Origin of the sequence: Gluconobacter sp. P1D12_c (genome assembly GCF_018812105.1) — a bacterium.
In the GTDB taxonomy this organism is placed as follows: Bacteria; Pseudomonadota; Alphaproteobacteria; order Acetobacterales; family Acetobacteraceae; genus Gluconobacter; species Gluconobacter oxydans_A.
In genome coordinates, this window is the sequence record NZ_JACSIQ010000010.1 from 1 (window position 1) to 56,963 (window position 56,963).

The 56,963-nt window shown below is 56.0% G+C and carries 57 protein-coding genes and 2 tRNA genes (1 of these 59 running past the window's edge); 32 read left to right on the top strand and 27 right to left on the bottom strand.

Annotation, left to right across the window (positions count from 1 at the left end):
* The 8 genes from KP705_RS11595 to KP705_RS11625 form a co-directional block, all read right to left on the bottom strand.
* The coding region (locus tag KP705_RS11595) for a transposase (RefSeq protein WP_215764480.1) at positions 1-277 on the bottom strand (277 nt) is incomplete at its 3' end.
* Positions 278-495: 218 nt separating this feature from the next.
* Positions 496-1,047 carry a hypothetical protein gene (locus KP705_RS11600; protein WP_215764481.1) on the bottom strand — a complete coding sequence of 184 codons (552 nt, stop codon included), beginning with the start codon at positions 1,045-1,047 and terminating at the stop codon, positions 496-498.
* A gap of 327 nt (positions 1,048-1,374) precedes the next feature.
* Positions 1,375-1,908, bottom strand: coding sequence for a site-specific integrase (locus tag KP705_RS21130; RefSeq protein ID WP_308267459.1), 534 nt, complete (start codon positions 1,906-1,908; stop codon positions 1,375-1,377).
* A gap of 83 nt (positions 1,909-1,991) precedes the next feature.
* Entirely contained in the window at positions 1,992-2,570 is a 579-nt protein-coding gene (locus KP705_RS21135; protein WP_308267461.1) for an Arm DNA-binding domain-containing protein, read from the bottom strand.
* Positions 2,571-2,726: 156 nt separating this feature from the next.
* Positions 2,727-2,817 (bottom strand) — tRNA-Ser (locus tag KP705_RS11610).
* 40 nt (positions 2,818-2,857) lie between these two features.
* The gene (locus KP705_RS11615) at positions 2,858-3,487 is read right to left on the bottom strand and encodes a phosphoribosylanthranilate isomerase (RefSeq protein ID WP_215764482.1); all 630 of its coding nucleotides are present in this window, start codon (positions 3,485-3,487) and stop codon (positions 2,858-2,860) included.
* A complete protein-coding gene (gene pyrF / locus KP705_RS11620) occupies positions 3,484-4,194 on the bottom strand; it encodes an orotidine-5'-phosphate decarboxylase (protein ID WP_215764483.1) in 711 nt (236 codons plus the stop codon). Before pyrF ends, KP705_RS11615 begins: the two co-directional genes overlap by 4 nt.
* 8 nt (positions 4,195-4,202) lie before the next feature.
* Positions 4,203-4,538: a lipopolysaccharide assembly protein LapA domain-containing protein gene (locus KP705_RS11625; RefSeq protein ID WP_046901703.1), complete on the bottom strand. Its 336-nt coding sequence runs from the start codon at positions 4,536-4,538 to the stop codon at positions 4,203-4,205.
* Between the two features lie 583 nt (positions 4,539-5,121).
* On the opposite strand from KP705_RS11625, the gene KP705_RS11630 reads away from it, so the two are divergent.
* Genes KP705_RS11630 through KP705_RS11650 form a run of 5 tightly spaced genes read left to right on the top strand, consistent with a single transcriptional unit; the run spans position 5,122 to position 12,011 of the window.
* On the top strand, positions 5,122-5,637 hold the full coding sequence (locus tag KP705_RS11630; RefSeq protein ID WP_046901702.1) for a protein-export chaperone SecB: 516 nt from the start codon (positions 5,122-5,124) through the stop codon (positions 5,635-5,637).
* 49 nt (positions 5,638-5,686) lie between these two features.
* Positions 5,687-8,887 (top strand): glycosyltransferase, encoded by a 3,201-nt coding sequence (locus tag KP705_RS11635; protein ID WP_215764484.1) that lies wholly within the window; start codon positions 5,687-5,689, stop codon positions 8,885-8,887.
* A 4-nt stretch (positions 8,888-8,891) separates the two neighbouring features.
* Positions 8,892-10,313: a M20/M25/M40 family metallo-hydrolase gene (locus KP705_RS11640; RefSeq protein WP_215764485.1), complete on the top strand. Its 1,422-nt coding sequence runs from the start codon at positions 8,892-8,894 to the stop codon at positions 10,311-10,313.
* 1 nt (position 10,314) lies between these two features.
* Positions 10,315-11,313: a 4-hydroxythreonine-4-phosphate dehydrogenase PdxA gene (pdxA, locus tag KP705_RS11645; RefSeq protein WP_046901699.1), complete on the top strand. Its 999-nt coding sequence runs from the start codon at positions 10,315-10,317 to the stop codon at positions 11,311-11,313.
* Positions 11,310-12,011, top strand: a complete 702-nt coding sequence (locus KP705_RS11650) for a pyridoxine 5'-phosphate synthase (RefSeq protein ID WP_211514261.1) — start codon at positions 11,310-11,312, stop codon at positions 12,009-12,011. The genes pdxA and KP705_RS11650 overlap by 4 nt, the downstream gene beginning before the upstream one ends.
* 33 nt (positions 12,012-12,044) lie before the next feature.
* Here KP705_RS11650 and KP705_RS11655 read toward each other — a convergent pair whose 3' ends face one another.
* Complete coding sequence (locus tag KP705_RS11655; RefSeq protein ID WP_046901697.1) at positions 12,045-12,644, bottom strand: hypothetical protein; 600 nt, start codon at positions 12,642-12,644, stop codon at positions 12,045-12,047.
* Positions 12,645-12,833: 189 nt separating this feature from the next.
* On the opposite strand from KP705_RS11655, the gene KP705_RS11660 reads away from it, so the two are divergent.
* On the top strand, positions 12,834-13,058 hold the full coding sequence (locus tag KP705_RS11660; RefSeq protein ID WP_046901696.1) for a DUF3126 family protein: 225 nt from the start codon (positions 12,834-12,836) through the stop codon (positions 13,056-13,058).
* 11 nt (positions 13,059-13,069) lie between these two features.
* Here KP705_RS11660 and KP705_RS11665 read toward each other — a convergent pair whose 3' ends face one another.
* On the bottom strand, positions 13,070-13,603 hold the full coding sequence (locus KP705_RS11665; protein ID WP_203549005.1) for a DUF2939 domain-containing protein: 534 nt from the start codon (positions 13,601-13,603) through the stop codon (positions 13,070-13,072).
* A gap of 97 nt (positions 13,604-13,700) precedes the next feature.
* On the opposite strand from KP705_RS11665, the gene KP705_RS11670 reads away from it, so the two are divergent.
* From KP705_RS11670 to pyk, 4 genes are all read left to right on the top strand, one after another.
* Positions 13,701-14,474, top strand: coding sequence for a HesA/MoeB/ThiF family protein (locus KP705_RS11670; RefSeq protein WP_046901694.1), 774 nt, complete (start codon positions 13,701-13,703; stop codon positions 14,472-14,474).
* Positions 14,471-14,848 (top strand): DsrE family protein, encoded by a 378-nt coding sequence (locus tag KP705_RS11675; RefSeq protein ID WP_046901693.1) that lies wholly within the window; start codon positions 14,471-14,473, stop codon positions 14,846-14,848. Before KP705_RS11670 ends, KP705_RS11675 begins: the two co-directional genes overlap by 4 nt.
* Before the next feature lie 79 nt (positions 14,849-14,927).
* Entirely contained in the window at positions 14,928-15,860 is a 933-nt protein-coding gene (locus tag KP705_RS11680) for an SH3 domain-containing protein (protein ID WP_200898356.1), read from the top strand.
* 24 nt (positions 15,861-15,884) lie between these two features.
* Positions 15,885-17,315: a pyruvate kinase gene (gene pyk / locus KP705_RS11685; protein WP_046901691.1), complete on the top strand. Its 1,431-nt coding sequence runs from the start codon at positions 15,885-15,887 to the stop codon at positions 17,313-17,315.
* Positions 17,316-17,363: 48 nt separating this feature from the next.
* On the opposite strand, the gene KP705_RS11690 is transcribed toward pyk, so the two are convergent.
* Together KP705_RS11690 and KP705_RS11695 are read right to left on the bottom strand one after the other, a co-directional pair.
* Positions 17,364-18,242 (bottom strand): prephenate dehydrogenase/arogenate dehydrogenase family protein, encoded by an 879-nt coding sequence (locus KP705_RS11690; protein ID WP_046901690.1) that lies wholly within the window; start codon positions 18,240-18,242, stop codon positions 17,364-17,366.
* The gene (locus KP705_RS11695) at positions 18,242-19,411 is read right to left on the bottom strand and encodes a lysylphosphatidylglycerol synthase domain-containing protein (RefSeq protein ID WP_046902099.1); all 1,170 of its coding nucleotides are present in this window, start codon (positions 19,409-19,411) and stop codon (positions 18,242-18,244) included. Before KP705_RS11695 ends, KP705_RS11690 begins: the two co-directional genes overlap by 1 nt.
* 138 nt (positions 19,412-19,549) lie before the next feature.
* Between KP705_RS11695 and hpnA the strand changes: the two genes are divergently transcribed.
* From hpnA to hpnC, 3 genes are read left to right on the top strand one after another with little or no spacing between them, the layout of a single operon-like run.
* On the top strand, positions 19,550-20,545 hold the full coding sequence (gene hpnA / locus KP705_RS11700; protein WP_046901689.1) for a hopanoid-associated sugar epimerase: 996 nt from the start codon (positions 19,550-19,552) through the stop codon (positions 20,543-20,545).
* A complete protein-coding gene (locus tag KP705_RS11705; RefSeq protein ID WP_046901688.1) occupies positions 20,545-21,687 on the top strand; it encodes a glycosyltransferase in 1,143 nt (380 codons plus the stop codon). Before hpnA ends, KP705_RS11705 begins: the two co-directional genes overlap by 1 nt.
* Positions 21,684-22,544, top strand: a complete 861-nt coding sequence (hpnC, locus tag KP705_RS11710) for a squalene synthase HpnC (protein WP_215764486.1) — start codon at positions 21,684-21,686, stop codon at positions 22,542-22,544. The genes KP705_RS11705 and hpnC overlap by 4 nt, the downstream gene beginning before the upstream one ends.
* Before the next feature lie 39 nt (positions 22,545-22,583).
* On the opposite strand, the gene KP705_RS11715 is transcribed toward hpnC, so the two are convergent.
* Complete coding sequence (locus KP705_RS11715) at positions 22,584-23,759, bottom strand: pyridoxal phosphate-dependent aminotransferase (RefSeq protein WP_046901686.1); 1,176 nt, start codon at positions 23,757-23,759, stop codon at positions 22,584-22,586.
* 83 nt (positions 23,760-23,842) lie between these two features.
* Positions 23,843-24,286 (bottom strand): cupin domain-containing protein, encoded by a 444-nt coding sequence (locus KP705_RS11720; RefSeq protein WP_046901685.1) that lies wholly within the window; start codon positions 24,284-24,286, stop codon positions 23,843-23,845.
* 136 nt (positions 24,287-24,422) lie between these two features.
* On the opposite strand from KP705_RS11720, the gene hpnD reads away from it, so the two are divergent.
* The 4 genes from hpnD to KP705_RS11740 all read left to right on the top strand — a co-directional run bounded on the left by hpnD (position 24,423) and on the right by KP705_RS11740 (position 29,293).
* Entirely contained in the window at positions 24,423-25,298 is an 876-nt protein-coding gene (hpnD, locus tag KP705_RS11725; protein WP_215764487.1) for a presqualene diphosphate synthase HpnD, read from the top strand.
* A 5-nt stretch (positions 25,299-25,303) separates the two neighbouring features.
* Positions 25,304-26,599 carry a hydroxysqualene dehydroxylase HpnE gene (hpnE, locus tag KP705_RS11730; protein WP_215764488.1) on the top strand — a complete coding sequence of 432 codons (1,296 nt, stop codon included), beginning with the start codon at positions 25,304-25,306 and terminating at the stop codon, positions 26,597-26,599.
* A gap of 73 nt (positions 26,600-26,672) precedes the next feature.
* Positions 26,673-28,661, top strand: coding sequence for a squalene--hopene cyclase (gene shc / locus KP705_RS11735; RefSeq protein ID WP_064272910.1), 1,989 nt, complete (start codon positions 26,673-26,675; stop codon positions 28,659-28,661).
* Positions 28,661-29,293 carry a hypothetical protein gene (locus KP705_RS11740; protein ID WP_064272909.1) on the top strand — a complete coding sequence of 211 codons (633 nt, stop codon included), beginning with the start codon at positions 28,661-28,663 and terminating at the stop codon, positions 29,291-29,293. The genes shc and KP705_RS11740 overlap by 1 nt, the downstream gene beginning before the upstream one ends.
* Here the strand turns inward: KP705_RS11740 and KP705_RS11745 are convergent.
* The 3 genes from KP705_RS11745 to KP705_RS11755 form a co-directional block, all read right to left on the bottom strand.
* Positions 29,261-30,622: a sodium:solute symporter gene (locus tag KP705_RS11745; RefSeq protein WP_046901680.1), complete on the bottom strand. Its 1,362-nt coding sequence runs from the start codon at positions 30,620-30,622 to the stop codon at positions 29,261-29,263. The two genes, KP705_RS11740 and KP705_RS11745, sit on opposite strands and share 33 nt — an antisense overlap.
* A gap of 85 nt (positions 30,623-30,707) precedes the next feature.
* Positions 30,708-31,508 (bottom strand): RlmE family RNA methyltransferase, encoded by an 801-nt coding sequence (locus KP705_RS11750; protein WP_046901679.1) that lies wholly within the window; start codon positions 31,506-31,508, stop codon positions 30,708-30,710.
* Positions 31,505-32,629: a Ppx/GppA phosphatase family protein gene (locus KP705_RS11755; RefSeq protein ID WP_215764489.1), complete on the bottom strand. Its 1,125-nt coding sequence runs from the start codon at positions 32,627-32,629 to the stop codon at positions 31,505-31,507. The genes KP705_RS11750 and KP705_RS11755 overlap by 4 nt, the downstream gene beginning before the upstream one ends.
* Positions 32,630-32,787: 158 nt before the next feature.
* On the opposite strand from KP705_RS11755, the gene KP705_RS11760 reads away from it, so the two are divergent.
* The 3 genes from KP705_RS11760 to KP705_RS11770 all read left to right on the top strand — a co-directional run bounded on the left by KP705_RS11760 (position 32,788) and on the right by KP705_RS11770 (position 35,897).
* A tRNA-Gln gene (locus tag KP705_RS11760) sits at positions 32,788-32,861 on the top strand.
* Between the two features lie 151 nt (positions 32,862-33,012).
* Positions 33,013-34,506, top strand: coding sequence for an IMP dehydrogenase (gene guaB, locus KP705_RS11765; RefSeq protein ID WP_046901678.1), 1,494 nt, complete (start codon positions 33,013-33,015; stop codon positions 34,504-34,506).
* A gap of 56 nt (positions 34,507-34,562) precedes the next feature.
* On the top strand, positions 34,563-35,897 hold the full coding sequence (locus KP705_RS11770) for an RsmB/NOP family class I SAM-dependent RNA methyltransferase (protein WP_046901677.1): 1,335 nt from the start codon (positions 34,563-34,565) through the stop codon (positions 35,895-35,897).
* Here KP705_RS11770 and KP705_RS11775 read toward each other — a convergent pair.
* Complete coding sequence (locus KP705_RS11775; RefSeq protein WP_046901676.1) at positions 35,839-36,369, bottom strand: GNAT family N-acetyltransferase; 531 nt, start codon at positions 36,367-36,369, stop codon at positions 35,839-35,841. The genes KP705_RS11770 and KP705_RS11775 overlap by 59 nt on opposite strands.
* Positions 36,370-36,466: 97 nt before the next feature.
* Between KP705_RS11775 and KP705_RS11780 the strand changes: the two genes are divergently transcribed.
* A complete protein-coding gene (locus KP705_RS11780; protein WP_046901675.1) occupies positions 36,467-38,290 on the top strand; it encodes a sodium:proton antiporter in 1,824 nt (607 codons plus the stop codon).
* On the opposite strand, the gene KP705_RS11785 is transcribed toward KP705_RS11780, so the two are convergent.
* Positions 38,287-38,796, bottom strand: coding sequence for a L,D-transpeptidase (locus KP705_RS11785; RefSeq protein ID WP_046902097.1), 510 nt, complete (start codon positions 38,794-38,796; stop codon positions 38,287-38,289). The genes KP705_RS11780 and KP705_RS11785 overlap by 4 nt on opposite strands.
* Before the next feature lie 157 nt (positions 38,797-38,953).
* On the opposite strand from KP705_RS11785, the gene KP705_RS11790 reads away from it, so the two are divergent.
* Positions 38,954-39,688: a response regulator transcription factor gene (locus KP705_RS11790; RefSeq protein ID WP_046901674.1), complete on the top strand. Its 735-nt coding sequence runs from the start codon at positions 38,954-38,956 to the stop codon at positions 39,686-39,688.
* Between the two features lie 17 nt (positions 39,689-39,705).
* On the opposite strand, the gene KP705_RS11795 is transcribed toward KP705_RS11790, so the two are convergent.
* Positions 39,706-40,503 (bottom strand): exodeoxyribonuclease III, encoded by a 798-nt coding sequence (locus KP705_RS11795; protein ID WP_046902096.1) that lies wholly within the window; start codon positions 40,501-40,503, stop codon positions 39,706-39,708.
* An 80-nt stretch (positions 40,504-40,583) separates the two neighbouring features.
* Here KP705_RS11795 and KP705_RS11800 point away from each other — a divergent pair, with 80 nt between their 5' ends.
* The 4 genes from KP705_RS11800 (at position 40,584) to KP705_RS11815 (ending at position 45,244) form a co-directional block, all read left to right on the top strand.
* Positions 40,584-41,591: a dipeptidase gene (locus KP705_RS11800; protein ID WP_046901673.1), complete on the top strand. Its 1,008-nt coding sequence runs from the start codon at positions 40,584-40,586 to the stop codon at positions 41,589-41,591.
* 314 nt (positions 41,592-41,905) lie between these two features.
* Positions 41,906-43,825: an excinuclease ABC subunit UvrC gene (uvrC, locus tag KP705_RS11805; protein WP_374195566.1), complete on the top strand. Its 1,920-nt coding sequence runs from the start codon at positions 41,906-41,908 to the stop codon at positions 43,823-43,825.
* Between the two features lie 109 nt (positions 43,826-43,934).
* Positions 43,935-44,537, top strand: coding sequence for a CDP-diacylglycerol--glycerol-3-phosphate 3-phosphatidyltransferase (pgsA, locus tag KP705_RS11810; protein WP_046901671.1), 603 nt, complete (start codon positions 43,935-43,937; stop codon positions 44,535-44,537).
* A gap of 101 nt (positions 44,538-44,638) precedes the next feature.
* Positions 44,639-45,244: a hypothetical protein gene (locus tag KP705_RS11815; protein ID WP_046901670.1), complete on the top strand. Its 606-nt coding sequence runs from the start codon at positions 44,639-44,641 to the stop codon at positions 45,242-45,244.
* Between the two features lie 52 nt (positions 45,245-45,296).
* On the opposite strand, the gene lexA is transcribed toward KP705_RS11815, so the two are convergent.
* Positions 45,297-46,022 (bottom strand): transcriptional repressor LexA, encoded by a 726-nt coding sequence (lexA, locus tag KP705_RS11820; RefSeq protein ID WP_046901669.1) that lies wholly within the window; start codon positions 46,020-46,022, stop codon positions 45,297-45,299.
* A gap of 307 nt (positions 46,023-46,329) precedes the next feature.
* On the opposite strand from lexA, the gene rpmG reads away from it, so the two are divergent.
* Positions 46,330-46,497: a 50S ribosomal protein L33 gene (rpmG, locus tag KP705_RS11825; protein WP_046901668.1), complete on the top strand. Its 168-nt coding sequence runs from the start codon at positions 46,330-46,332 to the stop codon at positions 46,495-46,497.
* Positions 46,498-46,610: 113 nt separating this feature from the next.
* On the opposite strand, the gene KP705_RS11830 is transcribed toward rpmG, so the two are convergent.
* Positions 46,611-46,940, bottom strand: coding sequence for a septum formation initiator family protein (locus tag KP705_RS11830; RefSeq protein WP_046901667.1), 330 nt, complete (start codon positions 46,938-46,940; stop codon positions 46,611-46,613).
* A 147-nt stretch (positions 46,941-47,087) separates the two neighbouring features.
* The gene (eno, locus tag KP705_RS11835) at positions 47,088-48,368 is read right to left on the bottom strand and encodes a phosphopyruvate hydratase (RefSeq protein ID WP_046901666.1); all 1,281 of its coding nucleotides are present in this window, start codon (positions 48,366-48,368) and stop codon (positions 47,088-47,090) included.
* A 102-nt stretch (positions 48,369-48,470) separates the two neighbouring features.
* On the opposite strand from eno, the gene KP705_RS11840 reads away from it, so the two are divergent.
* Positions 48,471-48,956 (top strand): DUF3429 domain-containing protein, encoded by a 486-nt coding sequence (locus KP705_RS11840; protein WP_046901665.1) that lies wholly within the window; start codon positions 48,471-48,473, stop codon positions 48,954-48,956.
* Here the strand turns inward: KP705_RS11840 and kdsA are convergent.
* The 4 genes from kdsA to tpiA form a co-directional block, all read right to left on the bottom strand.
* Entirely contained in the window at positions 48,944-49,768 is an 825-nt protein-coding gene (kdsA, locus tag KP705_RS11845; protein ID WP_215764490.1) for a 3-deoxy-8-phosphooctulonate synthase, read from the bottom strand. The genes KP705_RS11840 and kdsA overlap by 13 nt on opposite strands.
* Complete coding sequence (locus tag KP705_RS11850) at positions 49,765-51,396, bottom strand: CTP synthase (protein WP_046901663.1); 1,632 nt, start codon at positions 51,394-51,396, stop codon at positions 49,765-49,767. Before KP705_RS11850 ends, kdsA begins: the two co-directional genes overlap by 4 nt.
* 62 nt (positions 51,397-51,458) lie before the next feature.
* Positions 51,459-51,809 (bottom strand): preprotein translocase subunit SecG, encoded by a 351-nt coding sequence (gene secG / locus KP705_RS11855; RefSeq protein ID WP_046901662.1) that lies wholly within the window; start codon positions 51,807-51,809, stop codon positions 51,459-51,461.
* Complete coding sequence (gene tpiA, locus KP705_RS11860; protein ID WP_046901661.1) at positions 51,806-52,600, bottom strand: triose-phosphate isomerase; 795 nt, start codon at positions 52,598-52,600, stop codon at positions 51,806-51,808. Before tpiA ends, secG begins: the two co-directional genes overlap by 4 nt.
* Positions 52,601-52,654: 54 nt before the next feature.
* Here tpiA and KP705_RS11865 point away from each other — a divergent pair, with 54 nt between their 5' ends.
* The 4 genes in view from KP705_RS11865 to trpD are tightly spaced (at most 48 nt apart) and all read left to right on the top strand, a layout consistent with a single transcriptional unit that may run on beyond the window.
* On the top strand, positions 52,655-54,661 hold the full coding sequence (locus tag KP705_RS11865; RefSeq protein ID WP_252348349.1) for a peptidylprolyl isomerase: 2,007 nt from the start codon (positions 52,655-52,657) through the stop codon (positions 54,659-54,661).
* A complete protein-coding gene (gene trpE, locus KP705_RS11870) occupies positions 54,661-56,073 on the top strand; it encodes an anthranilate synthase component I (protein ID WP_046901659.1) in 1,413 nt (470 codons plus the stop codon). The genes KP705_RS11865 and trpE overlap by 1 nt, the downstream gene beginning before the upstream one ends.
* Positions 56,074-56,121: 48 nt before the next feature.
* Complete coding sequence (locus tag KP705_RS11875) at positions 56,122-56,718, top strand: aminodeoxychorismate/anthranilate synthase component II (RefSeq protein ID WP_046901658.1); 597 nt, start codon at positions 56,122-56,124, stop codon at positions 56,716-56,718.
* Positions 56,715-56,963 carry the 5' portion of an anthranilate phosphoribosyltransferase gene (gene trpD / locus KP705_RS11880; protein ID WP_046901657.1) on the top strand. 843 nt of this gene lie beyond the right edge of the window, so only the first 249 of its 1,092 coding nucleotides appear in the window; its start codon is at positions 56,715-56,717; the stop codon falls past the right edge of the window. The genes KP705_RS11875 and trpD overlap by 4 nt, the downstream gene beginning before the upstream one ends.

Consider the following 56,963-nt stretch of genomic DNA (forward strand, 5'->3'; position numbering starts at 1 on the left):
CAATCATGATGGTCCGGGGCTCGGCCTTTTGGGCAGCCAGACCATCCATCATCCGCATGAAAATGCCCATGTCACCCCAACGCTTCCAGCGATTATAGAGCGTCTTGTGTGGACCGTATTCCCGGGGCGCGTCGCGCCAGCGCAGGCCATTTCTGTTCACAAAGATGATGCCGCTCAGCACGCGGCGGTCATCAACGCGGGCTCTACCATGGCTCTTTGGGAAAAAGGGCCGTAGACGCTTCATTTGTTCGTCCGTCAGCCAAAACAGATCGCTCATCTCCAGTCTCCTYACAGAGCCTGAATCAGTTTTTCACAATCAAATCAATGGGCCCTGATCCTAGGATGATAAGGGGGCCACCGAGATAGAGGGCAGCGAATTCGACGGCGAAGCGAAGGAGAGGCATGTGTTTCGAGTTTGGCACAGAAATGCAGCGGCAGCTATCGCCTACATGTCAGACGTAGACCGCACCAATTGGAATTCCCAAAAGCGGCCGTTCACAGATAGTTTGGCTGGCAGACATTGAGAGCCTGTATGGCGATCTCACCGAACTCCTGATCGCTGGCATTGATCGAGGCATGAAAGACCTTCCCGGCATTTTCGTTCGAATACCAGGCGGAGTGGCCCGTACCACGCCCCTTGGATGCCGCCAGACGCACCTGATCCGTCTGCTCGCAATGCCATTTCGTAAAAACCAGAGCTGATTTTTTCCGGGCATCCCGCCAGTCCTTGAAGCCGTATGTCTCCTGAACACGCCCCCAGAACTCCATAAAGAGCGGACCGGACTTTTTGCTTTCAACAACACTTCTTTCAGCTCTTAAAGGGGAGTTACCCCATTCCGTGAGAAGGTCCCGACTGGTCTGAAGGGCCTTCTTCAGATTTTCCCCAATCCACTCGGGCGTAGCCTCTTTGCGATCAATGAACGTGGACCACCCGGTGACAGAGAAGTAACTGCCCCCGCGATTGTCCATGGAAATCACCGCAACATACTTCCGGGTGCGGATCAGCTGAGCGTATCGCACAATCCCGTTTTCGCCTGGAGCAACCATGGTCAGGTAATATCCTTCACTTTGAAGTCAATGGTCTTTCCATCACGAGCGATACGGTCTTCTGCCTTTTGAAGTACCAGACAGATGGCTTGCTGCTGCAGCGTATTCGGCTCATCACAACGATAAGGCATCACCCCTTGATTGGGGAAGGCGGAAATGCCCCTGTCAAGGAGAGTTCGACCGTAAAGGGCATCTTCTATTTCTCTCTGGCTATCTGTTACCGGACCTTCTGCCCCCCCTTAAAAGACATTATGCTCCTCTGAAGGGCCGATCTCATCAAGCTCCCAGATCTGGTATTGCTTTCCACTGAACAGTGGGGGTGGCTGTCTATCGCTTTTGGTGACCGAGCAAATCGGCTGGGGGTGAAGCGTTTTCCATAAGAAGGTCGGCCCAGATCTGAGCAAGTTCTTTTCGTCGTTCACGATGAAGAGCACGATTATAGGCTGCTTCCACCCGATCCTTGTTCTGATGCGCCAGCATGAGGTCGATGATAGCCCTGTCGGACGGGTAGCGTTCATTCATGATGGACGAGAATGACGCCCGAAAGCCGTGCGGAACCTGGCGCTCGGAATATCCTGCCCGCTGAAGAAGATAACTGAGCGCGTTCTCACTCATCGGGCGATGCGCCCATCGGCTGTTTGGGAAAACGAGCGGCCCTTTGCCTGTCAGCAGGAAAACTGCCTCGAGAATCTCCCGCGCCTGTCGGGAAAGGGGGACTTCATGTTCCCGACGCATCTTCATGCGCTCTGCCGGAATCAGCCAGACGGACCGATCCTCTGAAAGTTCGTGCCATCCCATGGCATGGACCTCGCCGGGACGGACAGAGGTCAGGGCCAGAAAGCGGAGCGCCAGTAACGTCACGGGGTGAGCCGGAATGGCTTCAACCTGACGGAACAGATCGCGCAGTTCCCCCAGATCGGTGATGGCGGGCTGGCGACCTTTTTTCAGCGGGACGAGTGCCCCCTTGACGATCGCTGCAGGATCCTGCGTGCCCAGACCATGAGCGATGCCGAACAGGAAATCTGGCGTATCCGGCGTGCCGTTTCCCTGGCTCTTCCGGCTTCAATCTTTCTGATGGTCGCGAGCACCATTGGCGGAGTGATATCGTCAAGATTGAGAGAGCCCAGATCAGGCCAGACGAACCGCTCCAGACTCGTTTCGACGTCTTTCCGGTGGCGCGGAGTCCAGCGCGAAGCCTGGGAAGCAATCCAGATTTCTCCAACGTTTCTGAGTTGGCGATCTGTCTGGCGGGCTTCTGCCTGACGCTGTTTGCGGGTCAGTGAAGGATCCCGACCGGCACGGAGCTCGCCACGCGCCTGATCCCGGGCGTCTCTGGCTTTTGCGAGCGTCACTTCGGGATAAGTGCCAAATGCAAGGAGCTTTTCCTTGCCAGCGAAGCGATACTTCATACGCCAGAGGCGCGATCCGTTCGGCTGGACCAGAATAAAAAGACCACCTGCGTCTGCAAGCTTGTAAGCCTTGTCTTTCGGGGCAATGCGCCGAAGCTGGACATCTGTCAGCATCGATACCCCCAGGACCAGTCTGATACCCCCATAACTACCCCCGCATTGCATGCGCTTCAAGGATTGCCACAGTACGCTCTGGATCGTTAAAATCGTCGGAAATCCGCCGAATTCAAGACCGGATCCGCATTATGGAATGTCATGGAATATATCTTCTGGCGGAGAGAGTGGGATTCGAACCCACGGTACGCTATTAACGTACACACGCTTTCCAAGCGTGCGCCTTAAGCCGCTCGGCCATCTCTCCTGTCGAGCGAGGTGGTGTTTACGAAAGGTCTGTTTGAAGATCAACCCCTTATGCGGGCTTTTTCGACGAATTGTTCAATTAATTTGTGAGATTTTTCACCCACGCGGCTTTCAACACCGGAAGACACATCCACAGCGGGCGCTGAACTGGCGTTAATAGCGTTTTGAACATTGGAAGGCGTCAGACCACCTGCCAGCATCCAGAAGGCTGGAGCCTTCCATTCCTGGGTCAAGGCCCAGTCAAATGTTCGTCCAAGCCCGCCCGGACGATCGTCTCCATCCTGCCGGGGGGCTTCAATGACATATCCGTCGACCTCGGCGTGAACTGGAAGATCCGAAGCAGACTTCACCCCGCGTGCTAACCAGACAGGAAGTCCAAATCGACTTCTGATTTCTTTTGCGCGTTCAACTGAATCGTAAATCTGCAAAACATTGAGCGGCACTGTCTGCAGAGTGTGCTCAATTGTTTTGTCATCGGCTTTGACGAACAACCCAACACGAGAGGGCGTAAGGCCCCCTGACACACTCTCATGCAACCGGCGTGCGTGTTCCGGCAAAACATATCGCGGTGATGCCGGATGAAAGACGAAGCCAACCCAATCTACTCCTAAACTGGCACAAAGCTGCATAGTCGCCACATCTCGCACACCGCAGATTTTAACTTTCGTCATACGCTCGCAAGCTCAGCCATAATAGCTGCCGCAGCTTTTGCGGGATTGGGCGAACGCGTAATCGGGCGGCCCACAACAATCCAGTCCGCTCCTGCTTTTGCTGCCTGAGTAGGCGTCATGATGCGCTTCTGATCATTTGATGCGCTGCCCTCGGGCCGGATACCCGGAACAACCAGAACGGGATCGTCACCCAATGCATCCCGCAGAAGGGTAATTTCATGTGCCGAGCATACAAGGCCATCCGCACCAGCACGAATGGCCAGTTTGCCAAGACGCAGAACCTGTTCCCGTGGCGTAGCCTCAACACCGGTTTCTCTAAGCCCGGCTTCATCCATGCTCGTCAGAACAGTTACGGCTAGCAGTTTGGGGCGCTTTTCGTCATTCGGAAAAGCCTGCTCCAAGGCTTCGCGGGACCGTGAGATCATCTCGGTGCCACCACAGGCATGAATTGTCGTCAGGGCAGGGCGCAATGGCGCCAATGCAGACAGTCCCGAAGCTACAGTATTGGGAATATCATGCAGTTTGAGGTCCAGAAACAACTCATGCCCGGCAGACACAGACTTCACAGCCTCCAGACCACAGGCATACGTGAATTCGAGGCCAAGCTTAATGGCATCAACAGCATGCCCAAGACTTGAAGACCACTCTTCTGCCTGCGTTCGACTGTTTGTATCAAAAGCGGCAATCAGCCGGGTGCGCTTGGTCATGGGTGAAGTCAGATCCGGTTTTCAGGTGAGGGGACTGTTGTGGGGGCAGCCGCAACGGGAGGCGTCTGCAGACGATCAAGGCGCTGATGAAGCTCCACCAACTGACTTTCCAATGTACGGACATGTGCCTCGGAACGACGAGCCCTGGAGCGTTGACGAAATTCACCCACCCAGCCTGTGAGAAACCCGAAGATCAGTCCCACGACACCGATGCCCAGCGCGAGCGTACCCACAGACAGATGCCAGCCAAAAGAAATCAGCCAAATCGGCTCAAGGTCCGTGTTGCTCAGGGCGAATACGATCAGTACGGCCAGAAAGATGACAATAAAAAGAAGTCTCAGCATAGGAATGTCCTATTCGTGCTGCCCGTGAGGCACGAACCGCACCACGGGAGGATTGATTTCCTGTCAGCACTCATGATGTGCTTGCGTCTGGAACATAACCAAGCACCGATGCTGACGTTCCTTTAAGGCGATAACATTCTCAGCGCCTCACTGAAAGGGAGAGCTGTGTCCGAAGTCATCCCCCTCCGACCGACACTTCCAAAAGCTGATCTTCTCTGGGCTGTCATTGCTTCACAGGGAAAGCGCAAAGTCGTCGCAGATATTCATCTATCCCAAAAGGCCGCTGAGGCAGACTGTCAGTGGCGCATGGCTCAGGTCAGGACTTACTCGCGATTTCTTATCAGTGAACAACAACCACCGCCCATCTATCACATCGAGCGTATACGCCGGGCCGAATTACCTAAACGATGGGCGCCGTTGCCAGCTTTGGGAATGCTACGTGGCAGGTTCATTTGAGATCAGCAGAAAGTGTTGCCGGGTAGCCAAAATGCCGCCCTCATGACACAAGACTGTTTCAGACATGTTGCTGCGCTTTCAGACGACTACGCAGGACACCGTGCATAGCTTACAAGGTAAGGTCAGGATGAACGATCACGATCACGCAGACACACTTCAGGGCGCTTCGGGCGTTTCTGCAAGCCCGGCTGCTGCCCCTACACTCGTCCTTGGCTCTCAATACCTTCGCACACTGTCTATCGACGTACAAAATACGCCTGACATCTATCGCGATATCTCAGGTGAACCGCACATTGGAATGACAGTCGACGTAACAGCCCGGCAGCTTCCGGGAGGACACCCGAATTTCGAAGTCACGCTGGTGATCCGTGCTCAGGGTCTGGACGCCCCGCAGTCCGCCACCCACAACGCGCGTACCCTGTATGAACTTCAGATCGCTTATGCGGGTCTCTTCGCGCTTTCCGGTCTGGTCACACAGGCAGATGTCGAACCTCTGCTGCTGGTCAATGCTCCTGGGTATCTGTTCCCGTCTGCAAGAATGATCCTGCTTAATACGATCCGGGAAGCGGGGTTCCCTGTCGGCAATATCCAACCGATCAACTTCCATGATCTCTGGCAAAGCCGCCGCACTCAACAGAACTGAAATACTGCTGGCACTGAAGTAAGAGTTTCGCGCAGAGGAAACGGTCCGCATGAGCCTGAAAGACTACATCCTAGCTTCCCCGGCTTTTTCCGGTAGCCGTCCCCCCGTGTGGGGACGCTTTGATGCGGAGTGGTACCGGACACGCTATGCTCACGTTCTGCGCGAAGAAAAGCTTCTGAGCGATGACGGTCTGCCGCTGAACCTCAGCAATGAGGCGATGGAAACTCACTGGCTTGAAAAAGGCGCCAGCAAAGGCCTTTCACCAAACCGGTTCTTTGATGAGGAATGGTATCTTCGTCAAAATCCGGACGTTCGAGACGGGATCAGTTACGGCGTCTTCAGCTGTGGCTTTCTGCACTATTGTGAAAGTGGCTTTCGCAGCCGCTCGCCGCACTGGCTGTTTTCAGAAACGGACTACTTCAGCCGCAATCCAGACGTCAGTTTGCCTGTCCTGATCTCTCAGGGGTTCAGCAACGGGTATGATCATTACCTGACCGACGGCGAACACGAGCACAGACAGGCACATCCCTTTTTCGAAACTTCTGTCTTCCGGATGGCGAGCCTGAGCCGAGGCTTGTCATACGATTACGGAAAGGGAGACTTTCGACAGTTCCTGATGTCATCTGAAGCAGGTCTGTGCCGGAGTTCCTGGTATTTCGACCCGGAGTGGTATCTCGCTACATATCCGGATGTCGCAAAAGCAGTAGAGCAGGGCCTCTTTCTCAATGCTCTTCATCACTATCTGACAAACTCAAACCCCGTCGCGTATAGTCCGAACCAATGGTTCAGCGAAGCGCACTATGCTCAGTTGTATCCAGATGTCGCCGCGATCGTAGCGGACGGTGGCTTCCGGAACGGGTACGAGCATTTCATCCGGTTTGGTGCACGGGAAATGCGTGTCCCACAAACGGGGGTGGATCTCCAGGCTTTTGCTCACCACCCTGGAGTTCAAAGAAAACTCAGAGAACGGCATTTTAGAGATATTTTTGCGCTCTGGGTGCAATCACGGAGCACTCTTGGCGTTGAAGAAGACATCCCGGATGCCACGGCAGAGCAGTATCAGAATCTGGACCTGCGACGCGCCGAAACCCTTATCCCCTCCATCGTCAGAGCTCCCCTTGATTTCCGCCTTATTCGCCCGGCGGAAGTCAGTGTCATCATTCCGGTGGCTAATCAGTTTCTGGACACGCTTTCCAGTCTGGCAGCCCTGCATGCTAATGGAGCAGGCACCCTCGACGTCATTATTGTGGATGCCGGATCGACAGATGAAACGGCGCAGATCGAGCGTTTTGTCAAAGGGATACGCGTCCTGCGTCCCTCTTTCCGCGCGAGCAGCAGCGAACAGGTCAATCTGGGCGTAGAAGCAGCGCGTGCTCCCATCGTACTTTTGATGGAACCGGGAACGCAGCCCTTTCCGGGGACCATTAGAGCCGCCCTTCAGGCCTTTAAGGCACCTGATATCTGGGCCGTTGGTGGACAGTCTCTTGGTCTCGACGGGCGCGTACTTGAAGCCGGAACAGTTGTATGGCGTGATGCCTCTACGCTGCGGTTTGGCGCCGGAGCCAAGGCAAACGAACCAACCATTGGGTTCTGCCGTCAGGTGGACGCTATTTCGGCTGGAATACTGTTTTGTCGTCGGCAGAAACTCGCAGAATGCGACAGCATTGATCAGAATTGCATCGGCTCGGAAGCACGACTGCTTTCCCTCTGCCTGGCCTTGCGTCAACACGGCGGGAAAATCGTTTATGACCCGTCAATCCTTGATCGAACCAGACCACCAACCGCACTTCCAGCCGATTTCCTGACACGTAATCAGAACTGGTTGCGGCGGCGCTTCTCGTCCCTTCTTTCCAGACACCCCATGCAGGGCAGTTCACTGTTCAAGGCACGTTTTGCATCTGGCGTACCAACAGTTCTCTTTCTGTGTGACAGACTGCCGCATCGCTCGCTGGGGTCTCCCCATCTACGACGGCAGGATCTTGTTCTCGCGCTCAGCCAGAAGGGACACCACGTTACGGTCTTTCCAATCGACGGAGACGTCACGGACACTGTAACAACTGCTCTGGATTTTCCGCCAGACATTGAAATCATGAACGACAGCGATATTACCGAGCTGTCTGATTTCCTGCGCGAACGCAGCGGATCTTTCGACATGATCTGGGTAAGTGGCAGCACCGCACTTCGACGTACCGCCGCAGTTCTGCGCGCGCATGCTGCTATCCTGCCTGAGCTGAACATCGTTCTGGACCTGGATGGAACAGGCGCGGAAGAGACCTATCTCCGCAAACGGGTAGGGGCAGTTGATGATCATGAACAGATGCTTGATGACCTCGATCAGGAGCTTGCAGATGCCTGGATGTGTCAGGCTCTGGTAGCCAGCCATGAGGCCGAAGCCGAGAGCCTCCGTCAACTTGGTTACGGCAATGTCAGGCAGCTGGATCAACTGCCAGTCAGCTCTCATGCGAATACGCCGGGTTTCAGTGAACGTTCCGGCATTCTGTTTGCCTTACCCGTACTGGATGCTGGAAACGCAGTACATGACGGCCTGAACTGGTTCATGCTCGACGTTATTCAAAAACTTGAGGGACGGCTTCCGCCAGAGGCAACCGTTCTTATCGCCGGGCAGATAGGGAATGATGTTGATCTGACACCTTACACACGTGCCTCGCTCGTCGAGCCGCTGCCATCTCTGGTGAATATGAGCGCTCTATACCGTTCTCGCCGTATTCTGATTGATCCATCACGCGTCATGAGCGCGCCTGCCAAGGAAATTCTTGAAGCTGCGGCAGCAGGTTTACCGGCTGTACTGACAGAAACAACGAGAACGCAGTTAGATTGGGAAGATGGGAAAGATTGCGTATCTGGCGGTTTCTGTGATCCTGACAGGTTTGCTGATGCAATCGTACGCCTGTATCAGGATCAGGCACTTTGGAACGAGATCAGCAACCAGTCTCGTCACACAGTTTCCGAGACGTCGAAAGTTACCCGTTTTGACCAGCAGCTCAATGCCATTCTGGCATTGGCAAGCGGCCAGGACACTCTGCCGGCTCAAACCCATCCACCACGTATGATCCGGCAGAACAAACCTGCAGGGCCCATTGCACCTGCTCCGATCAGGCTGCAACCCCGTAAAATATCTGATACCCCGACAACCACACCTCTCTCTGATGACGAAGACCACGATGACGTACCTTCGTCAGCGACACTCGCACCGCGCGTCGGAATTTCATTACCGCTTTCGGAACTTTGACCTAATGACGACCACTTCTCACACCTCCGCTCTGGATGCTGTCCTCTCACATATCGACACGACGCTTGATGCCTCTGTCGAGCGGCTTTTCAGCCTCCTGAGAATTCCAAGCATCTCCACACAGCCCTCACATGCTGCAGATTGCCGTAAAGCAGCGGAGTGGCTTCAGGCTGATATGGCAAGCATGGGTCTGACAGCGGATATACGCGAAGTTCGCTGGGCCGCCCCCGGACACCCGATGGTCGTGGCTTATGATGCTACTCAGGCAGGCAAGCCGCATGTCCTGTTCTACGGCCATTATGATGTCCAGCCGACGGACCCGGAAAACCTCTGGAAAGCACCTCCCTTCGAACCACGACTTGTGGAAGAACCGTCTGGACGCAAGGTCATCGTGGCACGTGGGGCAAGCGATGATAAAGGTCAGGTCATGACCTTCCTTGAGGCTTGCCGGGCGTGGAAAACTGTTCACGGCTCCATCCCGGTACAGGTTAGTGTTCTGCTGGAGGGTGAGGAAGAGTGTGGCGGCGGCAATCTCCTGCCATTCCTTCAGGAGAATGCTGCTGAGTTGAAGGCTGATGTCGCTCTGGTATGCGACACGTCAATGGCCGACCGGCAGACCCCCGGTATTACAACCTCACTTCGAGGCATGATGGCGGAGGAAATCATCATCGAGTGTGCCTCTCATGACCTGCATTCAGGCATCTACGGCAACGCTGCAGCCAATCCTATTGCCCTGTTGTGTCAGATTCTGGCTTCACTTCGCGATGCTGACGGACGTGTAACACTTCCTGGGTTCTACGACGGCATTCAGGATCCGTCCCCAGAGACACGCGCACAATGGAAAACACTGTTTCCAGATGATGCGGCCTTGCTGGAAGAAGCTGGCCTATCCGTCGCTGCTGGGGAAAAGGGCTATACCGCCATTGAGCAGACCTGGTGCCGCCCGAGTTGCGAAATTAATGGTATTTCTGGCGGATACGAAGGCGAGGGCTTCAAGACAGTCCTTCCCGCAAAAGCAATGGCAAAAGTATCCTTCCGGCTTGTACCGGGGCAGGACCCAGACAAAATCCGCGAAGCCTTCCGCGCGCATGTGAATGCTGCCCTGCCAGCAGACGCCAAGGTTACATTTACGGCACATGGCGGCTCACCCGGCTTTGAAGTCTCCCGTGACAGTCGCTTTCTTGCTCCCACACTGAAAGCATTGACTGATGAATGGGGCATCCCTGCCGCTACGATCGGCTGCGGTGGGTCTATCCCTGTGGCTGGCGAAGTACGGGATGCGTTAGGACTGGATGCACTCATGGTTGGCTTCGCACAATCTGATGACCGTATTCACTCTCCCAATGAGCAATATGGCCTGGACTCTTTCCACAAAGGTGTCAGGTCCTGGGCGCGCATCATTGCTTCCCTCGCAGACGCAGGCTGACATGAAAGCTCCGATTGCCCTGACCCTCGGTGATCCGGCTGGGATAGGGCCGGAGTTGGCCGCCCTAGCCTGGTCGGCCCTGCGAGAGACGGGGCCAACTTTCTTCTGGCTTGGTGATCCTGCTCTCCTCAACGACGCGATACCCTTCAAACTGATTGAAGCGCCGGAAGATGCTCACGACGTGTTTTCCGATGCCCTGCCTGTTTTGCCAGTTAAATGTCTAAGCCCTGTCGTCCCCGGAAAGCCGGACTCACGCAATGCCTCTGCAGTCATTGCGAGCATTGAACAGGCCGTACGATATGTTCAGAGCGGGCAGGCGGCAGGCCTCACGACCAACCCGATTGCCAAGCATATTCTGGCCTCAGCAGGTTTTTCCTTTCCGGGGCACACGGAGTTTCTGGCGGCGCTCTGCCATTGCGATGGGCAGGAAGTCATGATGCTGGCATCCCCTCATCTTAGGGTTGTGCCTGTGACGATCCATGTGTCTCTGCGCCAGGCAATCGAGAGCCTGACCACCGAGCGGATTGTTGCGGTCACGCTCGCCACGCACAAGGCTTTACAGAGTGACTTTGGTATCACTCAGCCGCGCCTGGCGATCGCTGGCCTAAACCCCCATGCTGGCGAAGAGGGCATGATGGGCACGGAAGAAAAAACCATCATCGGCCCAGCTATAGCCATATTGAAGTCCCAAGGACTGACCGTGATGGGTCCGTTCCCACCAGACACAATGTTCAGCGCAACAGCGAGGCCGGGCTATGACGCAGCGATCTGTATGTATCATGATCAGGCCCTTATTCCCCTGAAAACGCTTGATATGGCTGAGGGCGTGAACGTTACCATTGGCTTGCCCATTATCAGGACGTCTCCAGATCACGGCACTGCCTTCGATATTGCGGGGCCGGTAGGACGTTCAGACAGTCAGGTTGATCCATCCAGCCTTCTCGCAGCACTCAGACTAGCAGATTCCATGTCCCGTCATAAAAAGGGAGACAACCGATGATTCGGCTTGGTGTTAATATCGATCATGTTGCCACCCTGCGAAACGCCCGCGGCGATGCATACCCAGACCCGGTAGAAGCCGCAAAGCTTGCCCTTAAATGGGGAGGAGACGGGATTACAGCGCATCTTCGGGAAGATCGTCGACACATCCGTGATGCCGACATGCCGCGCCTCAAAGCACTCGCAGCACCGTTGAATTTCGAGATGGCAGCAACGCAGGAAATGGTTCGGATTGCTTGCCTCTTGAAGCCCCACGCATGCTGTCTGGTTCCGGAAAAGCGGACAGAAGTTACGACAGAAGGCGGCCTGGACGTGGCAGGACATCGCGAAGTACTGGCTCCGCGGATTGCTCGCCTGAAAGACGCAGGTATCCGGGTCTCTTTGTTTATCGATCCGGATCAGCGCCAAATCGAGGCTTCAGCGGAACTTGGCGCAGCAGTCGTGGAACTCCATACGGGGGCTTACGCCCACAACAAACCTGGAGAGCTTGAGCGCCTTCAGCATGCGGCCGGAATCGTCACAGCCTGCGGACTGGAACTTCACGCAGGCCACGGTCTGACCTATGATAATGTAACACCTGTGTCCAAACTTCCAGGACTAGCCGAACTGAATATCGGGCATTTCCTGATCAGCCAGGCGGTTTTCGATGGTCTGGGCCCAGCCGTTCGTAAAATGAAATATCTGATCAACTGCCCATAAAAAAAGCCGGGATAAATCCCGGCTTTTTCGTTCTTACTTGGCTGGCTGAATAACCGACTGTGTCTTGTCGTCGGTGAATTTCGGCACATATTTTCCGGACTGGTCGGAGTATGTGGCCGAGGTGCTCTGTGCCGGTGTTGCCGGTGGGTGGAAGGCCGACACCGGACCGAATGGACCTGCATTTACGCGATGCATCGTCGACTCTCTCTGGCGAGCACAGCCACGGGTGATGATGGAACAGATACCGTCAGTGCCGATATATTCGTCGTCATTTCCCGTATAATGCACTTCGGAAACACGATCGTGGTCCAGTCGAAGGACCATACGGCAAGTTGTGCCGCCGCCGCCAAAAGCAGACTGGTAAATGCTGATAATGGACTGTGCAGGAATCAGACCCGAGTCAGAAGAAATGGTAGGTGTGCTCTGCGTACCATCATACTGCCAGATCTCTGTCGTATCGTTCAGCTTCTTGGTGCTTCCCGGGAGACCAGCGCAGGCCTGGAGATCATAGCCGGTCATGCCGACCATCTCGAACTGGGCCTTGTGAGCGTTACGGGAATCAAAATAACCGCATCCGGAAAGAGCTGCCGTTGTGGCGAGAGCTCCGAGTGTACGGAAGAGGAAGGGGCGCATTCTGTCTCCTTTGCGCGGGGTCAGGATGGACTGCCCTAAACCAATCCGGACAGGACCGAATGGACAGGGCAAAATAGAAAGAGCCCGATTTCTACAACACGAAAACCGTCCAGGGTAGGGGAGACGGGTTTCTTTAAGAGTAACGATGAGCTACAGGGCAAGACCTTGCCAAACACAGGAGTGCCACTCATGGCCGATATGACCCTTTCCGAAGTGACACGCCTTCAAACGACGCTGCAGCGTCTTCTGGGATCACCGAAACTCGCAGTCGTCAAGCCTGCACGTAAGGGAATGAGTGTTGAACTCGCCGTTTCAGGCGAGGTTATCGGCACGGTTCATCGTGACGAAGATGAAGGCGAAGTCTCATACGCCATTCACATCACAGTTCTTGAGGAAGATCTTCCTCCGGCCTGAACAGCCCTTATTTAGGGCCGAGGGGCAGGCTGCGGTAATTCAAATCGCGTGATTTTCCAGCCCCAGTGCTCGAACTTCATGTGCAGAACGAACGGCGTCTGTCCGGGCTGGTCAACTTGTGCTTCGAATTTGTTCAGGCTTACAAAGTGAGCATGCAGGCCACCAAGCACTGGCCAGCCCCCTCCCGACGAATAACTGGAAGACCCTGCTGGCATCAGCTGATGCGCCGTTGACATGAGGGTTGTGGGAGACAGTTCTGTATCGATGGCATTCGATATAGCATTGCCCGCAAATGAACTTCCAAAATCCGGAAGATCATCATCCGACGCAGGGACGGGCGGTCTGAACTGTTCCTTGAGAGAATGCGTCAGGGAACTCCAGTCCACATGAGGAATCAATCTGGCGGGATTGTTGCCTTTCATGGCACGGTCAATATCCCACAGCGCCAGAAACGGAGAAACAGCGTACGCAGCAAGCACCGCACCGGCTGTAACACCCAGTCCCTGCCGGGCTCTGTATGATATTTTCCAGAAAGAATTTTTCACGCTCAAGCCTCCGCACAAGCCCTGAAAATCAGGGGAAGGTGGACATCCGTGAATCTAACGTCTTTCCGTCTGAAAAGTCAGCAATTATCTTGTACTGATGAACCTTGATTTTTCTGATGCCGAACTTGAGCGATATTCCCGTCATATTCTGCTTCCGCAGGTAGGCGCCACAGGGCAGGCTCGGGTCAGGCAGGCCTCGGTCCTGATTGTTGGGGCAGGAGGGCTAGGCGCTCCTCTGGCGCAGCAGCTGGCCGCCTCTGGTGTCGGGCATATTGGCCTGATGGATCACGATCATCTGGAGCTCAGCAACCTTCAGCGTCAGGTTCTCTACACAACACAGGACATTGGCCGCCCTAAAGCTGAAGCGGCCGCAGAACGGCTTGCAGGGCTCAATCCCTTGTCCAGCGTCTCGGCGTACTGCATACGCGCAACAGCAGAGACGCTGAATGAGATTGTTCCGGACTACGATCTCATTTGCGACGGCACTGACAATTTTGAGACGCGCCTTGCTGTTTCGGATGCCTGCGTGAAACATGGGCGGACACTTGTTTCGGGCGCTGTTCAGGGATTTTCTGGACAATTGGCCGTTTTCAGACCTCAGACTGGCGGCCCCTGCTATCGCTGCCTGTTCCCCGAAGCCGCCCAGACCAAGGCCCCGACATGTGGCCAATCTGGAGTACTCGGCGCTGCAACAGGCGTCATGGGGAGTTTGATGGCTGTTGAGGTAATGCGGGAGCTTATGCAGCTTGAAGGGCGAAATGAAACACGCCTCATGATCTGGGATGCTCTAGGCGCAACCATGCGGAGTTTTGCTCTGGCCCGAGATCCCTCCTGTCCAGTCCATACCGACAACGAAAGCACACCGGCGTGAAACCTCCTGTTTTTTTGACGCTGGCAGACGATTCCTGGCAACGCGCGCACTATGCTTTTATCGTCGCTGCTGGAATGCTCTCCCTGGGGCGTGCAGTTACAATTTTTGCTGGCGGCAGAAGTGTTCACGCGCTGGCGGAAGACTGGTCAGGTCTCGCAGGCATTATTCCTGATGATGAACTCGCCGTTCGTGGTGTCCCGGGTTTCCGTGAGTTGCGGGACGCCTTGATCGAACTCGACGTAACACTGATGGCATGTGAAACAGGCCTGGCTCTCACCGGCCTCGAACCAGACGCCCTTGTCGAAACCGTTTCTGTCCGGGGTATCGTAACCTTTCTGGAGCAGGCGGGAGACCGCCCGATCACGGCACTATGAGTTTCCACATACGGACAATTCGGAAGTTTTGTGATTTGGTGACTTGCCGAAACCCTTCACCCTTGGCAGGGATGCGGTCATGAGAACGCTTGTCACCCCTCTGTCCCGAACCCTGCGCTGCCGTCAGTTTCTTCTGGCTGTCACGACTGGCACAGCTTTGCTGGCCATTCACCCTGCAGAAGCGCGCCATCACAAGCATGAGCACACGGCTAAAGCCGACGCCTCTGCCGCTGCCAAGACGGCCCATGCGAAAAAGAAATCGGCAAAAGCCAAAAATGACAGTGCAGGGGCCGTCAAGACGACTCATCACGCATCGCATCACGGTTCGGGCAAGCATATCGCGCCTGTAGCGGCGGCTGGAGCCGGAGCGGCAGCAGCCGCTGCGGCCGCGAGCCAGCCCGCAACCGCAGCGGCAACGCCAGATGTTCCGCCCCCGGAACCGACCGATAAAGGGAGCAACACGGGGCTGCCTCTCCCCAGATACGCAGCCCTGCGTGCGGACAAGGTCTATATGCGTCGAGGCCCGGGGGATCGCTATCCCATCGACTGGGTTTATCATCGCCGTGGTCTCCCTGTTCAGATCGAGCGCGAATTCGATGTTTGGCGACTTGTCGAAGACTCCGACGGCCAGAAGGGATGGGTCCATCAGGCAACGCTGTATGGCAGCCGAACTTTCGTCATTCCGGGCTTGCCACCTGAAGGCGTGAAAGCTCAGACGGGGGAGGCTTCTGCGAAGGACGGAGACCACATCGGCCGTGCCGATGCACGTGTTCTGGGGCACGTCGAGACGCAGGATGAAGCCCGCGCGCATAAAAGTGATGTTCTCCTCATGAGCCATCCGGAGGAAGACAGTAGCGTGGTTGCTGTCCTCCAGCCCGGAACAGTGGGCAACATCAAAGCCTGCCCACAAAGTTCTCAATGGTGCCACGTCGTCGTCAAAGGCTACGAGGGATGGCTGCCACGTCGTCTGTTCTGGGGACTTCTCCCAGGAGAGACGATTCAATCCAACTGATTTTTCTTGCGAGGACGCCAACACATGACATCCAGCTCCCATCATCGCCGTACGCGGATCGTCGCAACTCTTGGCCCGGCATCGTCCTCGCCTGAGATGATCTTTGCTCTGGCTGAAGCAGGGGTAAATGTCTTCCGTCTCAACTTCTCCCACGGCGCCCATGAAGACCACGGCGAGCGTCATGCGGCGATCCGGGCAGCAGAAGCGAAAGTTGGTCGGCCGCTCGCCATTCTTGCCGATCTTCAAGGACCGAAACTGCGCGTAGGTGTTTTCGAAAATGGTCCGGTTATTCTCGAAGAAGGAAAGCCGTTCCGTTTGGATCTGGACAGAACACCCGGCACGATAGACCGCGTCTGCCTGCCACACCCAGAAATCATTTCTGCCGCCAAGCCAGGCAGCCACCTCCTGCTCGATGACGGCAAGCTCAAGCTGCGCGTTGTCAACGTCATTGAAGGCGCTCTGGAAACGGAAGTTGTCATTGGCGGCAAGCTGTCTGAACGCAAGGGCGTGAATGTCCCTGACGTAACGCTGCCTATTCCGGCTCTGACCGAGAAAGATCGCAAGGACTTTGACTTCGCGCTTTCTCTTGGTGTGGATTTCATTGCGCTCTCTTTCGTACAGCGCCCTGAAGACGTCGAAGAAGCGCGCAATATTGCCAAGGGCCGCGCAGCAATTGTAACGAAGCTCGAAAAGCCACAGGCAATGGATGACCTGGAGCGGATCGTGCGCCTTTCAGACGCGATCATGGTGGCGCGTGGCGATCTTGGTGTTGAACTGCCTCCGGAAGAAGTACCAGTCGCGCAGAAGCGCGCCATTGCTGAAGCGCGTCGTCAGTGCCGTCCGGTTATCGTGGCGACGCAGATGCTGGAAAGCATGATCGAAAGCCCGACGCCAACACGCGCCGAAGTCTCTGACGTGTCCAACGCCGTCTATGATGGCGCCGATGCTGTGATGCTTTCGGCTGAAAGTGCTGCAGGCAAGTATCCGATTGAAGCAGTTTCCATCATGGCGCGTATTGCGTCTCGGGTTGAGCAGGACGTCGAATGGCGTCTGCGCATGGACCGCTCTCGCCCGAAGCCGGAAGGAACGGTTCAGGACGCGATTGTTCAGGCCGCCTGGCAGGTTAGCACCGCGCTGAATGCCCGGACCATTGGCGTTCGGACACAAGGCGGTGGTGGCGCCCTGCGCATGGCTCGTGAGCGTCCTCACTGCCCGATCCTGGCCGTCACACCTCATCAGGAAGTAGCTCGCCGTCTCTGTGTTGTTTGGGGTGTCTTCCCTCAGGTCGTAGAGAAAGAGCACATTGCTCAGAGCATTGAGGAGCTGGCTGCTCCGACGGCTGCCATGGCATTGTCCATGAAGCTTTGTCGCAGCGGGGACCACGTTATCGTTCTGGCAGGACTTCCTTACGGCGTGGCTGGAAGCACAAATACGCTTCGCATCACAACGGCATGATTTTAAAGCATTTTTCCCTTCCTGCTATTTTTCAGGAAGGGAAAATATTCAAGCCTGTCGATTTTCGATCAGTGTCCGCCGGATTGCTCGACCTCGTTCAATCCGGCTCGTAATCGCTTCTTCATCCCCAGCACGTATCGCCTGCGCCATACCTTGGGCATCTGCAACGAAGCGATCCAAGGTCTCTAACAAGACATCCTTGTTGGCGATGAAGATGTCTCGCCACATAACGGGATCAGAAGCCGCGATACGTGTGAAATCACGGAAACCTGATGCGGCATAGTCCAGAACGGCTGCGCGGATTTCTTCGGAAAGATTATCCGCCGTATCGCAAATCGTAAAAGCCAGCAGATGGGGAAGGTGACTCACCATGGCGCAGATACGGTCATGCTTGTCATCAGGAAGAATTTTTGTGCGAGCGCCACAAAGCTCCCACAGCTTCTGGATCTTCTCTATGGCAAGCTCATTTGCTCCCTCTGGCGGCACGAGCAGCGACCAGCGGTTCTCAAAAAGCGTTGCAAAACCAGCATCCGGCCCTGAGTGCTCGGTTCCAGCCATGGGGTGACCCGGAACATAGTCCACACCCGCGGGCAGAAGTGCCTGTATTGTAGGGCCGAGTTTTCCGCGTACAGATGCAACATCCGTGAGTATTGCTCCCGGTCGCATGTGAGGCAGAATAACGCGCGCTGTTGCTTCTACTGCACCAACGGGAACACAGATCATCACGCAGTCAGCCTGTGCTGCCAGCGCCATATCGTCTGTAACGACATCTGCAAATCCAAGCTCGCGGACGCGATCAAGAACAGCAGGATTAATATCAGCCGCGATCAGCGTGTCCGCTAGCGTGCCCATTTCTTTCGCACGCCGCAGGACAGAGGAGCCGATCAAACCGGGACCAATAACTGCCAGAGAACGGAAAAGGGGCATCACAGAACGCGCGGCGCGGTTGCGAAAGCAGCGTCGTCCTCTTTTTCATTTTCGCGGCTAGACGATCCGTCCTTCCCCACAGCTCCAGCCATGGCAGACGTTCTGGCTTTTTTCAGCACCGACGTAACGGTGTCGTCAGGAGTGCCGGCAAGGGTAGCCCGTTCTTTGCGAAGACGATTCATCTCTACAGCCTGCCATCCAAGAAGAACGGGAATACCGATCAGGATATCACGCCCACGGCGGAGCAGAGACAGGCTGAGGGAGATCTGTGAGTCTACTCCAAAAATGAGGCCGAGCGCCACATAGGCGGCTTCCTGCACACCAAGTGCCGCCGGAACAAGGAAGCCTGCTGACATGATCCCGCAGACCACGCCTTCAATGGCGAGAGCAGACAAAAACCCGACGTGAGCGCCTAACAGCTCCAGAGCCGTCCATGTGGCGGCTGCACCACCAACCCAGCAACTGAAATGGACGATCGCGCCCAGCATAATGCGATCCGGGCGGCCCCACAGCGATTCCAGCCGCGCCTGAAAGATGTCTGTATTTCCAATCAGGCTCTCTCGCCAGTCAGAGGCGATATGACGCCCGAAGAACATGGCCGCCTTGCGTACCATCGATCCGCCTCGATGCTGCGTCCAGATGAAACCGGCAATGCCGAGAGAGAGCAGCACCATGCCGCCCATCAGAGGCCAAATAAACCGCGCAGCTCCCTGATGACCAACCAGGCAGAGAATCGCAACAAGAATGAAGGCGATCTGCCCAAGAACCTCTGTTGTGATGTCGACCAGATTGGCCGCCACACCTTCCGGCCAGTGAAGATCTTCACCATCAACGTCCCGAGCCTGATGCCCTGCCAGGGTTGCACGAACGCCGAGGACCATTCCGCCAAGCTGGGAAAAGGGCAGGCAGGCACCGGCTGCATCACGGACAAATCGCGCGCCGGTCAATCGTGCCAGACCGATCTGCGGTACGGCTGCCTTCCAGGCGAGGCCGAGACCGACATCCAGAACAAGCTGGATCAGCACCAGAAGGAAGAAACCTCCGACGCCAACTTTTCCAAGAGCTTCCATGACTGGCTGGATGCCTGCCTTGGCGGCAATGAATGTGAAAAGAGCCACACCCAGAAGGGAGAGAATAATAGGGAGAGTTTTTTTCAACGTCTTCGTCACATACCGTTCGCAACACGCTCTAACCCACAGCTCTGCAATATTCCAGCCTTGCAGACGCTTTCCCCCGAAAGCCACCGGCAGTATGGTGGCCGAAAAATTTCAACCTGTTGCTGATGAGCCGAGGAGAAGATTGCCACCATGAACGATGTCACACTCGTTACAGGGGCTACCGGGTTCGTTGGTTCTGCTGTTGCCCGCGTACTCCGGGAACGTGGGCACCGCCTGCGTTTGTTCGTTCGGGAAAACTCGGACCGTTCCAACATTGCAGAGCTCGACGCGGAACTTGCCATCGGGGATCTGTCTGATCCGACGACCCTTCCTGCCGCTCTCAAAGGTGTGAAGATCCTCTTTCACGTCGCTGCCGATTACCGACTCTGGGTCCCGGACCCTTCCGTCATGATGAAAGCGAACGTGGACGGCACACGGAACCTGATGCTCGCAGCCCTTGAGGCCGGGGTAGAAAAGATCGTTTACTGCTCTTCCGTAGCAGCGCTTGGCCTGAGCAAAGACGGAACACCTGCGGACGAAGAAACATACGTCACGGAAAGCAGTGTCATCGGCACGTACAAACTGTCCAAGTATCGTGCGGAACAGGAAGTGCTGAAGCTGGTCCGGGAAAAAGGTCTTCCAGCGATTATCGTCAATCCGTCCACGCCGATTGGTCCGCGCGATATCAAACCAACCCCCACGGGGCAGATGATTCTTGACTGCGCCTCTGGCCGGATGCCCGCATACGTCGAGACCGGATTGAACATCGTTCACGTGGACGATGTCGCAGAAGGCCATGTTCTGGCTCTGGAACGCGGAAAAATTGGCGAAAAATATATTCTCGGTGGCGAGAACATGATGCTCGGAGACCTCTTCAGGCTCACCAGCGAAATTGCCTGCGTTAAGCCGCCTCGGGTCAAGCTCAAGCAATCCTGGCTCTATCCAGTCGCGGTCGTCTCTGAATGGCTCGCACGAGGATTCGGGATTGAGCCCCGTGTAACGCGCGAAACACTCGCCATGTCCCGGAAGCTCATGTTCTTCTCATCGCTCAAGGCTCAGAGAGAACTGGGCTATGCGCCGCGCCCTGCACGGGATGCGATCGCGGATGCGATTTCATGGTTCCGACTGCATGGACGTATGAAATAATGCTGTTTGGAAGCGCACTTACCAGTCTCGGGGCTTGGATTTATCTTTCACTCTTCCATGGAAAATTCTGGCAGGGTGGCCCAACTCTCAAAGCAGGTTCGTCGCCCCCGTGCGCCCCGGATGTTACAATCGTGGTGCCAGCGCGTGACGAAGCTGAGTCTATCCAGTCGTGTCTGACATCTCTTTTGCAACAGGACTACGACGGCAAACTTTCGGTCATTCTCGTAGATGACAACAGCACGGACGGAACGGGAGATCTGGCACGCGCCGTTCCCGACCCTCATAACCGGCTGATTGTTCTCACTGGTGCCCCACGACCACCCGGATGGAGTGGCAAGCTATGGGCTGTTAACCAGGGCGCCCAAAAGGCCCTGAACCATATTGGGCCTTACGGCTACATTCTGTTTACCGATGCCGACATCATGCATGCGCCCCAGCACTTGGCCACCCTTCTGGCCAAGGCGCGTGAAGACGATCTCGACATGGTTTCAGAGATGGTTGCCCTTAACTGCGAAAGCTCGGCCGAGCGGTTTCTTGTTCCGGCTTTCGTCTATTTCTTCGCCATGCTCTATCCGTTTGCCTGGACAGCCAGTGAACGGTCACGCATTGCGGGAGCAGCAGGAGGAACAATCCTTCTCCGTCGACGCGCTCTGGAGCGGATCGGTGGCATCGAAGCCATCCGTGGCGCACTAATTGATGACTGCACGCTCGCAGCGCATGTCAAACGATCTGGCGGTCGGCTCTATCTGGGGCATAGCGAACTTGCATGGTCAGTCCGTCCCTATCGCGGCGCCAAAGACATCTGGGAAATGATTGCCCGGACAGCTTACGTCCAGCTTCGCCAGTCTCCATTGCTGTTGCTGGCGACCATTCTGGGAATGACGCTGATCTGGCTTCTCCCTGTCGGTCTGGCGCTTTTTGGCAAGGGTCGCACGAGGAAAGTCGGACTTCTGACCTATCTCGTGTCTTGCGCAACGTTCCTGCCGACTTTGAAGCGGTTCGGTCTTCCATTATGGCGGGCATTACCGCTGCCATTCGTTGCGGCTTTTTATATGGCTGCCACCGTTGGTTCTGCCATAGACCACCATAGAGGCGTCGGCGTACGCTGGAAAAATCGTTCCTATACGGATGAGGCATCGTGACAGAAGACATCTGGGGGACGAAAGACGTCACCTCCGCCAAAGGCAAAACTGACGAAAATTTCCCCGTCGGCTCTCTACTGATTTCCCGGCGCCTGCGCCCATATGTTCACACATATTACAATTTCGCCCGCGTCGCCGATGACATGGTGGACACTCCCGACCTGACGCCACAGCAGAAAATTGCTCGGCTGAAAGGGATGGCTGCCGTCATTCGCGGGGAAATCCAGGCGCCTCAAAGAGCAGATGCACAGACAGCCGTAAAATTAAGAGAGGCACTCCTCAAAACAGGTGTTCCTCTGGAGACGGCAACGGATCTTCTTGAAGCATTCTGTATGGATGCAGAAAAGACACGTTATGAGAGCTGGCAGGAACTCCTGCATTACTGCCGGTATTCGGCCAACCCGGTTGGGCGCTTTCTTCTGCTGCTGCACGCAGAAGGGCAGGAAACCTTGGCACCATCAGACGCTCTATGCTCCGCATTGCAGGTCATCAACCATCTTCAGGATGCATCTGAAGATCTGAAGACGCTGGATCGATGCTACATTCCGCTTCCGTGGCTCGAAGAAGAAGGCGTTACGATCGACGATCTTCGGCTTGTTCGAAGCAAACCAGGTCTGCGCCGCGTTTTTGATAGAATGCTGGATGGCGTAGACACGCTGAATCGCGAAGCCCGCGGACTACCGATGCTGATCAAGGATCGCCGGATGCGGCTTGAAGCTGCTGTTATCGTAGAGCTGTCGCATACTCTGACGCGCAAACTAAGGCGTCAGGACCCTGTCGCAGAACGTGTGTCTCTTACGAAATCAGACGGCGTAAAGGCATTGCTTCTGGCTATGCGCTACTTTCCGTCGAACTAAGTAAAATAAGGGAAGGCCTCAGGCCTTCCCTCAGGCAAATCAGCCGATAATACGGTCGAGCGCTGCACAGAACTTTTTCATGTCGCTCATGGAGCCAACCGTAATACGGGAAGCATTCGGCCAGATCGGCCAGGAGCGACCAATGATAATGTTTTCCTTCAGGAAAGCATCCTTGATCGGTGCAGCAGGGCGCTTCCAGTCAATAACGAACATATTCGCATCAGAAGGAATGAAGCTGATGCCCTTCTTCTGAAGGTGCTCATAGGTCATGGCGCGTGCCGCATCCATCTCACGACGGCGTGCCGCAATATCCGACGTCATGGTCAGGCTCTTTGTACCGCAGATGACCGCAGGGATCGGCAGCATGTGAGTCTGGTTCACACCATCATAGCGCATCATCTTCTCATGCAGGGCCGGCGGAGCCATGCTGAAGCCAAGTCGCAGGCCAGCCATAGCGAACATCTTCGAGAAGGTTCGCAGGACAACTACATCGCGTCCCTCAGCAACGAGCGAAACGGCGCTCGGGGCGTCAGAGAAATGGATGTAGGCTTCATCAACCAGAACAATGGAGTCTTTAGGCTTATTCGCAACCAGCCAGCGAATATCTTCCAGCGGCGTGATGGTGCCGGTCGGATTGTTCGGTGAGCAGATGTAGTAGACGCCGGCATTCGGATTAGCCTTCAGCATCGCCTTCACATCAGTCTTATAACCGTTCGATGCGTCCAGCGGCACCTTGGCCAGCGGAATCTTGAGCCACTCAGAAGCGACCCATCCGGCTTCGTAACTCGGGTCAGCCGTGACCAGACCACGCGTCGGGGAACAGAACGTCACGATCGTACGACAGAGCGGATCAGACGAGCCGCCCCATGGCAGAATGCAATTTTCTGGGACGTTGTCGATCTTGGCCGCCGTGCGGATCAGATCTTCGCGGGTATGGCCACTCGGATCATACCGGTTTCCCTCGAAAACGGCAGCAGCACCCGCCTTGGCAGCGGCTGGAAAGGGACCAGTCCAGCATTCATTGCTGCCGATGCGGACCATCTTGGTGACATCACCGGGCGGCAGCGCGGTGAGGGGGGATGCCTCCGCACGCCCAACAAGGGACCGAACTGCCATGCCTGCACTCATTAGTGCAGCCACGCGGCCCAGACTACGACGGGAATAACCGCGTGAGAGAAGATCGTCTTTTGCTTCAGGGGACAGGCAGTCGGTCATGCTCGGCTCACGCTCCTAGTGTGTCTGAAAACATACTAGAAACGAAACGATCTATCTGTCAAAGCCCGAAATGAAATCGGATTTCAGTATTCCGGTTTCTGCTTGTCTACGGGGATAGAGGTTGGCTTCCCCTCAACGCCCGCATAGGTCAACAGAAGAACAGTCGGGACATCTCCTGACACACCTCGGTGCACATCATTCACTGACTCCGCAAAGGCTTCGCCCTGATGAAAGGTTCTGGTTTTGCCGCTCTCACGGTCTTCAATTTTCAGTGTTCCCTGTAGGACATAGCCAGCGTTTGGAAATGGATGGACATGCCAGGGCAAGGCCGTGTGAGGCGGAATGGTGAGCCGGATCATACTCAGTTCTGGCTGAGATGTGGAATACGGCGTGTAGGTTACTCCGTTCCAGGAATGGGATGCGTTCAGCAGGTGATCAGCATGGGCGGTGGCTGTCGACGATTCTGCATGGGCAACTGAACCCGCAGCCATGCAGGACAGAAGGATCAGAGACAAACGGAAATTCATCGGATACTCCTTTGGGCAGAGTGTTGCCATTTGGCATCATACAAACGTATGGCATCCCATTCCGTTCGTGTCGGCTTTGTGACATCCCGGTTTGGGGCTAGAACGCAGAACTTCTGAAACAGAACAGGTGACAGACATGGTTTTCAGCAGGGCGCGTGCTTTTTCTGGTCTTCCCTGCGCGCAGGCCGATCTTGACCATGTTGCGCACATTGTCACAGCCTCCGGGACGTCTTTTGCGAGAGGTATGAAGGTCTTACCGGCCGCAAGGCGGCAGGCCATGTTTGCAATCTATGCGTTCTGCCGGCAGGTCGACGACATTGCTGATGGTGACACAAAAGTCGCGGACCCCGCACATGCCCTGCAGGAATGGCATGAACGTATAGACCGCCTGTATCAGGGGGAAACGCACGACGCACTCGATCGTGTTCTAGTGGCAGCAATTTTCCGGTTTCAGCTCCAGGCCAAGGATTTCCATGCCGTTATTGACGGTATGGCCATGGACTGCGGCGCCCCCATTGTTGCACCTGACGAGAAAACCTTGGATCTGTATTGCGATCGCGTTGCGTCAGCCGTAGGTCGCCTCTCGGTTCGTGCATTCGGGGACTCTTCCGCCGCCGCTGACCGTGTCTCCAAACATCTGGGGCGCGCCCTCCAGCTTACCAATATCCTGCGCGATATTGCCGAAGATGCAGCACGGGACCGGCTGTACCTTCCGTCAGAGCTGCTGGAACGCTTCAACGTACCCACCAATCCAAAAGAAGCTCTGTACGCACATGGCCTGGATGATGTGGCACGTATCCTGAGCCGCCGCGCTCATGATCATTTCCGGGAAGCGCGCCGTGCAATGAAAGAATGTAACAGCACCGCCATGCGTCCAGCACGCATGATGGCAGCGTCTTATGAGCCAGTCCTGAACGCACTCGAAAAGCGTGGATGGGAAAATCCGGAGCTTTCTCCGAAAGTCAGTAAGGGCTGGCGGGCAGTGCGCGCTCTGGCGGCATACGTGAAGTAAGCCCGATGAGCCACGTTCATATTATTGGCGGAGGCCTGTCTGGCCTGTCTGCTGCCGTAGAACTTGCCGCCCAGGCCCAGGTCACGATTTATGAAGCGGGCCCTGCCTGTGGCGGACGCGCACGCTCTTTTCATGATCGCACGCTCGATACCCTGATCGACAACGGAAACCATCTACTATTGTCGGCCAACGGACTGACATTCCGGTATCTGGATATTCTCGGCGCCCGCCACACACTGGCAGGCCCCGGTATTCCGATCTTTCCTTACTATGATCTGGCAGAAGATCTGGCTTGGACACTTCGCCTTTCCAAAGGAAAAGTCCCATTCTGGGCATTACCTGGCGGTCGCCGCGTTCCAGGGATGAAGCTTTCCGAACTGGCATCCCTCGGGCGCTTCCTGAAGGCTGGTGACACGACCGTTGTGGAAGAGTGCCTGAAACCCGGTCAGCTGAGCCGGCGCCTCCTGGAGCCTTTCGCCATCTCGGTTCTGAACACAGACCTGCACACTGGTAGTGCACTGTTGTTGGGAAACGTCATCCGGAAGTCTCTGGCACAAGGCGGTATGGCCTGCTGCCCTTGGTTCCCAAAAATTGGCCTCTCTGAAACACTGGTCGACCCAGCGATTTCATACCTGAACCGGTATCATGCGACGGTCCGCACGGGCGTCCGCGTTAGTACCATCATCAGAGAGAATGGTCGCGCGACTGCCATTGAGACGACGGAAGGCCGCATTGAGCTTGGCCTGGAAGACCACGTCATTGTCGCTACACCCGCTCCAGTCACCCAAAACCTGCTGCCAGAACTGGTTGTGCCAGACGCATTCGAGAGCATTGCAAACGCGCATTTCAAACTTTCTGCGCCTGTAGAGGCGAGGGGTGTCGTCGCTCAGGCAGGTTTTGTAGGTCTCGTGGGCGGTATTTCGGAGTGGATCTTTCTGAAAGGCGACGTCCTTTCCGTCACGGTCAGCGCAGCTAATCGCTACGCAGATCGAGACAGCAACGAGATGCTTGCCACCATCTGGTCTGAAATCCGGCGTGCACTGGATCCGATCCTGCCTCAGCCGCTCCCTGTCGCGATGCCACCAGCTCGGCTGCTACGGGAAAAACGCGCAACATTCGCCGCAACACCAGAGCAAAACCGCCGTCGCCCCAAAGCGAAGACAGACACCGCCAATATGGCATTGGCGGGGGACTGGACGGATACGGGGCTTCCCTCAACAATCGAAGGGGCCATTCAATCCGGACTGGCAGCAGTCAGCGCTCTGGGTTTCCGTTCTGCCGTAAAAAACACGGAAACGTGATGACTGCTCTCCAAACCATGGCTGTAACACAACTCCCGATAATGAGGGCTGCATGTCCCGGGAGACCTGAACAATGCTGATTTATCCTGATGAAAAGGAGGACCGTGTGAGCGAGACCCTTTCCCACAAGCCTGTCGACGCCGAAAACGTCAACCGTGCCATTGAGGGGGCCCATGCCGCTCTGGGCAATCGCCAGAAAGACGACGGACACTGGGTTTTTGAACTTGAGGCAGACGCGACCATTCCTGCCGAATACGTTCTGCTAGAGCATTATCTTGATCGTATTGATCAGGAAAAGCAGGACAAAATTGGTGTTTATCTGCGCCGTATTCAGGGCGAGCATGGGGGCTGGCCGCTTTATTTTGGTGGTGGCTTTGACTTGTCCGCAAGTGTAAAAGCGTATTTTGCGCTCAAGGCCATTGGAGACAGTATAGACGCGCCACATATGCGTCGCGCCCGCGAAGCCATCCTGGACCACGGTGGTGCCGCCAGATCCAATGTGTTCACCCGCATCCAGCTTGCTCTGTATGGCGAAGTTCCCTGGGATGCTACGCCTGTCATGCCGGTTGAGCTCATGCTGCTCCCGCGGAAGGCGTTCTTCTCAGTCTGGAACATGTCGTACTGGTCACGATGCGTGCTGGCGCCGATGCTGGCAGTGGGGGCCATGAAACCTGTTGCCATCAATCCTCGTGGCATTCACGTCCAGGAACTGTTCGTCAAGCCACCTGAGCTGGTCAAGGACTGGATACGAGGTCCCTACCGTTCAATCTGGGGGCGGGCCTTCAAACATCTGGACTCTGCGCTTCGACCTATTCTGCCGCTCATTCCTAACCGCATCCATGAGAAAGCCATCAAGGCTGCCATCAGCTTTGTTGAACCACGCCTGAGTCGTGGCGGACTTGGAGCGATTTACCCTGCCATGGCCAACGTGGTCATGATGTATCGCGCGCTTGGCGTTCCCGACAGCGATCCGCGCGTGGTCACGGCATGGGAGTCTATTCAGGACCTTCTTGTTCAAAAAGAAGACGAAATTTACTGCCAGCCCTGCGTCTCACCTGTGTGGGATACGGGACTGTCAGGGCTTGCGATGATGGAAGCGGCATCCGGTGCTCATCCCACCAAACGGGACGAAACCATCGCAAAGCTCAAGAAAAGTGCTGAATGGCTGCGGGACCGCCAGATTCTGGATGTCAAAGGAGACTGGGCGGTCAACACACCCAATCTACGTCCGGGCGGTTGGGCTTTCCAGTATGAAAACGATTACTACCCGGATGTGGATGACACGGCTGTTGTCGGCATGCTGCTGCATCGTGTTGATCCTGAAGAGAACCGTGAAGCCATTGAACGCGCACGGGAATGGATCATTGGAATGCAAAGCACCAATGGTGGGTGGGGCGCGTTCGACATCGATAATGATCTCGAAATGCTGAACCATATTCCGTTCTCGGATCATGGCGCGCTTCTGGATCCACCAACTGCCGATGTGTCCGCACGGTGCATTTCTTTCCTTTGCCAGCTTGGTCATCCGGAAGACCGGCCAGTCATCGACAAGGCACTGGATTACCTTCGCAAAGAGCAGGAAAAAGAAGGCTGCTGGTTCGGTCGCTGGGGCACGAACTATATCTACGGCACCTGGTCTGTTCTCTGTGCCCTGAACATTGCGGGCATCTCCTATGATGACCCGATGGTGAAGCGCGCCGTCACATGGCTGGAAGACGTGCAGCGTGCAGATGGCGGATGGGGGGAAGATTGCGCAACCTATGAAGGCGCGCCTCCAGGCACGTACAAGGAGAGCCTGCCGTCACAAACCGCCTGGGCTGTTCTCGCGCTGATGGCTGTCGGGCGCCGTAATAGTGAAGCCGTCAAGCGTGGCATCAACTTCCTGACGTCAAAGCAGGATGATAACGGCGAATGGCAGGAAGACGCTTATAACGCTGTTGGCTTTCCGAAGGTATTTTACCTTCGCTATCACGGCTACAAACAGTTCTTCCCGCTTCAGGCTCTTTCGCGTTACCGCAATCTGGGAACCAGCAATACCGGTCGCGTGGAATACGGTTTCTGATGCTCGGTGTTCTAGTCGGAATGAAGCAGGAAGCGTGCATCATTCGCCGCTTCCTGCCTGATACACCAATTGCTTTGAGCAATGCTACAGCATCAGGCGCTGTGGCGGGAGCCGAGAGGCTTCTGCGCGCTGGAGCAACGCGTCTGCTATCCTTCGGGTGCGCTGGCGGACTGTCAACCAGCGTGAAACCAGGCACGATCATCGTGGCAGATCGTGTTGTCATGAGCGGTACAAGTTATGAGGCCGATGCGGGTCTGAGCAGGCAGTTCGGGGCAGAGTATGCCCGCCAAGGACGCATTCTTCATAGCGACAGCCTCATCGAAACGGCGGAAGAAAAATCCCGTCTCTACGAGGCCACAGGCTGCATCGCTGTCGATATGGAAAGCGGTGCAATAGCCAGAACCGGCAAGCCTTTTGCCGTCCTTCGTGTCGTCTGCGACGACTCATCACGAAGCTTACCGCCAGCTGCACGGGATGGCCTCAAGGATGGCGCCATCCATCTTGGTGGACTGTTGTCCTCTCTCGTCAGGCAGCCATCGCAGATTCCTGCGCTCATCGAGCTGGGCAAGGATGCTGCCATGGCGCAGAAAGCAATGGCCTTATTTCTGGAAGCCCATCCGCCACAGCTGTGAAAAAACTTTAGCTCCTGCAAAAGTCGCCAGAACGCCTGCTGGCACCAGCCAAGGAAAGGCGATGGAATGGCCTCCAATCCTGACCATCGCCAGGCCGGCCAAAACAACAACGGCTGTTATGAAACCGGCAATCCCATTTGCCTCATCTCGTGAATGTCCGACCATAGCCAGCAAAAATACTCCAAGCGTCGCACCATAGCTGTAAGATGCGATTGAGAGCCCGAACACAACGGCAGAGCCAGTCGGGTGAGAGAAAGACAGCGCGGTCACAACAAGCAGAATGGCCCAGAAACACGTCGCTGTCCGCAGGGACAGCGTCTTCTTCGGAAAAAAATCGCTTTTTGTCGCGGCTGCCATTGAATTCATGGCACTGGAAAGAGATCCCATTGTCGCAGCCAGAATGCCAGCTACGAGCAGTCCGCGCAGAATGGGGGGCAATGTCAGAACAAACTGCGGGAAGAGTGCATCTGGAGCACCATGATAATCAGGCCAAAGTGCTCTTAACCCCACCCCGACAAATGAGAGCAGGGCGAACAGCAACGCCACGACAAATACACTTCCAATCATCGCTGCCCGCGCGCCTTTGAGCGTCTTTGCTGCGAGGCAACGCTGAAGCATGAGTTGGTCTGTACCGTGTGAGGCAAGGGAAAGAATTGCGCCGCCGACAACAGCTCCGGCTACGGAGAAAGGATTGGTGAAGGCTGGCAATCCCGCAGTGAACATGGGAGCTGCATGAAAAATATCAGTCCCTGAGCGGTTGAACAGCACGCCCCCACACGCGACACTGCCGCCGAGATAGAGAAGCAACTGAAGCGTGTCGGACCAGACGACAGCTTTCAGACCACCCGCTAGCGTGTAAGCCAGCGTGAGAATGACAATTCCCATAAGCAGAGCAATATCCGGAATGGGATAGCCGATACTCGCACATAAAAGGGAAACCGGAATCATGCCGGCGTACAAACGAACACCTTCGGCAAGGAGGCGCGTCAGCAGGAAGGTGCCAGACACCAGCTTCTGAAGACGCGTTCCGAACCGCTGGCCAACATACCGATAGATGGATGTCGCTCCCCGCTCATGCAGAGGCAGAAACCACCAGGCAACAGCCACGCGTCCAAGCAAATACCCGACTGCCAGCCCCAGGAAAACATATCCATGCAGGTATGCCACGCCAGGAACACTGACGATCGTCAGTGTGGACGTCTCGGTTGCAACTAACGAGAGGCAGATAGCCCAAGGCGGAAGATCTTTATGAGGTTGCCGCGCCAGAGTGAGCGCAAAAAGCGGCAACGACACGAGATAAAGCAGGATGACAGTGAGGCTCTGGATCATCCTGTCCGTTCTGTAGGTGGAACGTGATCCGGTCAAGCACCGCAACTGACGAGCGCTTTTAAAAAAGCGCTCGTCAGTTCAACGATCAACCTTCGTCGCTTAGTCGCTCGGGGCGGAAACCCGTGGCAATGACGTAGAGTTCGCTTGATTCCTTGCGGGAAGCAGGTGGCTTGACGTGCTTGACCGAAGAGAAGGCTTTTTTCATGGACTCAAGCATCTGTTTTTCAGAACCACCCTGAAAGACCTTGGCCACGAAGCTTCCGCCTTCAGCCAGTACCTGAACTGCAAAATCCAGCGCACCCTCTGCCAGTCCCATAATCCGCATATGGTCTGTTGCGGCATGGCCCGTTGTGTTGGGAGCCATATCAGACATGACAAGATCTGCTGGACCGCCGAGAATTTCTTTCAGGCGATCAGGCATTTCCGGATCTGTGAAATCCCCTTCAATGATCTCGGCACCGCTGACAGGATCGACAGGGAGGAGGTCCACGCCTGCAATATTGCCAGCACCACGTTTGACAGCAACCTGAGACCAGCCGCCTGGGGCCGCTCCCAGATCGATGACGCGCGCACCCGGCTTGATGATGTGAAACCGATCATCGATTTCGATAAGCTTAAAGGCTGCACGTGAACGCCAGCCCTGTTTACGGGCTGCCGCGACATAGGGATCGTTGAGCTGCCGGTTCAACCAGCGCTGCTGTGCCGTGGTGCGCCCACGGGCTGTTCTGAGGGTGACGACCTTATTACGGGCCGTCTGTGAAGTAGAGGCGTCCTGAGTAGCGTCAGCTGCACCTGGTGCGGCAGCACTCTTGAGAGCTTTTCCAGGGATGCGCTTGGGTCCCGTATCCTTTTTGGAAGAACCGGAGCGGGATCTGGGCGGCTTCATATCGTGGCGTAATTCCCGAGAGGGCCCCTCGAACGGGGCGTTACATGTCGATGGGTCCTGCGGCGTTCTCTAGTGAAACGCTGACCATGATCGCGGGCCATACGCAGCAGCATGCCATCACGCAACCCCCGATCGGCAATCGTGACCTCTTCTATAGGCCATGTCCGATGAATTGCCTCGAAAATTGCACATCCGGGAAGAACATACTTTACGCGATCCTGTCCGACACAGGGATGCATCGCCAAATGATCGCGCGAAAGGCTACGAAGTGTATCGATGGCACTTCGCATGATTTGCCCCGGCAAAGTCAGGCCATCAATCGCCGCGCGATTATAACGGGGCAGGGCCAAAGCGACACCGGCAAGGGTCGTGACAGTACCAGACGTACCCAGCAGGCACGCATTCCCCTGTGCGACTTCACGGCGGATGCGGTGAACATTCTCAAAACCTACAAGGTGGCTCTGCACATGAGAAACCATCTCTTCATAGGAAGAGCCATGGCCTTCACCGAACATCTCCTGAAGCGTGATGACACCGACAGGCATGCTGGTTGTGCCAATCAGTGTCTGAGACTTACGCTCCTGATCAACACGCACCCATGCAACTTCAGTGGAGCCGCCACCAATATCAAACAGAACGCCGCGTTCAGACTGAGAAGGTGGCCGTGACGGCATCCGGAAGAGGGGAGAACAGCTCTCCAGCGCGAGTTCTGCTTCCTCACGCGCCGTAATAATATCAATGGTCAGGCCGATTTCACTCTGCACACGCTCAAGGAACTCGCGACCATTCACGGCGCGACGGCAAGCTTCGGTGGCTACAGCGCGAACGTGGGAGAGGGGCCATTGCCGCATGCGCTCGACGCAAATACGCAGGGCATCGAGCGCGCGTGTCATAGACTCTTCAGCCAGTCGACCGCTGACACGCAGACCTTCCCCTAACCGGACAGACCTGTTGAAACTGTCCACGACCCGAAAACCATTCGGTGTGCCTGCGGCAATCATCAGCCGACAGTTATTCGTTCCAAGATCAATGGCCCCGAAGAACGGACCGGTCTGACGGGCACCAGACGCACGAATTTGCGCCTGACCTGAAAGCCTCTGCTCCGTTCCTTGCCTCATCATCTTGTTTAGGCTCCCGATTTTGCCCGTGCTGGGACCTTGAATATGCAGCATGAGACGGGAAAACGTCTTACCGCAAGAAAAATATCAATTTTTTCAAAAAAAGTGGAAAGACCCCCTTGCGTCACTCAGCCGTGATGGGTAAACACCCACTCACCGCTTGGGAGATAGTTTAGCGGTAGAACTACCGGCTCTGACCCGGTCAGCCCTGGTTCGAATCCAGGTCTCCCAGCCAACAAATTCCTTAAAATCTACCGCAAAAAAAGAGACTTCCCCTCCAGGGGGGAATTAGTCTATGAGGACCCGCCAACGGCCGGCTGGGCCTCTTGGCCCCCGGTTCAGACTTCAAGCGTCCCACGACGCATGACCAACGGGGGCCAGCGGGCATGACATCCTCTTCCTGCACAACTGATTTTAACGCACGCATACGTGAAGCACTGGCGTTCGACGATGTTCTCGTCGAACCGGCTGAATCATCCGTGCTTCCGGCCCAGACATCCACCCGCACACGCCTGACGCGCACCATTGAGCTGAACATCCCTTTGATGTCCTCGGCCATGGACACAGTCACGGAAGACGGAATGGCCATTGCCATGGCCCAGCAGGGCGGCATGGGCGTCATTCACAAGAACCTCTCTATTGAAGAGCAGGCCGAGCAGGTCCGTCGCGTCAAGCGCTTCGAATCTGGCATGGTCGTTAATCCGGTCACCGTTGGTCCGGACCAGACACTTGCTGAAGTCAATGCCATCATGGCTCGCCACGGTGTCTCTGGCCTTCCGGTTGTGGAAGAGGGAACCGGCATCCTGGTTGGCATCCTGACCAACCGTGACGTCCGCTTCACCACGGACCTGAACACCCGCGTCCGTGATCTGATGACGAAGGACAACCTTGTCACGGTTCTGAATGGCGCTGCCCCTGAAGAAGCTCGCGCTCTGCTGCATCGTCACCGCATCGAAAAGCTACTGGTCGTTGATGAGGGCGGCCGCTGCATCGGCCTCATCACCGTCAAGGACATGGACAAGGCAACGACGCATCCGCTCGCCATCAAGGACGCGCAGGGACGCCTGCGCTGTGCCGCGGCTGTCGGCGTTGGAGAAGATGGCCTGAACCGTGCTGCGGCCCTCGTGGAAGCCGGTGTGGACGTTATTGTCGTTGATACCGCTCACGGCCACTCCCACGGCGTTCTGAGCACCGTCCGGACACTCAAGGAGCGTCACCCAGGCCTTCAGGTCATCGCAGGTAACGTCGCGACCCCACAGGCAGCGCGCGCACTTATTGAAGCAGGGGCAGACTGCATCAAGGTTGGTATTGGCCCGGGTTCCATTTGCACAACCCGCGTTGTTGCAGGCGTCGGTGTTCCGCAGTTCTCCGCCGTCATGGAAACGGCTGCAGCCTGTCATGAGCTTGATGTTCCGGCCATCGCCGATGGTGGCATCCGAACATCCGGCGATATTGTAAAAGCCATTGGCGCTGGCGCTGATGTCGTGATGGTCGGCTCTCTTTTGGCTGGCACGGACGAGAGCCCAGGCGAAACGTTCCTGTATCAGGGCCGCTCCTACAAATCGTATCGCGGCATGGGATCTCTTGGGGCCATGGCTCGAGGCTCTGCTGATCGGTACTTCCAAGCTGAGGTGCGGGATACACTGAAGCTCGTCCCAGAAGGCATTGAAGGGCAAGTTCCTTACAAGGGCGGCATGGCGCCAGTTGTGCACCAGCTTGTTGGCGGCCTGAAAGCTGGCATGGGCTACACTGGATCGGCTACGGTTTCGGAACTTCAGGTGCGCACCATGTTCCGTCGCATTACGAATGCTGGCTTGCGTGAAAGCCATGTTCATGACGTGACAATCACGCGTGAAGCCCCGAACTATCGCCGGGACTGACATTTCATGTGCATTGGCCTCTCGCTTTGAGAGGCCAAACCGGCTACGGGGGCGATATGACCCCCGCAGCTCGCCTTTCCGGCGCCATTGATCTGCTTTGTGCGATCCAGAATGCGCCCCGCCGTCCCGCAGACGCTACCGCCAACGCTTTTTTCCGTGAACGCCGTTATATAGGCGGCGGAGACCGGCGCGCCATTTCCACGCTTGCCTGGGATGTGCTGCGTGGTTGGCGGCGGCTGCACTGGCACCTGGAAGGCAGCCAGGGCGAAATTTCTCCACGCCTGCTATGTGCTGCCTCCATGCTGCTAACCGGCACGACGATGGATCAGGTTCGCATGTTATTCAGTGGCGAGCGTTATGCTCAAAAGCCTCTGACGCCGCGTGAAGATGTGAACCTTAAGCATCTGGAAGGAAAAGAACTTTCTACCCAGAAACAACCTGTAGCAGTCCGCCTCGAATATCCGGATTGGATTGAGCCAGCCCTGCGCGAAACGTTCGGATCCCGAATGGCTGACGAAATGGAAGCCATGCTCGGAACCCCGACTTTGGATCTTCGCGTGAACCTCCTGAAGGGCACCCGGGAGGACGGTCTGCGTGCACTGAAGAGCGAGGGGCTGAACGCCGTCCCAACAAAGCTCTCGCCATGGGGATTGCGTCTCGATGGCCGACAGCCGGTTACGGCAGCACAGGCCTTCAAAGACGGACTGGTAGAAATTCAGGACGAAGGTTCCCAGCTCGTTGTCGCAGCCGCTGGCGCCACACCGGAACACCGCGTTCTGGATTACTGTGCCGGCGCTGGCGGCAAGACTCTTGCCCTTGCCATGACCATGGAAAACAAGGGCCATATTGTTGCCTGTGACGTTCATGAGAAGCGCCTTGAAGGAGCTGTCAAACGTCTGCGTCGAGCAGGGGTGCATAATGTTGAGCGGCACCTGCTCACCACAGGCGACAAATGGGCCAAACGTCGGGCTGCAAGCTTCGATCGCGTTCTGGTGGATGCCCCCTGTTCGGGCACCGGCACATGGCGCCGCAACCCTGATGCACGACTGCGACTGACACCTGAAGACATTCAGGAACTTGTTATCAAACAGTCAGAAATCCTTGATCGTGCAGCATCTTTGGTCAAACCCGGCGGCCGGATGATCTATGCGACGTGCTCTCTTTTGGCCGCTGAAAACGGGCAGCAGATTGATGCATTTCTGAAGCGCCGGACGGATTTTGTTCGGGTTGAAACAGAAGAACTGCCTGAACTTCTTCCGGCCGAACTCCGCGAAAAGGCTCAGTTTTCCCTGACGCCCCTTCGTGACGGAACGGATGGCTTCTTTGCCTGCGTCATGCAGCGGCTTGAACAGAAGGTTGAGACGTCACAGGAAGAAGCTCCTTCCACATAACAAGCGCATCCACATACCCTTGCTCAGGGTGGTTGAACGCACCGGGTAGCGTTCCAACCACCCTGAAACCAAGATGCTTCCAAAGCGCAATGGCTCGCAGATTGGTGCTGACGACAAAGTTGAACTGCATCGCCCTGTATCCGAGCGCCTGAGCCTCTTTCAGGGCATATGCTCCCATTTGCGTTCCCGCACCATATCCCGGCGCTGCCACAAAACCAGCATTGGCAACATGCTGACCGCCTCCCTTTTGATTGTCCTGCACATAGAATGTGCCCACAATCTGGCCTGTCCTTGTCTCGGCAACATACACACGATGCTCGACGGCCATCCAATACGCCAGGGCCTGACGACGGCCCCACGTTCGCGGCAGAGCGTACGTTTCCCCAGCCTTGAGAACCGGTGCCAGCAAACGCCAGATGCCCTCTCGGTCCAGGGACTGTGCCGGACGAATGGTCAGGATCGTTTCAACCATCGGATAACACTCTCAAAATCACGCAGTTAGGCCCAACACATTATCCGGGTTATGATACGGTTTCCAAAATCAGCACGGGACCGACGCGCTCTTACACATGCAGTATGATATTTTCATCGGCATCGCCTCGACCTTCGGGGCCGGAATGCTGGCCCAGTGGGTTGCCTGGCGGTTTCGCCTTCCCGCAATCGTGCTCCTGTTCACCATTGGGCTTCTGTTCGGCCCTGGGCTGGGCATTGTGCACCCTTCAGAGACGATGGGCTGGGTCTTCAGACCACTGGTCTCCCTTCTGGTCGCTATTGTCGTTTTTGAAGGCGGCATGGCTCTGGACATCCGGCAGCTCCGTGAGGCTGGGGAAGGTGTCGCACGCCTGACGATGCTGGCCTTGCCCATCAACTGGGTTCTGGGATCGCTGGCGGCCCATTACGTTGCCCACCTTGAATGGGGCACGTCGATGCTGTTTGGCGCCATCATTGTCGTCACAGGCCCAACCGTGGTGCTCCCGCTTCTACGAAGCGCTAAGCTCCAGCCTCGTGTCGCAGCGTTCCTGCGATGGGAAGCGATCGTCAATGATCCACTGGGAGCGATTCTCGCAGCCGTTGTGCTGCAGCTCATGCTTCTGCACGTTGACCTGCATACCGGCGTCTTTTTCACGCACACACTTCCTGATCTGCTCGCTGCTGCAACTGAGTCGATTTCGGCAGGCATTCTTCCAGCGTATCTGATCCGTTATCTCTTCACTCGCGACATGATGCCGGAAATTCTCAAAACGCCGGTGCTCATCTCAATGGCACTGCTGATCTTCACGGCCTGCAATCTGGAAATGGAGGGCGCAGGCCTGGTCGCGGTCACTATTTTTGGCATGGCACTGACCAACCTCCACATTCCAGGCGTCGCAGAACTAAGGCGCATCAAGGAATCGATGGTGGTCCTCGTCGTGTCGGTACTGTTCATCCTGCTGACGGCAGATCTTCATCGAGACGTTCTCAAGCATCTTTCCATTCCCATTCTGATGCTGACGCTTGTCGTACTGTTCGTCGTACGTCCGGTGGGAATTTTCTTTTCCACCTTGGGCACCAGTATGCCCTGGAAAGAACGTCTCTTCGTTGGATGGATTGCCCCCCGCGGCATCGTCGCGGCAGCCGTGGCAGGCGCTGCTGGTATTCGCCTGAAAGAAACGGGCTACCAGTCGGCTGACCTCATTATGCCAGCGGTATTCGCCGTTATCGCTGTGACCATGATCCTTCATGGCTTTTCGCTTCGTCCAATCGCGCGTGCCCTCAAGCTCACGCTTTCTAACGATCCGGCCATTGCCATTCTGGGGGCGAGCAAATGGTCCATCGACCTTGCAGCCTGCCTCCACAGAGAAAACATACCTGTTCTTCTCGTGGACAACCGCTCCAGTGCGCTTATGGCAGCCGCACAACTCGACATTCCGGTTCTACGAACTGAGCTACTGTCCCAGCACGGGCAGGAAGCACTGGAAGAACGACCGGCAGACTACCTGATCGCAACGACCGGAGACGGCATCTACAACGGGATGATCTGCGGACATCTCGCGCCCGCCATGGGGCGGGAACGGGTGTTCCAGATTAGCCCGGGTGTCGCCCGACTGGATTTTTATCATGGGCTTTCCCGTGACTCCCGAGGAAAGGTTCTTGGAGAACCCGCCTGGAATTACACCCTGTTCGATACCCTGTTCGAGCAAGGCTGGCGCTTCGTTTCCCGTGCAGCCAATGAGGCCAATGCGGCAGGTTTTGGAGCGGACGACAACCGCCTCGATATCCTTGTCAGCAGACGCTCTGCCATTCTCATTCGTTCGGCAGAAGATCCGACTGTGATCACCCCGATGCCTGGGGACCTGATGATCTCGATGGTACCTCCGACTGACACTCCGCACACAGAGGAAGAGGCAGCTTAAGGCGCTTCCACCACGATAGCCGTCAGCCCCTGTTCCAGCACATAACGCAGGTCCTTTTCCTGCAATGCAATACAGCCTTCCGTCACACCACTGACGGGAGGCAGATGCAGGAAAATTGCAGACCCACGTCCCGACTCGATGGTGACGTCATTCCACCCCATCACAATGCAGAGATCATAGGCATGATCATCCCGGCACATTTTCTCACATGATGCAGGGTGAGGAAGTGTCACGGGACGGTTATAATCGGGGTGCGATCCGTCATCACACCAACCATCCGAAGCAGCAATCGGCTCGATAGGTAAACCCGCGCCGGAAACAGGCTTTTCCACGCGATCTGCGCGATACAGGATACGGCGGAGGGGTAGTTCACCTACAGGGGTCGCGTGATCGCCTTCACGCTTGTCAAGGCGAATACCACCAGCCCCGATCAAAGCCGGAATAATTACATTACGAAAGTGAAGAAAAGCGCTGCCCTCAGTGATTCTCAAAATAGCTTTAGTCATGTTGCTGTTCCCTTTCGGATAAGTATTTGTCATATCTCAGATGGCAAGTGTGCTGCTGGTCCTGCGGTGCAGGATAGGCAGAATTGGATGCGTGGCCTATTAACGCGAACACATGCGGATGTGACGTTTTCCGCCTAGATAAAACGAGACAGGTATTATGGCAGGTCCCCGGCCCATCCTCGTGGTAGATGATGACGATACGCTACGAAGCCTGCTGACAGAGCAACTCCAGCACGGTGGCGAACTTGAGGCTGTGGAAGCAGTCTCCGTGGCAACAGCAAGGGAGCTCCTCAAGAAGCCTGGTGCCCGTTACGACGCCATGCTGCTGGACATCACCCTCCCAGACGGAGACGGCCGCGACTTCTGTGCGGAGCTCCGTCGTGAAGGCGTTCGGATGCCGATCATCATTCTCACCGGTTCAGATGACGAAAGCGATGTTGTCCGCGGCCTCGATGCTGGCGCAAACGACTACGTCGCAAAGCCATTCCGTATCGGGGAACTGCTGGCGCGACTTCGGGCACAGCTCCGGATCTTTGAAAACAGCGAAGATGCCGTTTTTGAAATCGGCCCTTACGCGTTTCGTCCATCGGCCAAACTTCTGGTTGAGACGGCCCGTAATCGCCGCATTCGCCTGACGGAAAAAGAAGCTGCGATTCTCAAGTACCTGTACCGTGCCGGTCAGCGCCCGGTCGCCCGTCAGGTGCTTCTGAACGAAGTGTGGGGCTACAACGCTGCGGTGACGACACATACGCTTGAGACGCATATCTATCGCCTCCGTCAGAAGATTGAGCCGGATCCCACAAAGACATCCCTGTTGATCACCGAAGGTGGCGGGTATCGTCTGGATCCGGAAGGCCGCACTGTCGCTACCGCCGAATCAATGACAGCCTGATATCCAGGCCCTGCCGGTCAGGCTGGATCGAAATCCAGCACGACCGGCACGTGATCTGAAGGGCTGTCCCAATCGCGAACATCCCGCAGAACACGAATATTCCGAAGGCCTGGCATCAGATCTGGCGTGAGCCAGACATGATCTAGGCGCCTTCCACGATCTGACTTCTTCCAGTCCTTGTTCCTGTAGGACCACCAAGTGTACAATTTGGTGGGCTCAGGCGTTATCCGCCTCATGGCGTCGGCAAACCCTGTCGCCATCCACATATTGAGCCGCTCAGTCTCCGGCGGCGTATGGCTGACGATTTTCAGAAGCTGACGATGGCTCCAGACATCATGCTCTAGGGGCGCGATGTTGAGATCTCCAACCACAATGCTGCGCACTGGTGGGCTATCCGTGAACCATTTCGCGGCTTCTTCTACAAACGCGAGTTTGTGAGCAAATTTTTCGTTTTCTGCCGGATCCGGGATATCGCCCCCCGCAGGGACATAAAAATCATGCAGCATCACTGGCCCGCCAGGTGTCTGGATTGATGCCGCGATGTGCCGACAATCGCTCCGGCTGCACCAGTCAGGCGTATTCGCAACTGAATCGAGGGGCAGGCGGGACAGGATCGCAACCCCGTTATATCCCTTCATTCCTCGATAGAGCTGATGCGGAAAGCCAAGCTCCATAAGAGCTTCGGCCGGGAAGAGCGGATCGGGAACTTTCGTCTCCTGAAGGCAGACGATGTCCGGATTTTCCTCCTCAACGAGCTTCTTCAGCAGCGGCAGACGAAGCCGGAGGGAGTTGATGTTCCATGTAATCAGACGCATCACCATTGGATCGTCTGAATTGAGCGCTTTGACAAGCACCTCTTGCGTCAGACGCGCTCACACCCGATCTAGGACGGATCATGACTGAACTGCACGACACGCTTCTGACTTTTGATACCCATATCGACATTCCATGGCCCGATCAGGCGGATGCCTGGTCTCTGCACACGGATCGAAAAGTCGATGTAAGAAAATGCGATCAGGGCAAACTGCGCTCCGTCTGCCTTGCGGCTTATATTCCGCAGGGACCACGCGATGAAGCGGGCCACGAAGAGGCCTGGCACCGTGTTCAGGCGATGCTCAAGGTCATCAACTCAATGGGCGGACATAAAGACGGACTGAGCGCAAATGTCTGTCGGACAGCGGAGGATGTCCGCTCAGCATTCCAGTCGGGAGCGCTCGCTATTATTCCCGCCATTGAAAATGGCCATGCGCTTGGTGGTGTACCGTCCCGGATCGGACAACTGGCCGCAGAGTATGGCGTCAGATACCTGACTCTAACCCACAACGGGCATAACGCTCTCGCAGACGCCGCCATTCCGAGAAGAGACCTGAATGATAGTCCTGAACTTCATGGGGGACTGTCTGAACTGGGCCGCGAGACCATTCGCGAGATGAATCGCCACGGTGTGCTGGTGGATGTGTCACACACGGCAAAATCCACCATGATGCAGGCGTCAGAACTTTCCACCACGCCGGTATTCGCCAGCCACTCCTGCGTCAGAAGTCTCTGCGATCATCCTCGCAACCTCGACGACGAGCAGCTCGATCGCCTGAAAGAAACCGACGGACTGATCCAGATTACCGCCATGGGATCTTTTTTGCGTAAAGGCGGTGGGGGCACCGTAGAAGATCTGGCGCGCCATGTTGCCTATGTCGCCGAGCGGGTGGGCGTTCGCCATGTTGGTGTGTCATCAGATTTCGACGGCGGCGGTGGTATACCGGGCTGGCAGGATGCCACTGAAACGCCGGCTGTGACACAGGCGCTCCTCAAGGCCGGGTTTAGCCCTGAAGAGCTGACTGCTATCTGGGGTGGTAATATGCTGCGCCTGATGGAAAAGGCTGAGCAAGCATCAATTTCAGCCTGAAAAGGCAGCTCTGTTCAGCAAAAAAGTGCGCCCTAACGGGAACAGAACGGGACCATTCAGACTTAATGTGGAGTGCACTCATCCACGATGTTTCGGAAAGCTGTCATGTCCCGTTCAACACGAACCTCAAACTAGAAATTTTTCCGCACCCTGACGGAACGGAAAATATTTTCCATTATTATCAATATCTTACGTTTACTGATTAAAAATTAGGCAATCTGATGGCAAGGCCGGGAAACCTTGGCCTTCATGATTCTGTCATGGAGCAACCCACAGACTTGTCCACAGGATCAGTGGATGACTGAAGAACTGGCATGACTGACCCTACGCCCACAGAGACAGAAACCTCAATGACACCTGAAGAAGCTCCTGTTCCCGTTGTGAAAAAGCAGGGCGTCGAGGCTATTCGGGACGCTTTGAAAACCATTCCCTACAGCCCTGGCGTGTATCGCATGCTCGGCGAGAAAGGGGAGGTTCTATATGTGGGCAAGGCGTTAAGCCTCAAGAAACGTGTTGCTTCCTATACGCGCACAACCCAGTTGCCAGAGCGTCTGCGCCGTATGGTGTCTCTGACGGTCTCGATGGAGATTGTCATCACCCGGACGGAAGCTGACGCGCTTCTGCTAGAAGCAAACTACATCAAGCGTATGAAGCCACGCTTCAACATCCTGCTGCGGGATGACAAAAGCTATCCGTGGCTAATGCTCACTGAAAATCACGAATTTCCTCAGATCACCAAACAGCGTGGAAAACCCGTGAAAGGCGCCACCTACTGGGGACCTTTTGCTTCCGCATGGGCGGTAAATCAGACTCTGAACCTTGTGCAGAGAACTTTTCTACTGCGATCCTGCTCTGACGCTGTTCTTAAGAGCCGGACAAGGCCCTGCCTGCTGTTTCAGATCAAACGCTGCGCTGCGCCATGTGTGGATCGTATTTCCAAAGAAAATTATAGCGAGCTGGTCGTCCAGGCTCGGCAATTCCTCTCGGGTAAAAATACCGAGTTGCAGCAGGAGCTTGCTGTTGAAATGGAACGCGCCTCCGAAGCCATGGAGTATGAGCGGGCTGCAGCCATTCGGGACCGTATCCGTGGATTTTCCAGCATCCAGAATTCAGGAATCATCAATCCGGCCTCCATTCACGACGCAGACATCGTGGCAATCTGGCAGACCGCAGGGCAAACCTGCATTCAGGTCTTTTTCATTCGTGGAAGCCGCAATAACGGCAACCGCGCCTTTTATCCCGTGCATGCAGAGGAAGAGACCCCGGCTGACGTGCTCTCCGCCTTCCTCATTCAGTTCTATGACAACAAGCCTCCACCACCTGTCATCCTGGTGAATCAGGAGATCTCAGAACAGAAGCTTGTCGAAGAAGCTCTCAGCATCAAGAGGGAGCAGAAAGTCGAGGTTGTCTGTCCTCAACGCGGCGAAAAGAAAAGTGTCGTAGATCACGCCACGCTGAACGCACGTGAAGCACTGGAGCGAAAGCTGGCGGAGAATACCGGACAGCGCAAACTCCTAGAGGGCGTCGCGAAGGTTTTCAGCCTCGCTGAAACACCCCAGCGGATCGAAACCTACGATAATTCACACATCATGGGTCAGGCACCTTATGGCGTCATGGTTGTGGGTGGGCCTGAAGGTTTTGAAAAGCGCTCCTACAGAAAATACGCCATCAAGGGCCCGGTCACTCCCGGTGATGATTTCGGCATGATGCGGGAAGTCATGGAGCGCCGGTTTGGAAAAAACAGGGAAGATGGAGAACGACCTGAAGACTGGCCAGATTTGCTGCTAATTGACGGCGGCCTGGGTCAGTTCAATGCAGTGCGCAACGTATTGGCAGACCTTGGCGTTACGGGAATTCCCATTGTGGCAATCGCCAAAGGCCCGGATCGTGATGCTGGACGCGAATGGTTTTTCACTGAAACACAGCCACCGTTCCAGCTCCCGCCTCGAGATCCGGTTCTCTATTATCTTCAACGCCTGAGAGACGAAGCCCACCGTTTCGCCATTACGACACACAGGGCAGGGCGCTCCAAAGGGCTCCGGAAATCTGAACTGGATGATGTTCCGGGAATCGGAGGTGCCCGTAAGAAGGCGCTTCTGAATCACTTCGGGTCAGCCAAGACCGTGCGACAGGCCAGTCTCGAAGAGCTTGAAACTGCGCCCGGAATCAGCTCTGGAACGGCCAGAGCCATCTACGGGCACTTTCATCCCGAATGGCTTCGGACACAGAGCTGACAATTCCGTGAGGTCACGTCCTGAACGCTGGCTTGGCATAAAAAATACACACATTCAGAGCGGATTGGCGCATACCGGAGACGGATAAACTGTTCTAGACTGCTTCGTGATGCTGACTGATCTGCCAAACGTCCTGACTCTGCTCCGTATTGCGGCCATTCCTGTTCTGGTTGCCCTGCTGGCGCTGCATTCCGCACTCGGTAACGTCGCAGCCTGCGTTGTGTACACGGCTGCTTGCATCACGGATTATCTGGATGGTGCTCTGGCACGGAAATGGCAAATGCTATCCGAACTGGGTCGGATGATGGATCCGATTGCGGACAAGCTTCTTGTCGGTGCGCTGTTGCTCGCACTCGCTGGCCTGACCACACTTCCAGTGTATTCGCTCTACGCTGCCATCATCATCATGCTGCGCGAAATTCTGGTCAGTGGCTTGCGTGAATACATGGCCTCTCAACGCGCAACCCTTCCGTCCACCCGCCTTGCAAAATGGAAAACCGGAATTCAGATGGTCGCGATCGGTTTCCTGATTGGGGGGGACAAGGCTGCGGCTACTCTTCATCTTTCATTCCTGCCGGCCACACTAATCGGCGGTATTCTTCTCTGGTTTTCAGTTATTCCAACAGTTCTAAGCGGGTGGGGCTATCTCACGGCAGGGCTCTCCAGAATGATGGCCTCTGAGCCACGCAAGTCTTCAAAGATCGTCTCCTGATCTGGACTATCTGTGATTATTATTGCAGTTATCAGCTCGTCATCTGGCGCTTTTAATCGATGACAGGTAAAGTTCAGGGATCGACCTTATGGGAGTACACAATGCGTAAGGCCGCTCTACTGGCATTACCTCTGGCCCTGAGCGGCTGTGCGGGCATGGGCAAGTTTTTTAATGACACCGCCCTATGGTCTGGAAGTAACCCCAATGCTCCCCATGGCGATAGTGAGAACCTTCGCCGAGCACGTGGTGAGTTCGTAGCGGCTGCACCAATTCTGCCAGAAGGCGGGAACATGTGGCCCGGATCACCTCAGCCTCTGCCCACCCTTAAAGATGTTGTGAATCCTGACAGCATCTTTAATAAATCTCTCGGCGATCCGGCTACGTATTTTGGTGGTGCAACGCTCGACAAGAATTTCATGGGCGGTATTGCGGGCACTGGTGCTCTCGGGGTCGCTGGCCCTCAAATGAAACCGGGCGACACCATGTCCGTCGGTGAAAAAATCGATGCGATGCGTGGTGTGTCAGAAGATCGCAGTCACTTCGTCCCGACGCTTCCCAGTAGCGTTCCAGATAATGCTGGTCGTTTCCTGAATAAAAACCCTGACAAGACCATCATCATTCCGAACGGGGATGGGACAAGCACACTTATTGCTCCAGATGGCAAAGTCCGCGTTGTACGCGGCGTTCCGTCAGTTCCCAATAAATAATCATCGGAAATTATCTGCCTCGCCGGAGCATTAATCCGGCAAGGCAGCTCTCTCAGTACTGCCTGAAAAGGGCGACCAGCCGTCCCTGTATGCGAACACGCGCGGCCGGCAGAATACGTGTCTCGTATTCCCGATTAGCGGCTTCCAGAGCAATCGTAGAACCACGACGGCGCAGCTTCTTGAGCGTCACTTCCTGATCGTCAATCAGCGCAACAACGATCTGACCATTATCCGCCACTTCGCCTCGCCGGATGATGGCAACATCACCGTCCAAAATGCCGGCTTCAATCATGGAATCACCCGCAACTGTGAGAGCGTAATGCTCTCCAGTGCCGAGCAGGGATGATGGCACCTGAATCTGTGCGCTATCATCCTGCAAAGCCTCGATAGGAAGACCAGCAGCAATGCGTCCATAAAGTGGAAGCTGAACGCTGGTGTTTTCAACAGGAGAGCGGGGTGCCTCGGAAAATGTCCCTGGAAGGTCCTGACGACCACCCTCAACAATCGTTGGAACAAAAGGCGTCGGATTAGCCACGGCCTCCACAATTGGAGCCTCAAGACCCATATGCGGCAGACGCAGAACTTCAAGCGCTCTTGCACGATGGTGATGCCGTCGCAGAAAACCACGCTCTTCAAGGGCAGAAATGAGGCGATGGATCCCTGATTTAGACCGAAGCTCCAGGGCATCCTTCATTTCATCGAAGGAAGGGGAATAACCCGTCCGCCGAAGATGTTCGTCAATGTATAGCAAAAGCTGGTGCTGCTTACGCGTCAGCATACAGGCGCTCCCATGCGCCTCGGTGGAGGCAAAATCTAAAGATTGAGACACTGCATAAACTTATGCGACGCTCTTTTGTTCCTTATAGGTTCCACTTCGTCCACCTGCAAGAACATCTACCAGGCATCAACAAAGCTTTTATCTGGCTAAAAACCCCGGTTTTTGCGGAAAAATGCACCTTATCCCTGGATTTTCTTCAGAAAGCCTTGACCTACGACATACAAATCAGCATGTTGCGCCGAACTAGATCAACCTGCTGCTTTGGCACTTGCGAGCGGCATCAGGACGGCGCAAGCCCGAGGGTATCATGGGAAAAAGCAACGTTATTCAGATCCGTCTCGTCTCGTCGGCTGACACCGGCTACTTCTACGTCACGAAGAAGAACGCACGTTCTGCTACGGGCAAGATGGAAGTTCGTAAGTATGACCCGGTTGCCCGCAAGCACGTGACCTTCCGCGAAGCCAAGATCAAGTAAGATCTCGCGGATCATACGACGTTAAAAAAGGCGACCTTTGGGTCGTCTTTTTTATTGGCTCAATTTCTGACGAATAGACTTTCCCGAACATAAAAAAGAGCCGAGAACGGCTCTTAAAATAGTTTATCATGTGGACCGTAGGGGATGACAATATCACCGTTACGCGTCAGATTGAGCATGGCACGGGAACGTTCATCCAGAATGTCAGCATCAAGAGCTTTCTCTTTCAGAGCCAGCACGCGACGGTGCCATACCGCCTGTTCATCCTTGGCATCCTGCTGCGCCTGGATTGCCTGCTGCTGAAGCACAAGCTGATCCTGATAGGCACGGATACCATGAGCGCCGTGAAGGGCGTTCCACCCGAAATAAGCGGTCAGGGACAGAAAGAGCACAGGGGGAGCAACCGCGCGGATGGCACGTTTGATAAGTCTGACGGGTCTCACGCGGGGTAACAGGCTCCCTTGGCTTGAAAACTTCCCATCAATGTAGCTCAGAGAGAGGCTGCGAAACAATCACTGTTGTTCAAGACAGTAGATTATTTTAGCGAATACATAAAACCGGCCTCCTGAATGGAGGCCGGCGTTTGTTGATCAGGCGGACTTCAGAATGCTGCGACCCGCATAACGGGCTGCGCTTCCAAGCTGCTGCTCAATACGGATCAACTGGTTATACTTAGCCGTACGGTCAGAGCGGGAGAGGGAGCCCGTCTTGATCTGCCCGCAGTTCGTGGCAACAGCAAGATCTGCAATCACAGCGTCTTCAGTTTCACCAGAACGGTGGCTCATGACGCAGGTGTAGCCAGCCTTGTGAGCTGTCTCGACTGCTTCCAGCGTCTCGGTCAGCGTGCCAATCTGATTGACCTTCACGAGCAGGGAGTTCGCTGTCTTGGCCTTGATGCCGCGACGAAGGCGCTCAGGATTGGTCACGAACAGATCATCACCAACGAGTTGGAGACGATCACCCAGACGGGACGTCAGCTCAACCCAGCCTTCCCAGTCATCCTCAGCCAGACCATCTTCAATGGAGACAATCGGATACTTCTTGGCGAGATCTTCGAGGTAGGAGATCATGCCTGAAGAGTCGAACTCCTTACCTTCACCCTTCAGGTTGTAACGGCCGTTGCTGTAGAACTCGGTTGCTGCGCAATCGAGGGCAAACGTCACGTCATCGCCCGGACGATACCCGGCAGCCTCAACAGACTTCGTAATGAAGCTCAGAGCTTCATCAGCAGACTTCAGCCCCGGAGCAAACCCGCCCTCATCACCAACATTGGTGTTGTGACCAGCAGCAGAAAGGCCCTTCTTGAGAGCGGCGAAGATTTCAGACCCCATGCGCACGGCATCAGCCAACGTCGGCGCACCAACTGGCTGGATCATGAACTCCTGAATGTCGATCGGGTTATCCGCGTGTTCGCCACCATTCACGATGTTCATCATGGGAACCGGCAGCGTGTGCGCGAAAACGCCACCGACATAGCGATAGAGCGGCAGTTCCAGCTCTTCTGCCGTCGCCTTGGCAACCGCGAGAGAAACGCCGAGAATTGCATTCGCACCAATGCGGGACTTGTTCGGTGTGCCATCCAGCTCGATCATCGCATTGTCGATTGCGATCTGATCTTCGGATTCGGCACCCTGCAGCACTTCAAGGATTTCGTCTTCGACAAAACCACAGGCCTTCAGAACACCTTTGCCGTTGTAACGGGACTTGTCCCCGTCACGCAGCTCAACGGCTTCGTGGGCACCAGTGGAAGCACCGGAAGGAACTGCGGCGCGACCGCGGGCACCAGACGACAGCTCAACCTCAACCTCAACGGTTGGGTTACCACGGCTGTCCAGGATCTCGCGGGCGGTGATATCAACAATGGCGCTCAATGGAAGCTCTCCTGGATATGCGTGAACCGGGGGTGGCTCATAACCGTTCGGGACGGACCACACGTCTCGTCTCAAAATCAGAACACAAGGTCAATCGACGACATGCGTCTTCCTTTCCTCGCCCTGATCCTCGGTTTGGCAGGACTTATACCTTTCCTGACCCTTGGAGGGTGGATTTTCCTCGCCGGACTTTTCTCCCCACTCCCGCATCTAACCGTTATTCTTCTGGCCTATGGGGCATGCATCCTGTCTTTTCTCGGTGCAGTCCACTGGGGCCTCGCCATGGAGCGGCCAGATATCATCACAGTTCAGGGAACAGCAGATCGCGACCGCCAGAGACTCCTTCTGGGAGTCTGCCCTGCACTCTGGGCATGGCTTTCCCTTTGCGTTGGACTACTTGGTGGCTTGCGCGCCGGATACCTGCTTGAGGTTATCGGTTTTCTGGCAACGTTTGCTGTAGAACGAATGGCCTGGAAGAATGGCGCGCTGCCACCGGGGTACATGCCCCTAAGGGGCGTTCTAACGGTAGGGGCTGTCATAAGTCTCCTCATGGCAGCCCTGGCACCTTTACAGAATTATACGCTGTAGGATTTGGCCAAAGCGTCAAACGCTTTAAGGCGGGTCAACAAGGCCCGCATTTCTGAAAGCGGCACCATTGTTGGACCATCACTCGGAGCATGATCCGGGTCCTGATGTGTCTCGATGAAAACTGCCGCAACACCGATAGACAATGCAGCACGGGCGAGGGGTTCAACAAACTCCCTCTGGCCGCCCGTGGAGGCCCCTAGGCCACCCGGTTGCTGCACAGAGTGAGTGGCATCGAAAACAACCGGATAGCCCGTCTGAGCCATAACTGGCAGGCCGCGCATATCACTAACGAGCGTGTTGTAACCAAAGCTCGTACCACGATCACAGAGCATGATTCGCTCGTTACCGGTTGAAGCTAGCTTGGCCGCGACATTTGCCATATCCCAAGGCGCCAGAAACTGACCCTTCTTGACATTGATGGCACGCCCCGTTTGGCCAGCAGCAAGCAACAGGTCAGTTTGCCGACACAGGAAAGCAGGAATCTGGAGCACGTCCACCGCTTCCGCAGCGACAGCGCATTGCTCGGCAGCGTGAACATCCGTCAGAACAGGCACGTCAAAGCGTTCACGGATAGAAGCCAGAATATCCAGCCCCATTTCCATGCCTACACCGCGGGCCGCATTCACGGAACTACGGTTCGCCTTGTCATAACTGCTCTTGTAGATCAGCCCGATATCCAGCTCTCGACATGCCGTGGAGAGAGCATCTGCCATCTCCACGGCATGATCTCGGGATTCAATCTGGCACGGCCCTGCAATCAGCGTGAAGGGCCGGTCCTGACCAATCTCGAGCTTTCCAATCTGGAAGCTCACTTGCTTTCAGCCCGCTTGCGAGCTGCCCCGATAAATCCGGCGAAAAGCGGATGCGGATCAAACGGCTTGGACAGCAGTTCCGGATGATATTGCACGCCGATGAACCAGGGATGATCTGGATATTCCACGACTTCCGGCAGAACGCCGTCCGGAGACATGCCGGAGAAACGCAGACCCGTCTTTTCCAGGCGATCCTTGTAGTGAAGGTTCACTTCCCAGCGATGACGGTGACGCTCCCGAATATCGGTCGTGCCATAGATCTCCGCAGCACGTGATCCTGCAGCCAGCTTGGCCGGGAATGCACCGAGACGCATCGTTCCACCAAGATCACCGCCTTCACGGCGGCGCATCAGCTCATTGCCGTTTGCCCATTCCGTCATGAGACCAACCAGCGGCTCACTCGTGGGGCCGAATTCGGTGGAAGACGCTTTCGTGAGGCCAGCAAGCGAACGGGCGCATTCAATCACGGCCATCTGCATACCGAAGCAAATGCCAAGGAACGGAATGCCGTTTTCACGCGCATAACGGACGGCCTGAATTTTGCCTTCTGCGCCACGCTCACCGAAGCCACCCGGAACCAGAATGGCATCCGCATCCTTCAGGCGCTCGGCAATATCACCTGACTTCTCGAACTCTTCCGATTCGATCCAGTCGAGTTTGACGCGCACATTGTTCGCGATACCGCCATGCAGAAGGGCTTCCGCCAACGACTTGTAGCTATCCAGAAGCGCCGTGTACTTGCCGACGACAGCAACCTTGACCTCGCCCTCAGGCTCGCGAATCGCGTGAACGATCTTTTCCCACCGCGTCAGGTCCGGAGAACCTTCGAACGGCAGACCGAAGTAACGCAGAACTTCGCGATCCATGCCTTCGTTATGGTACGAAATCGGGCACGCGTAGATCGTATCCACATCCAACGCCGCAATCACAGCTTCCGAACGGACGTTACAGAAGTTCGCGATCTTGCGACGCTCGTTTTCCGGAATCGGACGATCCGAACGACACAGCAGAACCTGCGGCTGAATACCGACATTCTGCAGTTCCTTGACGGAATGCTGCGTCGGCTTCGTCTTCAACTCACCGGCTGAGGGGATGTAAGGCAGCAGTGTAAGATGCACGCACATGGTCTGGTTATGCCCCAGATCATTGCGAAGCTGACGAATGGCTTCAAGGAAAGGAAGGCTCTCAATGTCGCCAACCGTTCCGCCAATTTCCACCAGAACGAAATCATACTCTTCCGTCCCAGCCACCACGACGTCCTTGATGGCGTCCGTGATGTGCGGAATGACCTGAACGGTTCCGCCCAGATAGTCGCCGCGACGTTCGCGGGCGATGACATCGGAATAGATGCGACCTGTTGTGGTGTTGTCTGCACGGCGGGCATGGACGCCCGTAAAGCGCTCATAATGACCAAGGTCGAGGTCGGTTTCGGCCCCGTCGTCAGTAATGAACACCTCACCATGCTGATACGGGCTCATCGTGCCCGGATCCACGTTCAGGTAAGGGTCCAGCTTACGCATGCGGACCTTGTAACCGCGTGCCTGGAGGAGAGCAGCAAGAGCCGCAGAAGCGATGCCCTTGCCGAGAGAAGATACCACACCGCCGGTGATGAATACGAAGCGCGTCATGGGCGCTCCTCATACACCGAAGGTGGGGGCGAGGGGAAGCGTCGAGATGCTTCCCGATTCAGTTAGTGAGCAGGCGTCTCGGCAGGAGCCGGAGCAGCAGGGGCTGCAGGCGCAACAGGAGCCGTCGTCGCAGCAGCCGGGGCAGGCGGATCTGCAAGGATATCATGGCCACCGACACCCGAGGAAGCACCGCGGTTCAGAAGGGCCAGAACGAGGCAGAGCAGCATGAAAACGCCAGCAAGCACAGATGTCGCACGCGTCAGCAGCGTTGCCGTGCCGCGGCCAGTCATGAAGGAGCCCATGCCCTGGCTGCTACCGATGCCGAGGCCGCCGCCTTCACTGCGCTGGATCAGGATCGTACCGATCAGGGCCAGTGTGACCAGCAGATTGATGACAAGCAGAAAAGTGGTCATGAACGATAGGGTCCGGACAATGGTTGGGATGAGAGACGGAGCGATGCCGCTTCGGCAATGCGCAGGAAGCTTCTGGCTTCCAGGCTGGCACTACCAACCAGCACTCCGCCAAGCACCCCGATGGAAAGAATAGTCGGCGCCTGGGCCGGTGTTACGGAGCCGCCATACAGGATTGGCACGCGAATGTCATCCATCTTGAGACGGGACTGCAACAGACCACGCAACAAAAGCAGCGTCCGTTCAAGCTCTTCCCGCGAGGGAGTGACGCCACTTCCAATTGCCCAGACAGGCTCATACGCTAACACGCCATTGAAATTATCGGTCAAAGAGCCGTCAATCTGACTGGCCAGAACTGTAGCCGCACGACCATCCTGCCGCTCGGCCATCGTTTCCCCGATACAGACAACAGGAATCAGCCCGGCAGCTTCTGCCGCCTGTACCTTCTGTCGGATCAGGGCGTCGTTTTCACCATGGGCCTGCCGACGTTCCGAATGCCCCAGAAGAACATAACGCACGCCTGTATCGGCGAGCATTTCAGCCGAAATATCACCTGTGTGAGCACCGGAAACCGCAGTATGACAGTCCTGCGCTCCCAGCATTATGGATGCTCCTGCGCCCTCAAGTGCTTCAGCCACACGGTCCAGTTGCGTGAAGGGTGGGCAGATGACCATCCGTACATCGTCAGGCAGCGAACGCGCACCTTCGGCCACAGCTGTTGCAAGTTGCAGTGACGCCTCCCGCAAGCCATTCATCTTCCAGTTCCCGATGACGAGTTTCGGCGTTACATTCATGCTTCCTCCTGGGGGTGACCTGTCAGCTTCTGGTCAAGCGCGGCTCACGACATTATGGTGCGGCAAGTTCTAGCGGGCCTTCCCCGTCCGCACCATCCCGCCATCCGGATCCGTCCTGACCCTATGATTACCACCCTACGCCACCTCCTTGTTGACTCCTGGGCCGGCCGTGCCGCCGCAATCCTGATTTTCCTGGCCTTCATCGGGTGGGGTGTAGGAGACGTCTATTCCAATATGGGGACGAGCAGTTCCAATACGATCGTCACGATCGGGAACAGAACGATCACGCCGGATGACCTTGCGCGGGCACTCTCCGCACAGCTACCGGCGGCAGCCCAGCAGATGGGACTATCTGATCCGTCACATCTGCCAGACGGCACGAAGCAGCAGATAGCGCGTCAGGTTCTTCACAATCTCGTGATCCAGAACGAGGTACAACTTGCAGGCGAGCGTGCCGGCATGGTTGTGCCAGATGAGCTGATCCGGAAAGAAATTTTCGCAATCCCGGCTTTTCATAATGCAGCAGGTCAATTTGATCGTAGCATGCTGAATGACCGACTGGCGCGCATTGGCATCACCGAAAAACGCCTGATCCAGATGATTCGCGAGGACATTATTTCCCGTGCCCTGCTTCAGGGGATGGGTGCTTCCGTTCAGGCACCAGCGTCCCTTCTGAACCGTCTGTTCGCCTTCGATGCAGATCAGCGCGTCATGGATGTCCTGCGCGTTCCGTTCACCTCAACAGCAGTGTCAGCGGCCCCAACCGACGAACAGCTTCATCGCTATTACGACAATCATCCGCAGGATTTCCGCACTACGGAATATCGTCATGCAAAGATGGTCGTAATGACGGCGGACAGCGTCGCCAAGACAATTGAAGTGCCGGACGACGTCCTACACAAGCTGTATGATTTTCAGTCCCGCACGTACAACATGCCGGAAACACGCACGCTTCAGGTTCTGACCTTCCAGGACGAAAGCAAAGCCAATGCTGCGGCTACGGCATGGCGCAACACCAATGCGTGGGACGCGATCCAGAAGGCCTATCCGGATGCAGCGGCTGTCGCTCTTCCGCATGTCCGCGAGAGCGACATTCCGAACCCCGAACTCGCCAAGGCAGCTTTTGCAGCCCCCGCCAATCAGATCAGCGATCCGACGAAAACGGCAGCAGGCTGGGTCGTATTCAACATCACGGATGTCGTCGCCCCTCATCAGACCACTTTTGAGCAGGCTAAGCCTGAACTGCGCGATCAGGTCCAGAAGCAGGAAGCTCCCGAAGCACTTCAGGCGCGCCTAAAGCAGTTTCAGGACGCGATTGCAGGCTCCACAACGCTTGAGAAAATTCCATCCAACCTCGGTGCGGTACCAGCAGCTGGCTCGCTTGACTCCCATGGCCTGATGCAGGACGGAACCCCGGCACCAATCCCGGGCGATGCAGGCCTGCGTCAGTCCATCGTTCAGCATATCTTCTCCCAGAAGAAAGATGCCCAGCCAGTTGTTGTAAACGGCCCGGATGGATCTGCCTTCGCCGTTGTGGTGGACGAAGTCCATCCTGGAACGCGCCGTCCGTTCGCAGATGTGCGGGATCAGATCGTTCAGGCCTGGACCGCCGAGCAGCAGCGTCATGCCGCTGATACACGCACCACGGCCCTGTTCACGGAAGCCAAGAAAAGCACACTGGCAAAGGCGCTCGACAGTCAGGCTGAAGCGTCCAGCCTTCGCAAGGATGTGACAATTTCACGCATCCACCCGGACCAGTCTCTTCCTCAGAATGTTCTTCGTGCAGCATTCGGCCTGAAGGTTGGCACAACAGGCATGTATGAAGGGCCGGATGCGTTCTGGATCGTCAACGTGACAGGACAGAAGCCGGGTGCAGAAGCAGATGCTGCTTCTCTGCAAAAGGAGCTGTCGGCCCAGTACGTTCAGGCTCTTCAGGCCGATATCCCTGCTGCCCTAAACGCCAGCCTTGAGAAAACAGTGCCCGTGTCGCACCTGAACACCAACCTCTTCAATCAGGTCGTGGCGTCCACGTCACCGGGGAACGCAGGCGGAGCACAGTGATGAGCATCGTTCACAGCATTGAAGCCGCAGACCTTCTAACGCCCGTCTCAGCCTACCTCCGATTGTCACGCCTCTCTGATGATCCGTATCGGATGCTTCTGGAGAGTGTGGAGGGGGGAGCCGCGCGTGGTCGATATTCCGTGATTGCACTTCTGCCTGATCTGGTCTGGAAGTGCCGTAACGGCGAAGCGGTTCTGGACGGGACACCCTTGGAGGGGGACCCGCTGGAGACCCTCAAGGACATTATCGACCAGAGCCAGATGACGCTGCCGGTCGATATGCCTCCCATGATCGGCGGTGTCTTTGGCGTTCTGGGATACGACATGGTGCGGCAGATGGAATTTCTGCCAAATGCTCCCATCAACGATCTGGACCTGCCGGAGGGGATCATGATCCGTCCGCAGCTCTTCGCAGTCTTTGACTCCGTGCGTGATGAGCTGACCCTTGCAGTGCCAGTCCGTGGCTCGATGACAGAAGCAGAAGGCCATGCGCTTCTGGATCGTGCGCGTGAAGCACTAGCCGCTCCGCTTGAAAATGCCAGCGAGACACTTCCAGCAGGAAGTGAGTTGGCACCGCCGTCCAGCAATATGACGCAGGAGCAGTTTGAAGCGAACGTCCGCAAGGCACAGGATTACATCGCGGCAGGAGATGCCTTCCAGATTGTCCCGAGCCAGCGATTTACAACACCGTTTCCACTTTCACCACTTGCCCTCTATCGCAGCCTGCGTCGCGTCAATCCGGCGCCGTTCCTGTTCCTGATGGAGCTGGAAGATTACGCGCTGGTCGGATCTTCCCCCGAAATTCTTGTTCGTTTGAGGGAAGGGGAAGTCACGGTTCGTCCGCTAGCTGGGACACGTCCTCGTGGAACGGATCGGGAGCACGACCTGGAACTCGAGAGGGAACTGCTCGCTGACAAGAAAGAGCTGGCTGAACATCTGATGCTCATTGATCTGGGCCGCAACGATGTCGGACGTGTTTCCGAACTTGGCACAGTAGAAGTGCCGGATCAGTTCGTGATCGAACGCTACAGCCATGTGATGCACATCTCTTCAACCGTCACCGGGCAGATCAAAGCAGGCAAGACGGCTATGGATGCCCTCGTTGCGGCATTCCCGGCAGGAACCCTGACCGGAGCGCCAAAAATCCGCGCCATGCAGATCATTGATGAGCTGGAACCGACCCGTCGGGGGCCATACTCAGGATGCGTCGGATATTTCGGAGCAGACGGGGAAATGGATACCTGCATCGGGCTCCGTATGGCCGTTCTCAAAAACGGCCAGATGTATGTTCAGGCCGGCTGCGGTGTGGTCGCGGACAGCGATCCCAACTCCGAATTTCGTGAAACACAGGTCAAGGCGAGAGCTCTTTTCAGGGCGGCCGAAATTGCTGTCTCCAACGCAGCAAAATCCTGAAACAATGTTGCATTTGACGTAACGAAACGTGAAGGCCATCCTGTTGCCATGATCCTGCTCATCGACAACTACGACAGCTTCACATTCAACATCGTCCACCATCTGGGCGCGCTGGGTGTTGAATGTGATGTGAGACGAAATGACGCGCTGAGCGTGGACGAAGCACTTGCGCTCAACCCGTCTGCCATTGTGATTTCGCCAGGTCCTTGTGCACCAGACGGTGCGGGGATCTGCTGTGAACTGATCCGAGCCGCGGCCGGAAAGTTTCCCGTGTTTGGCGTATGCCTTGGACATCAGGCCATCGGTCAGGTTTTTGGTGCCACTGTCGTTCGGGCGCCAGTGCCGATGCACGGAAAGATCAGTCCTGTAAATCATGACGGGACGGGTGTTTTTGCAGGCTTACCGAACCCCGTAAACGTCGTGCGCTATCATAGCCTGACGCTCGATCCCACGACCATTCCTCCCGAACTGATCGTCAACGCTTCTACGGGAGATGGTGTGATCATGGGCATTCGCCACCGGGACTACGACATTCACGGTGTACAGTTTCACCCTGAAAGCATCGCATCGGTTGCAGGCCGTGAACTTCTTTCCAATTTTCTGACCATTGCCGGTATTCAGCACAAAGCTACTGAAGCGGCATGACAGGAAAGACAGATTTTGCAGCCGTTCTTCGCAAGGTTGCTGATAGCAAATGTCTGGCATCGCATGAAGCTGATGCCGCATTTTCCGCCATCATGGCTGGCTCCGTAGATGCTCCTTTACTCGCCGCATTTCTGACGGCTCTCAAAGTTCGCGGTGAAACAGAAGCGGAGCTGACAGGCGCAGTTCAGGCCGTCCGACGATACATGACGACCTTGCCTGATGTGCCTGATAAGACCCTGGATGTC

Coding starts and splice junctions, on each gene's coding strand:
- KP705_RS11600 (WP_215764481.1), bottom strand. CDS start 1,047: ATGGTTGCTCCAGGCGAAAACGGGATTGTGCGATACGCTCAGCTGATC.
- KP705_RS21135 (WP_308267461.1), bottom strand. CDS start 2,570: ATGCTGACAGATGTCCAGCTTCGGCGCATTGCCCCGAAAGACAAGGCT.
- KP705_RS11615 (WP_215764482.1), bottom strand. CDS start 3,487: ATGACGAAAGTTAAAATCTGCGGTGTGCGAGATGTGGCGACTATGCAG.
- pyrF (WP_215764483.1), bottom strand. CDS start 4,194: ATGACCAAGCGCACCCGGCTGATTGCCGCTTTTGATACAAACAGTCGA.
- KP705_RS11625 (WP_046901703.1), bottom strand. CDS start 4,538: ATGCTGAGACTTCTTTTTATTGTCATCTTTCTGGCCGTACTGATCGTA.
- KP705_RS11630 (WP_046901702.1), top strand. CDS start 5,122: ATGAACGATCACGATCACGCAGACACACTTCAGGGCGCTTCGGGCGTT.
- KP705_RS11635 (WP_215764484.1), top strand. CDS start 5,687: ATGAGCCTGAAAGACTACATCCTAGCTTCCCCGGCTTTTTCCGGTAGC.
- KP705_RS11640 (WP_215764485.1), top strand. CDS start 8,892: ATGACGACCACTTCTCACACCTCCGCTCTGGATGCTGTCCTCTCACAT.
- pdxA (WP_046901699.1), top strand. CDS start 10,315: ATGAAAGCTCCGATTGCCCTGACCCTCGGTGATCCGGCTGGGATAGGG.
- KP705_RS11650 (WP_211514261.1), top strand. CDS start 11,310: ATGATTCGGCTTGGTGTTAATATCGATCATGTTGCCACCCTGCGAAAC.
- KP705_RS11655 (WP_046901697.1), bottom strand. CDS start 12,644: ATGCGCCCCTTCCTCTTCCGTACACTCGGAGCTCTCGCCACAACGGCA.
- KP705_RS11660 (WP_046901696.1), top strand. CDS start 12,834: ATGGCCGATATGACCCTTTCCGAAGTGACACGCCTTCAAACGACGCTG.
- KP705_RS11670 (WP_046901694.1), top strand. CDS start 13,701: ATGAACCTTGATTTTTCTGATGCCGAACTTGAGCGATATTCCCGTCAT.
- KP705_RS11680 (WP_200898356.1), top strand. CDS start 14,928: ATGAGAACGCTTGTCACCCCTCTGTCCCGAACCCTGCGCTGCCGTCAG.
- pyk (WP_046901691.1), top strand. CDS start 15,885: ATGACATCCAGCTCCCATCATCGCCGTACGCGGATCGTCGCAACTCTT.
- KP705_RS11690 (WP_046901690.1), bottom strand. CDS start 18,242: ATGCCCCTTTTCCGTTCTCTGGCAGTTATTGGTCCCGGTTTGATCGGC.
- hpnA (WP_046901689.1), top strand. CDS start 19,550: ATGAACGATGTCACACTCGTTACAGGGGCTACCGGGTTCGTTGGTTCT.
- KP705_RS11705 (WP_046901688.1), top strand. CDS start 20,545: ATGCTGTTTGGAAGCGCACTTACCAGTCTCGGGGCTTGGATTTATCTT.
- KP705_RS11715 (WP_046901686.1), bottom strand. CDS start 23,759: ATGACCGACTGCCTGTCCCCTGAAGCAAAAGACGATCTTCTCTCACGC.
- KP705_RS11720 (WP_046901685.1), bottom strand. CDS start 24,286: ATGAATTTCCGTTTGTCTCTGATCCTTCTGTCCTGCATGGCTGCGGGT.
- hpnD (WP_215764487.1), top strand. CDS start 24,423: ATGGTTTTCAGCAGGGCGCGTGCTTTTTCTGGTCTTCCCTGCGCGCAG.
- hpnE (WP_215764488.1), top strand. CDS start 25,304: ATGAGCCACGTTCATATTATTGGCGGAGGCCTGTCTGGCCTGTCTGCT.
- shc (WP_064272910.1), top strand. CDS start 26,673: ATGCTGATTTATCCTGATGAAAAGGAGGACCGTGTGAGCGAGACCCTT.
- KP705_RS11740 (WP_064272909.1), top strand. CDS start 28,661: ATGCTCGGTGTTCTAGTCGGAATGAAGCAGGAAGCGTGCATCATTCGC.
- KP705_RS11745 (WP_046901680.1), bottom strand. CDS start 30,622: ATGATCCAGAGCCTCACTGTCATCCTGCTTTATCTCGTGTCGTTGCCG.
- KP705_RS11750 (WP_046901679.1), bottom strand. CDS start 31,508: ATGAAGCCGCCCAGATCCCGCTCCGGTTCTTCCAAAAAGGATACGGGA.
- KP705_RS11755 (WP_215764489.1), bottom strand. CDS start 32,629: ATGATGAGGCAAGGAACGGAGCAGAGGCTTTCAGGTCAGGCGCAAATT.
- guaB (WP_046901678.1), top strand. CDS start 33,013: ATGACATCCTCTTCCTGCACAACTGATTTTAACGCACGCATACGTGAA.
- KP705_RS11770 (WP_046901677.1), top strand. CDS start 34,563: ATGACCCCCGCAGCTCGCCTTTCCGGCGCCATTGATCTGCTTTGTGCG.
- KP705_RS11775 (WP_046901676.1), bottom strand. CDS start 36,369: ATGGTTGAAACGATCCTGACCATTCGTCCGGCACAGTCCCTGGACCGA.
- KP705_RS11780 (WP_046901675.1), top strand. CDS start 36,467: ATGCAGTATGATATTTTCATCGGCATCGCCTCGACCTTCGGGGCCGGA.
- KP705_RS11785 (WP_046902097.1), bottom strand. CDS start 38,796: ATGACTAAAGCTATTTTGAGAATCACTGAGGGCAGCGCTTTTCTTCAC.
- KP705_RS11790 (WP_046901674.1), top strand. CDS start 38,954: ATGGCAGGTCCCCGGCCCATCCTCGTGGTAGATGATGACGATACGCTA.
- KP705_RS11795 (WP_046902096.1), bottom strand. CDS start 40,503: ATGCGTCTGATTACATGGAACATCAACTCCCTCCGGCTTCGTCTGCCG.
- KP705_RS11800 (WP_046901673.1), top strand. CDS start 40,584: ATGACTGAACTGCACGACACGCTTCTGACTTTTGATACCCATATCGAC.
- uvrC (WP_374195566.1), top strand. CDS start 41,906: ATGACTGACCCTACGCCCACAGAGACAGAAACCTCAATGACACCTGAA.
- pgsA (WP_046901671.1), top strand. CDS start 43,935: ATGCTGACTGATCTGCCAAACGTCCTGACTCTGCTCCGTATTGCGGCC.
- KP705_RS11815 (WP_046901670.1), top strand. CDS start 44,639: ATGCGTAAGGCCGCTCTACTGGCATTACCTCTGGCCCTGAGCGGCTGT.
- lexA (WP_046901669.1), bottom strand. CDS start 46,022: ATGCTGACGCGTAAGCAGCACCAGCTTTTGCTATACATTGACGAACAT.
- rpmG (WP_046901668.1), top strand. CDS start 46,330: ATGGGAAAAAGCAACGTTATTCAGATCCGTCTCGTCTCGTCGGCTGAC.
- KP705_RS11840 (WP_046901665.1), top strand. CDS start 48,471: ATGCGTCTTCCTTTCCTCGCCCTGATCCTCGGTTTGGCAGGACTTATA.
- KP705_RS11850 (WP_046901663.1), bottom strand. CDS start 51,396: ATGACGCGCTTCGTATTCATCACCGGCGGTGTGGTATCTTCTCTCGGC.
- secG (WP_046901662.1), bottom strand. CDS start 51,809: ATGACCACTTTTCTGCTTGTCATCAATCTGCTGGTCACACTGGCCCTG.
- tpiA (WP_046901661.1), bottom strand. CDS start 52,600: ATGAATGTAACGCCGAAACTCGTCATCGGGAACTGGAAGATGAATGGC.
- KP705_RS11865 (WP_252348349.1), top strand. CDS start 52,655: ATGGTGCGGCAAGTTCTAGCGGGCCTTCCCCGTCCGCACCATCCCGCC.
- trpE (WP_046901659.1), top strand. CDS start 54,661: ATGAGCATCGTTCACAGCATTGAAGCCGCAGACCTTCTAACGCCCGTC.
- KP705_RS11875 (WP_046901658.1), top strand. CDS start 56,122: ATGATCCTGCTCATCGACAACTACGACAGCTTCACATTCAACATCGTC.